A 57,671-nucleotide genomic window follows, 5' to 3' on the forward strand; every position below is an offset into this window, starting at 1 on the left:
CGGGGGGCCGTGTATCAGAGGTGCCTGTGGCTCACTACACTTTGCGGCAACTGAAATACTTCGTGACGACGGTCGAATCCGGCAGCGTCGCCGAGGCGTCGCGTCAGCTCTTCATCGCGCAGCCGTCGATCTCCAGCGCGATCAAGGGGCTCGAGGAAAGCTTCGGCGTAAAGCTGTTCATCCGCCATCACGCGCAGGGCGTATCGCTGACGCCGAGCGGCACGCGCTTCTACCGGAAAGCGCAGGAGCTGCTGCGCATCGCGCACGAATTCGAACAGAACGCGCTCGCCGACAACGACGTGATCACCGGGCAGATCGACATCGGCTGCTTCGAGACGGTCGCGCCGCTCTATCTGCCGCAATTGATCGCGGGATTTCGCGAGCGCTACCCGGGCGTCAACATCCGGCTGCGCGACGGCGACCAGCAGGAACTCGTGCAGGGCCTGACGTCCGGCACGTTCGATCTCGCGCTGATGTACGACCACGATCTCGACGGCACGATCGAAACCGAGCCGCTGATGCCGCCGCAGCAGCCGTATGTGCTGCTGCCGGAGAACCACCGGTTCGCGGGCCAGCCGCACGTGTCGTTGCGCGATCTTTGCGTCGAGCCGATGATCCTGCTCGACGTGCAGCCGAGCCGCACGTATTTCGTCAGCCTGTTTCATGAACTCGGGCTGACGCCGAACATCGTGTTCGGCTCCCCGTCGATCGAGATGGTGCGCGGGATGGTCGGCCAGGGGTTCGGCTTCTCGCTGCTCGTCACGCGCCCGCATTCCGAATACACGTACGACGGCCAGCGCGTCGTGACGATCGGCCTCAGCGAAACGGTGAGCCCGTCCGGGCTCGTGAGCGCGCGCCTGAAACGCGGGCAGCTCACCAAGCAGGCGCAGTCGTTCGTCGATTTCTGTCGCGAGCGGCTCGCGCAGATCGTCGCGGAATCGGCGCGATAACGAAGCAGAAGACGCACGTGCCGCAGGACGGGCGCGTGCGTGTCAGCAGTATCGGCCGCCCGTTCAGGCGACCGCGGAAAGATGCGCGACCAGACGGCCCAGCATCGCGTCGCATCCGTGCAGCTGTTCGAGCGTGACGAACTCGTCGGGCTTGTGCCCCTGGTCCATGCTGCCGGGCCCGCACACCACGGTCGGAATGCCCGCCTGCCCGAACAGCCCGCCCTCGGTACCGAACGCCACCGTGCCGAACGCATCGGACCCGCTCAGCATCGCGAGCAGGCGCGCGGCTTCGCTGTCCGGCCCGGTCGCGAGCCCCGGGTATGCGCCCAGCGGCTGCAGCCGGATATCGGTATCGGGCTGCACCGCGCGCATTTTCGGCAACAGTTCGGATTCCGCATAGTCCTGCAGCTTCCTCGGCACGTCGTGCGCATCGAAGTCCGGCAGCGCACGCACCTCGAAATCGAACTCGCATTCGGCCGGCACGATGTTCAGCGCGCGGCCGCCCTTGATCAGCCCCGTCTGCACGGTCGAGAACGGCGGATCGAAGCGGCTGTCGTGCCGTTCGGGCCGCGCGAGCGCCGCGCCGATCTCGCCGAGCCGGCCGATCAGCTTCGCCGCATAGTCGATCGCGTTGACACCCGACGGCGCGTACGCCGAGTGGCACGCGGCGCCCTTCACGTGGCAGCGCATCGCGAGCTTGCCCTTGTGACCGAGCACCGGTTTCAGTTCGGTCGGCTCGCCGATCAGGCACAGGCGCGGCCGGTGCTCGCGCGCGGCCAGTTCCGCGAGCATCGGCCGCACGCCGAGACAGCCGACCTCCTCGTCGTATGAGAACGCGAGATGCACGGGCAGGCTCAGCGGCTGTGCGACGATCTTCGGTACGGCCGCAAGCACCGACGCGATGAAACCCTTCATGTCGGCCGTGCCGCGGCCGTACAGGCGGCCGTCGCGCTCGGTCAGCCGGAATGGCTCGACCGTCCACGCCTGCCCGTCGACCGGCACTACGTCGGTATGGCCCGACAGCGCGATGCCGCCGCGATCGCGCGGCCCGATTGTCGCGTACAGGCTCGCCTTCGTGCGTTCCGCGTTGTAGAACAGTTCGCTCGATACGCCGAAGCCCGCGAGATAGTCGCGGATGAACTCGATCATCTCGAGATTCGAATCGCGGCTGACCGTCGCGAAACCGATCAGCCGTTCGAGCAGCGCGCGGCTCGACGGATCACTCATCGCCCGGCACTCCGTAGCTCGGTGCGGCGGTCGGGTTCAGCGCGCGTGTCTGGTAATCCTGCATCTGCGGCCGATACGCGCGCCACAGCGCACCGAGCTGCCCGATCGGGTCGGCATTGGCCCAGTCGACACGCAGATCGACCAGCGGCCAGGTCAGATCGCCGGCCACCTTCAGCGCAGCCGAATGAACCGGCCCCGCCTCGCCGCCGGCTGCGATGGCCGCGTGCATCGCGGCCAGCAGGCGATCCGCGAGCAGGCCGGGCGCCTGTTCGAAGGCACGCGCCATCGCATCGATCACGGCCGGCGCGGCCAGCAGGTTGCCGGCCGCCACGCATTGCTCGCCACGCACCGCGTGATGCGTGCCGAGCGCTTCCTTGCCGGTGAAACACGCCGTCTGCCCTTGCCCGTCGATCACCGTGACCTGCCGGTACTGGCTCCAGCCGTTCGCGCTGAGCGCGCGATCGAGCGCCGCGGCGGGCGCGAGCTGGTCGTGCTCGATCAGGTCGAGAATCTGCGGGCCGAGCGCCGGCAGCGTGATGTTCTGCGTCGCGACCGCGCCCACGCCCGCGCGCACCCACGGGCAGCGCGCGCCCACCGCAATGCTCGACGAGCTGATCGCGATCCCGAGCTGGCCCGTCTCCGGGCAGCGCCCGACAATGGAGAAAGTCATGTCGCCTCCTATGCGCGGTTCGGCTGCCAGTTGTCCGGGATCACCGCGATCACGTCGATCTCCATCAGCCACTGCGGCTGGCCGAGCGCGGACACGACGAGCCCCGTCGAGATCGGATAGACGCCCTTCAGCCACTTGCCGACTTCCTGGTACACGGGCTCGCGATAACGCGGGTCGATCAGGTAGGTCGTCGTCTTCACGATATGCGTGAGATCGCTGCCGGCTTCCTCCAGCAACTGCTTGACGTTCTGCATCGCCTGCCCGGCCTGCGCGCGCGGATCGCCGAGGCCGATCAGGTTGCCGTCGAAATCGGTGCCGACCTGGCCGCGCACGTAGACGGTGTTGCCGGCGCGCACGGCCTGGCACAGGTCGTTGTCGAGCGTCTGGTTCGGATAGGTATCCTTCGTGTTGAACATGCGGATACGGGTATGGGTGGGTTGGTTCATCGAAATCCTTCAGTCGTCAATGGTCACGCCGCCGCACCGGACGCGAACGCGGTGCGGCAGGCAGCAGGTGTTCGGTCAGTTCACCGTGTCGGCAAGCGGCTGCGCGTCGGCGTGCGCCGCGGCGCCGTCCTGCTCCGGGCGCGATGTCGAGCGGCGCTGCGACGCGTCGTGGTATTCGAGGTAGGTGCGCTGCGTCGCGATGTGATCGGCGATGTGCCGCGCGTCGTGCCACACGCCCCAGATGAAGCTGGAGCCGCGCCGCGACAGCCACGGCAGACCGAGGAAATAGATGCCCGGCTCCTTCGACACGCCGCGCTGGTGCTGCGGCTTGCCGTTGTCGGCGAACGCGTCGACCTTCAGCCAGCCGTAGTCGACCGCATAGCCCGTCGCCCAGATAATCGACGTGACGCCCGCGCCGGCGAGGTCGAGCGCGAGGATCGGGTGCGCGACGCAGTCGGGGTCCGGCAGGATGTGGCGGGCTTCGGGTTCTTCCGGCAGGTCGAGGCCGTTGCGCGCCGCGTAGGCGTCTGCCGCGTCGAGCAGCGACAGGTAATTGTCGTCGCCGCGCGCGAGATTGATCGCGAGATCGCGTTCGAATGTGACCACGCCGCCGTCGAACGACTTCGTCAGCCCGACGAGCGTCACGCCCTGGTTCGCGAGCTTGCGGAAATCGACCGTATGGCCGCCGCGCGCACCGCTCACCGCGATCGTCACGTGTTCGCGGCCCGGCGTTGCGACTTCCTTGTCCCACTCGCCGAGCACGCCGAGCCACCAGCAGAAGTCGCGGCCGCGATATGCGCGCGGCGGGCGATCGTGCGGGCCGACCGACAGGTACACCTGCCGGCCCGCGCGCTGCAGTTCGTCGGCGATCTGCACGCCCGACGAACCCGCGCCAACCACCAGCACCGCGCCCTCCGGGAGCTGGCCCGGGTTGCGATAGTCGGCGGAATGGAGCTGCGCGAGACGCGCATCGTCCGGCGCGATCGGTGGTATCACCGGGCGCTGGAACGGCCCAGTCGCGACGACCACGCGATTCACCTCGAACGTGCCGTCGGACGTCTCGACGACGAAACCCGGCTTGCCCGTATTGCGCACGACCCGCTTCACCTCGACGCCGGTGCGGATCGGCGCGTTGAATTTGCGCGCATACGCTTCGAAGTAGTCCGCGACCTGGTCTTTCGACGCGAACGCATCGGGATCGACGCCGTCGAATTCGAGCCCCGGGAAGCGGTCGTGCCACGCGGGGCCGTTCGCGACCAGCGAATCCCAGCGCCCCGTGCGCCAGCGTTCGGCGATGCGGCTGCGCTCCAGCACGAGATGCGGCACGCCCAGCTTGCCCAGGTGCTCGCTCATGGCCACGCCGGCCTGCCCGGCGCCGACGACGAGCGTATCGATTGAGGTTGTTTCGACTGCCACGGCTGTCTCCTTCTGAAGTGCGGCTCAGTGCGACGTTCGTGCTGTCGCGTGAGCTGGAATGGAGACATTCTGCTGACACACCGCCAGAGGCGAAATGATGATTTTTGTTGGTGTTGATGAGCAAAAAGCTGGGTGTGGACGGGGTGACCGGCGGCGCCGGCCACCATGGCGGGCGCCCGCCTTACCCCCTACCCGGATGGCAAGCCATGCCCGCCGGCACGGCACGCATGATCCGCGCCGCGCGTCACGGCCTACGTCGGCTGGTTCACGTTACGGAAACGCGGGCCGTAAAACACCGGCTTCGACAGATCGGAGTAGCTTCGCAAGAAGGCGAACTCGTCCGGATACAGCGTGTCCAGCCGCGCGAGCGCGGCCGGCGGCACCGGGTGGCGCAGGATGTTGAAGCACGACAGCACGCGCAGATCCACCATCCCGTGCACCGCCGCGCCGAGCGACTTCCACGAGCCGCCCGCGGGGCCGTTCCACACGACGTCGAGCGTCGCGAGTATCGTCGAGAACCCGGTATCGAATGCAGCGAGGTCGGCGCTCACCGCAGCCTGGTTCGGATCGAGCGCGAGCAGTGCCGCGTAGCCGTCGCGCGGTACCGCGAGCGTGTTGACGACCACCGGCGCGTCGAGCGCGGTGCCCGCAAAGAATCGCGGCTCGGTCTGCCGGTCGAACGGCACCGGCGGCACCGGCACCTGATAACACGCGCCGTAGTACAGCTCGGCGAAGCGGGCGTAGTGCGACTCTTCCCCTTCGAACGCGCCGGGCGTCAGCACGTCGCCCTTGCCGGCCCCTTCGCCCTGCTGGAGGATTTCGTCGATGCCCGCATGGAACGCGTCGACGGGATCGGCATCGGGCGAGTACGTCACCGTCGTGAAGCCGATATCGTCGCCGACCTGATTCGACGTGCCGCCCGCCTTCACGGCGGCCCGCACCGCGTCGGCGTTGCGGTCGATCGCATTGCGGATGCCCGCGTAGAACGCCGCGATCGTCGGATAGGTCTCGCCCCGCCCGAGCTGCTTCAGCAGGAACGCCGGCATCTCGATCCGCATGAAATTCTTCAGCTGCGGCTTCGAGTACTGCGCGAGCCCGACCTTCAGGTCGGGCTCCGCGCCGCCCGGCAGGCCATGCACCGGATAGTCGATGCGGATGCCGCGAAATTGCGGCGTGCCGCCCAGCGCGGCGAGCAGGTTGGACACGATGGCCATGTGCACCATCTCTTCCATCACGACGCTGCGGATCGCGTTGTACGCCGAATAGTTCTGCACTTCGAGCGAGAACATCGCGGACAGATAGAGCGGCAAGGTCGAGTATTCGAGTTCGATGGCGCTCTGTAGCGCGGTCTTGATCCAGGCCAGATCACGATCCGCCGGCAATACGGTGCTCGGGTTCATGGCGTTTCTCCTGTCGGTCGGCGTCAATAGAACAGCGCGTACGAGGTGTCGCCGAGCCGGTACGGCACGACCCGGGCCGCGCCCGACGGTGTCGCGGTCGAGCCCACCGGCGTCCAGCCGAGGCAGTCGGCGTGGATCCGGTAGACGGCCGTCGTGCCGTCCTGCGCGATGTACGTGATCAGGTACGGCTCGCCATGCGCCCACGGCACGCAGGCCGCGCTGCTGATACGCAGCGCGTCGGGCAGTTGCCCCTGCAAATAGCTGCCGACCTCGACGGTGCCGAGTGCGGGATTGTCCTGGATGTGATCGATGTTGACGTTGAGCTTCGCCGTGTTGATCTTGAAGAAGAAGTTGGCGCCGCCGAGCTGGAAGAACGAGAACTGCGTCCAGCCTTTCGCCCATTGGTGATACCAGACGTTGAGCGCGAGCAGCGGCGGCACGCCGCCCTTCGACGCCGGCGTCACCGCGACGCTGAAGTTGGCGACCTGCCCGGTGTTCACGTCATAGCCGAGCAGGTATTGCTGGCCGAGCGACGTATACGCCGCGATGTCGGTGAAGTTGTGCGTGGGCGTGTTGCGCGGCAGTGCGAACGTATACGGCGGCGAGGTCGCGAGCCCCTCCTTGACCGTGAAGAAGCCGAACGTGCCGTTGTCCGCGCGGTACGTGAGCAGGTAGTGAACGTTGCCGAGCACGAAGGTGTCGAGGTTGTCCCACGGCCCGCCCGACAGATCGAGCTTCGCGTCGACGGCGCTCACCCACGGCGCCTGCCCGGTCAACGCGTAGGCGTCCGTCCTCTGCGTGGCCTTGTCGTACGCGATCAGTTGCGTCCGCTCGCCGCTCCGCAGCACCGTGAAGCTGCTGTAGCCGGCAGGCAGCTGCGCACCGCTCCACACCTGTTCCAGCGCCACCTGGTCCGATCCCTTGACCGGACCGATCGAATAGATGCTGCTCATATGCATGCGCTCCTCTGGCAATGAACGATCGGACGAGCGGCGCCGCGCCGGCTCAGGCAATCGATTCGACGTAAATCGGCAGCGGCGCGGGATCCGCGCCTTCGATCTGGAAATAGCTGAGCCGGGCCGGCTGTCCGGCTCCCATCAGTTCGAGCAGCTGGAAGCCGCGGTTGTACCAGCCGTCCGTCAGGCCGAGCGTCAGGTCCGGCCGCTGCAGCGGCACCGGGAATTTCTGCGCGTACGGCGCTTCGCTCTCCTGAACGGGGATCGCGCTGTGTCCCGCGCAGCGCCCTTTGGGCAGCGGCTTGAAGATCCGCGTGGCATCGCCGTCGCCCGTCGGCCAGTCGGCCGGCCGATAACCGTCCGCGAAAATGCCGAGATTGTGCTCGTGGCCCCAGATCCACGCGGCCACCCGTTCGCCGAACGTCGCGCCGAACTGCCGCCAGAGCGCGGTGTCCACCCACGCGCGGTTGAAGTCGGCCGGATCCGGCGCATTCGATCCTGCAAGCGGCCGCTGCGCGATCCCGCATACGTCGAGCGCCGAATACAGCTGGTGATGCGACAGCAGGATCGAGCGGCCGGGAAAATGCGCAAGCTTGTCGAGATGCCACGCGAGCTCGTCGGGGCGCACGAACACCTGATCGTCCGGCGCGGTGGGGTCCCGGCGCGGCAGGTCGGCGAGCGACGCGTGACGGAAATACGGGTTGACGTCGGTGGGCCAGTGCGGGCTCGCCGCCGCGCCCGCGGTCTCGACCGGGCCGATGTGCAGCCGCGCGAGCGTCGCCTGCTGCGCCGAGCCCGCGACGTTCATGTAGTGCCCGTGATAGCCGGTGTCGAGCCCGAGAAACTGCCAGCCGTCGTCGGCACTGCGCAGACAGAAATAGCTGGCGGCTTGCCGCTGCGACGGCTGGTCGATCAGCGCGCCGGAATCGAGCGCCTTCAGGTATGCGACCGCGCCGGTGAAGTACTCGTGGTTGCCCGGCACCGTAAAGAACGGCACGCGTTGCTTTTCGCTGCGCAGCACCGCGCGCACCAGGCCGACCAGCCGGTGCTCGGTCTCGAAGTGCGTGCCGGAAAAATAGACGTCGCCGAGATGCAGGATCGCGTCGGGCTCGAACTTCAGCGCGGCGACCAGCACCGCGGCGGCCACATCCGTACCGGTGCCGATGTCGCCGACGATCGCGATCCGCGCGCGCGGCGGCAGCCGCCACTCGATCACGCCGTAGCCCAGATCGCCGTTGCCGGGGCCGGGCGCCTGCCATGATCGGTACTGCGGCTCTCCCCCCTTATGAAACGGGTACTGCCAGTAGTACTTGTAGTACTGCACATACATCTGCTGCCACAGCGGATTGCCGAACTTGTACTGCTGCGTCTGCCGTTCCAGGTCGCGCTCGATGTCGGCCGCACCGGCGATGCGCGCATGCGCGCGCCGGTGATGCAGGTACGACAGATAGGTTTGCACCGCCGCTTCGTCGTCGCTGTCCGCCGCCGGCGGGTCGAGCGGCAGGTTGTCGTGCATCGCGCGGCAATAGCGGTCGGTGGCGTCGACGAGCGGATGCCCGCCATCGATCGCGGCGGCCGGGGTATTCTCCGCGCCGGGCGCGCACGCGAGCACCTCCGCCACGCACGACTTCCACAGCGCGAGATGCGGCGCCTCGAAATGCTCGATCGGCTTCATCACGCCTCCGGTTCGCGCGGCGCGGCGCGCGATGCGCGTGGCCGCGCAAACTGCAGGTTGAGGCTGCTGTCCTGCGTCAGATCCAGGCCCGGCCAGTCGTCCCACAGCCCCGCCGGCAGCGCGAGCGGCCGTGCGGCTGCCTGCAGCACCGGTGTCGTCAGCGCGGCAAGCCCGTCGAGTGCCGCACCGGGCTCCACGTGCGCACCGGGGCCATGCACCCACGCAACCGCGTAATCGTTGCCGCAACACACCAGCGCGCCGTCGATGCCTTCGGGCGGATGCGCATGCAGCGCCGCCGCCCACGCATACGCCGCCGCGAGGAAGTCCGCGGGGCTCAGATCCGCGCGGCGCGCGCCCACCAGGTGCCGGACGCTCCCGAACATCCAGTCTGCCGGCCGATCGAGCAGGAAGTACGGCTGCTCGGCCTGCAATGCACCGCTCGCGGCGCTCAACGCGACCGGCACCTCGGGCAGCTTGCTGCGCGCCATGTCGTACACGTCGCCGTGCAGGTTCTGGTAGATCCGCACCGCGATCGCCTTCGTCGCGCGATCGTGCGATTGCGGGGTGGCCCAGAACATCAGCGCGGTCTGGTCGGGCACGGCGGGCGGCTTGCCGTCTTGCGGCACCATCGTCGGCAGGTACGCGCGCAGGCCGACCGGCGGTTGCAGCAGCGCGCAGGCGGGCACGAACACGCTGCCGAGAAATTGCGCGAACTGCGCGTAGCCGAGCGCGGGAGACCGGAACCCGCGCCACACGTAGACTGCGTCCGGTGCGACCGGAAAGGTTTCGTCGGGCGTGTTCATTTGCGCGCCTCCCGCTCGAACTGAAGGTTGAAACTGCTGCCGGCGCGCACGTCCATGCCCGCCCATTCATCCCACAAGCCGATCGGCAAAAAAGTCGGCGCCGGTGCAAACGTCTCGCTCCAGCCGGTCAGCAACGGCTGCAGCAGCGGTATGCCGGTGGCGCCCTGCGCGGCGCCCACCGCCACCGGCCCCAGCTCCCAGTACACGAGATAGTCGGTGCCGACGCACGCGATCGCCCCGTCGAGCTGCACGCTCTTGCAGATCTCGGCCAGCGCCTTCGCGACCGACGCGCGGAACGCTGCGGGATCGACCGCGGCCGGGCGCGCCGCCACCACGTGCCGGACCGCGCCGTGCATCCAGTCGGCCGGCTGGTCGAACAGATAGACCGGCTGGTCGACGGTGAGCGCACCGGCGAACCGGACCGGGAAATCGGCACGGCTCTGGTTGTCCTGCGTCAGGTACACCCCGCCGTGCGTGAGCGTGTAGGTCCGCACCGCGAGCCGGGTGAAGCCGTTCCAGTACGTCGACTGCGATTCCCAGAACAGGATCGCAGTCTCGTCGGGCACCGCATCGGGCTTGCCCGGCAGCCCGGCCGGCACGGTCGGCGTGTACGAACACAGGCCCGCGTCGATCTGCATCTTCACGGTGGCCGGCACGAACACCGTGCCGAGCTTGTTCATGAACTGGCCGAGTGCCAGCGACGGCAGCCGGAAGCCGCGCCATACCCGCACCGCGTCGGGCGCGACCACCCGGGGGGCGGCAAGATCCTGTTCGCTCATTGCCGTTCTCCCGATCCGGATACGGCGGCGGGCCCGTCAGGGCGCAGCGCGGCGGCGGCGAAGGGCACCTCCGGCTTGCCGGTCCTGACGATCGAGTCGGCGACCTTCGCGAGCCAGCCGGCCGGCGGCGGCGTCTCGCGGTTCTTGCCGTAGCGGCATTCGTTCGGGAACTGCCAGTGCCGGTTGACGCAGAACTGACACGATCCTTGCGTGCGGCCCAGGTAACCGCCGGTCGCGGTGTCCTGCCACGCGAGCTGGCCGTGCGCATACAGATCCGCCAGCACCGAGGCCATCAGCGCATGCGGTTCGACGTAGTACGGCGCGAGCGTACGATAGGCGTCCGGATACTGGTGCGCGAGCCAGACCCGCGCCGCCGCCGCCGCATCGGCGTTGGCCGGCAGCTGGATCGCGACGTAGTCGCCCGGGTAGCGCGGATCGGGCGGCGTGACCGTGAAGCCGTTGGCCGGCACCAGCGCGGCGACGCAAGCCGGCTGCGCCTGCGCGAACGCTGCCCAGTCATCCTGGCTCAGCCGGTACTGCGCGAGGAAATTGCTGTTGTACGAGAAGTGCGGCGTGATGACGAGCCGCGTGCGGCTCTGGTAACGCTGGCCGTCGATCGTCACGTCGAAGTCGATATAGGCCGGATGCTCGGGATCGGTCGTTTCGCGCAGCAGCGTGAAATCCTTGTCGACCGGATGCGTCGAGATCGGCGGGTCGCGCTTCACATGCGCGCCGAACGCCGAGTAGAACATGTTCCAGCTCGACTGGCTGACCACGTAGAGCACCGCCGGCCGCGTCTGCACCATCTGCTTGATCGCCCACGCGTTGCGGCTCACGCAGTTGTCGACGATGGTCGCGATGCTCGCGGCGCTGCCGCCGAGAAACCCGGCGTTCCAGTGCGGCGACGCGCACGCGACCATGTCCAGCTGGCAGACATCCTCGCCGACGCGCAGCGCCGCCGTCGGATGCCCCGCCTGCCGCAGCACGCCCTCGAACTGGTCGAGCACCGGGACGAACTGCATGTAGTAGCCCTGGGGCTGCTGCAGCACTTCGACCTGGATGCCTTCGGGCACCGACACCTGCGCGACGAGCACGTCGCCTTTTTCGAAGCGGTTGCGCGGCGGATACGGATCGAACAGCAGCACGTACGGAAACTCGCCGCGCTTGCCGGGCACGGCGACCACCGTATCGGCCGCATCGCCGTCGTAGCGCACCGTGATGGTCCAGGCCGCGCTCGCGTCGACGCGGGTCGCCGCCGTCACCACCCCGCCGCGCGGCGCGACGACCTGCCCGTCCGGCAGCATGAAGCGCCGCACGAAATCGAGATCCAGCTTTTCCTGGTAGACGCTGCGGTAGCGGTAGTACCACGCATACTTCGCCCACGCGTTGGTGTCGTCGTCGGACGAGAAATCCGGATAGCACCATGCCGCCCCCGTCTGGCCCGGCAGGAACGCGGTCAGGTTCGGATTGATGCCGATCGTCATGATCGGCGCCTTGCGGCAGCCGTCGATCACCTCGCCGTTCGGAAACGCGGGCGGCCGCGTGCGCCCCAGCACCCAGGGCGACGCACCGTTGTAGCCGGCGCTCGCCGCGTACGGCACATTGACGTCGAAATCGAAGGCCGTATACGGGCCGTAGGTGCGCTGCTTCAGATCCTCGGGCCAGAAGAACGAGCAGGTCCCGCACGAGCGCACCTGGAATGCCAGCTGGACTTCGAGCGGATCCTGCGCGTCGTGCGGCACCTGGCCGCGGCTCGGGTTGTAGACCGCCGATCCTTCGCCCGCGATCGTCGCCCACGTGGCCAGCGCGCCGTTGTAACTGGTCAGCATCCCGAACGTGCTGTAGATCAGCCCCGACCAGTCGGCGCGGGTGGCATCGGCGATCGTCTTGCCGTGCCGCGTGTGTTTCGGCACGACCGGGTCCGAGATGTTGCGTACGCACGCAAAGCGCACGCCGAGCCGGTTCGCTTCCTGCGCGATGATGGCGTCGTCCATTTCCAGGCACGAGTACGCGTCCGCGCGCCGGCCCTCCGCGATGTAATAGAAGTCCGTCGTGAGCAGCGGCGTGTCCTTGAGCGGCAGGACCGCCGGCTTGTTCAGGCACGCCGGCCGCAACGCGTCGTTGAGCAGATCGTCGAGCGTCAGTTCGCTCAGGCCCGGATCGTTCGGATGCTGTGCCTTCAACTGGTCGAACAGGCTTTGCAGCGACTGCTCCGTCACGACCTGATCCATCCGGAACAGCAGTTCGCGTTCCACGTCGCCCAGCAGCGCCGTCGACGGGTACCAGGTCGGGCAGCGCGCCATGTTGCCGTCGTCGGGGCTCGCCGTGTTCTGCGGCCGTTGCAACTCGAGCAACGTCGCGTTGGCGACGACCGTATCGCCGAGCCGCTGATCGGTGCGCGCGCCGCCGGCCGTGCCGATCGTGTAGAGGCGATCCGGCCGCGCATCCTCGACGATGCAGCGGACCATCGCCGCGAGACCGTCCAGCCATGGCGAATGCGCCAGATGCGCATTCGACTTGAACAGCAGCACGTTCCAGGGCCGCCCCGACCGGTCGACGATCCGCACCATCTGGAACAGCCCCCACAGCGTGCCCGACTTCGTGTCGGCGGAATAGCCGGACGCCCCGCGGCAGTACGGCAGCCAGCCGTCGCGCCAGCCGTATTGCGACGGATCGCCGACGGTGTCGCTGTTCACGAACACGTGATCGAGCGCGAACCATTCGGCGCTCGTCCACGTCAGGATCACGATGTCCGCGCGCGGCAGCGGATCGTACGGCGTGCGTGCGCCCGATGCGATGCGCACCGGCGCCGACTGGCCGATCTTCTGCCAGTCGACGGGCGGCAGGCTCGGACTCGTGCGCGGCACGACTTCCGGCGCGATGTCGGTGTGGCGGGTCAGGGTCGAAGCGAGCGTATCCGGCAAAACATTCGCATTCATGGCGACACTCCGGGAAGAAGGGGAAAGCGGGTCGATCCGAACGGGACGATCAAGGCCGATGACGCGCACGCGCGTCACGACACCGGCGCGGCATGCGTCGCCTGGATCATCGCGCGCGCCTGTGCGCTGGTTTTGCCGGGCGGCGGAATGATCAGGTCCGTCTGCGACAGCGCTTTCCACAGCACCGGATCCTGGAGCGCGATCGTGCCGCCGCCGCGCTTCTCCTGCGACACCATCCGGTTGATGTCGCCGACGCACACCCAGTCGTCGGTCGTGGTGATGCCCCACTTCGCGTGGTCCTGGGTTTCCGGCCAGGCCCATGGCGCGCCGAGCTTGCGCAGATCGATGTACTTGATGTCGAAGGTCTTGTGCACGCCGTCGCTGTCGAGGACCGGCGGGATCTTGCCGCGGATCCAGGTCTCGACGTCCATGTCGGCGCCGAGCGTGGGGCCGACGAGATCGTTCCAGAAATCCTTGCCCCACGTGCGGTTCTTCGCGATCACCTTGAACGGCGCCCCGCCGCGCGTGCTCAGCGGCACCACGCTCGAATCGCCGGGCGTCGACACGCTGAGCGGCTTGGTCAGCACGACCAGCGGATGGTCGGCCGGCAGGTTCGCGGTGCGCGGCAGGTAAACCTGCGGCTGCTGGTTCAGCGCCATCTGGGCGGCCAGCTTGCCGGCCGTGTCGAGATCGATGCTCAGGCACATGAACGTCTGTCCGTACAGCGGCGTCGGCACGCCAGGTGCGGCCGGGCTCGCATACTTCGGCCACGAATGAAGCAGCCAGAACGCGGAGTCCGTTGCCGTGTCGAACGCGATGATGCCCTTCGTGTGGCCGAGCGTATCGTTGTTGCTGCGGTCGGCGTCGGCCGGCATCTCGTCGTTGTAGAGAACCCAGCCGAATGTCCCGGCCGGGTTGCCGAACACCGCATCGAGCGTGTAGAACAGTGCGCCCTGCTTGTCGTTCATCAGGTTCGGCGATTTGGTGAACGTGCCCACCTTGCGGTCGTAATACGCGTATTCGTAGCCGGTGGCGCCCGCGCTGTTCTGGCTGCCGACGAGTTTCGGCACCTTGTAGGCAAACCACGAATCGACCGGTTGATTCTGTTCGTCGCGCGCTGAAATGCTCATGATGTTCCCCGTTGCATCCTGACGCCGCGGGTGCGGCAATCGGCGGCCGGTACGACGGCGCGCCGTTCCTCTCGTGTCCACGCTCGTTGCCCGGAGCCGGCGCGAACGCCACTCCGCGCGCGACGCAACATCCGATGCGGCAATGCGCGGGCACGCAGTTGCCCCGCGCATGCCGGCCGATGCCGTTGCGCTCCATTCGCTCGCCGCCGAATGCGCGGTCTTTCTTGTTGCAATCGACCTACGTCACGATCGTGTTTCGCCGGATAAGCTCTCCAGTTTATTTTTTGTCATCCTAAGTAATCTGGCCGTTTTTATTCCGTAAACGGTCTTTCAACGAACCCGCTCCGAGCGCAGCCCGATCGCTCAGTGCGTAGAACGCCAGCATGCTGACGAGCATCGAAACAGCCACGCCGCTCGTATCCCAACGCAGCCCCAGACTGAGCGCCAATGCCTTGATCGCGGTCATGCCGAACGCCATGACGAGCAACATCCCCGCAAATCCAAGCGCGACCCGGACCGGCGCCCGAACCAGCACGCGTACCGAGCTGCGTCGATGCCTGTCCGTGCGGTCGGCCTCGCGCAGAATCAACAGCGCCAGCATGGCCAGCATCGACATCGGAAACCACTGGAGATGGAGCACGATCGCATTCCACATGGCGCCGGCATCGAGCGTTCCACCGCAGATGTTGAGAATGGCATCGAGCGGGGACCGCATCGCATCGAGCGTCAATCCCGCGCAGATGGCGGCCATGCACCAGAGCATCGACCGACGCGCGCACCTGCCCGGCGCTCCGCTGCTCGTCGAATAGCCGGCAATGGCGCAGGCAATCGCACCGATGCCGTTCCATATCCAGCTGGAAGGGGCACCATGCAGCCTGGTCGGCAAGTCGCAGGCCAGGTAACCGAGGATCGCGAACGCCATCCCGCCGCGCACGCGTCCGGAGATCGAAAGGATCGCCGTTCGCGCAGGCCCGATCGCGGCGCATGCGCGGATCGCGTCCGCCACCCTTGCCGGACGCCTGGCTGTGTCAACCGGCGGTGCAGTCGGAGCAGTCATGACCGTTCAGGCGGGATCTCTCATGACCGCATACCATGAGCACACCACACCGGCCGGCGCGACGCCGCCGTTGCCGCTCGCATGCGGAACCGTACGGACGATCGAACCGGTCAGCGCCGGACGCTGATTGATGCCATTGGGCCAGGGCGCGCTCACGTACCCGACGTAGTCGTAGACCCATTCCTCGCCGCTGACCACGCCGCGCCCCTCGAATCGCACGGTGCCGGGATTCCCGTAGCTGATCCAGCCGTTGAGCTGCAACTCCCATCCCGGGCCGAATATGCGCCCGTTGAAAATGCCCGCCGGTGCCGGCGCGATCTCGATCGTGCCGAGGCCGAACTCAAGGTCGTTGAATGTCGTGGCCGGGTCGGGATCGTTCAGGAAACTGCGATAGGTCCACAGGCCCACCAGACTGCCGGTTTCGGGTGTGTAGCTCATGCCCGCGTCTCCCCTTCATGCCCACGTTGTCGGAGTACCGAGACGAACCGGCGCCAGGCGGTGGCGCCGGTTCGTCACGCGCCGTGGTTACCGGACTTCGACCCGGAACAGTTTCGGTGCGGCTTGCGGAACTGCGCCGGCGACGGCTTGCGAAGCGGGCGGCGAAGCGGGTTGCGTCTGCTGGCGTACGCCGTCACGCGTATGGACCTCGACGTCGTACGTCGCACCCTCCACCGCACTTTCCGCGAACTGGCTCAGCGGAAAGAACGCCTTCACTTCGAGGTGCGTCTGGCAGTTTGCGCAGTACTGCACGCTCCAGCGGCTCAGCACGGCCTCCGTGCCGAGCAGGTGCCGCTCGCCGTCCACGTTGACGTACGCGGACACGAGGAACGACCCGGCAATCGGCGCACGATTCAGCCCGGAGACGCGCACGACCTGGCTGCTGTTGCCGGCCGGCACGGTCGCCGCCGCCAGCGAGGCCTTCGGCAGGTTGTCCAGCGAACCGGGGCCGTACGTGTAGCCGAGCTGTTCCTCGATGTTGATGCAGTCGAGCGACGTGTAGGCGCGCTCCTTGCCGTTCTCGCTCTTCTTGAACGGATCGAGCGGCGATTGGAGCGTGAGCCACGAATTGGGCACCGTGCCCGGCGTCGGCCCCTGCGAGTCGACGGAGTTGGTGCCCGGATACTCGGCGATCACGTCGAGGTGCTGCGTGAAGCCGTGCCGCTTCTGCCACAGCCAGAACACGCGATCGATGAAGCAGTGGTGGAAATAGAAGATCGGGTCGAGGCCCGCCGTGTCGTTTTCGCCCATGTCGCCGTTGGCGCCCGGAATCGGCGAGAAATCGCCCTTGTTCGGGCCGTGCGGCACGTCGAACCCGCCGACCGCAAGGTGAATCTTGTTGTGCGGCGACTCGAGCGGGACGACGGGAATCGCGCCGGCCGGAAGATTTTCGTTCCACTGGGCCGCGGACGTCGTGTTGGAAAACACCGTGTAGTTCGGCGCGTCCAGGCACTGCTCGTACTTGCTCTTCACGTTGGTCGGCACCACCTCGCCCTTCACGATGATGTACGACGTGAGCCAGTCCACGACGTTCCGGTTCAGCAACGTGACGTTCTCCTTCGCGTTGGGGAACTTGTCGTTGTGTTTCTTGGTAGCGGCCCTGTCCTTTTCGGTACCCACGAGCCCCGACAGCGGGTAGCGAACCGTGACGTAGGGTAGCGGCTTGCTGTAGTTCGGATCGTCGCCGTTGATGTTGTCGGTGATCGCGCGGTTGAACGAGAAGGAGGCCAGCGGGTTCGGAATCTTTGTTCCGTCGAGCTCGAAATCCGGGTCGGTCAGTGCCCACGGAATGCCGTTCGTCAGCGACTCCTGGCTGGTTTCGTCCCAGAACGGCAGCATCACCTGCTCGCAACCGGGGATGCTCTGCAGCGCCTGTTCCAGCCGCAGCAGGTAAGCACGGTGCCAGGTCGGGAACAGCACGTTTCCGTGGTTGCAATAACCGCCCCAGTAAGACGCCGATCCCCAGCCGGCGCCGCGGAACGGTTCGCCGTGGAAACCACCGATCATGAAGAACGAGTTCGGATCGTCGGGCGGCAATTCCTTGATGCCTTTCCACGCGCGCATCAGGTCTTCCAGCGGCTTTTTGTTGCCTTTCCGGTATTCGACCTGCAACGATTCGATCGACGGACGAACTCTGACTCCAGTTGCGTTATTCATGATGTCTCCGGTCTCCTTGGTGAGTTACGTTACGGGTTGGCCGCCATGTTTTGAACGTAAGCAGGTAATTCATAAAGCAGTCAAACTCGCGTTCAATCGAATTCGTTTTATTCAAATAGCGTTTGGCATTTTGAAAGCATTAATCGGCGGGCCATAGGCGGGCCCGCGTGGTCACCTGATCGCCTCCATGAGTGGCGGGGACACGCGCAACAGGCGTAGCACGCCCTCTGAAAAGGGGCTGCGCCTTCAGATCGTAGGGATGCCGTGGTGAATCGATGCCGATTCGGCAGGCACGAATGCCTGGCAAAGTAGCCGTGATACCCCGATAGCGTTTTATCCTGATTTGGTATGAGTAAATAAAGCAGATCGAATTTGTTTTCGCAAGGAAAAGGCGGGCTGAATTATAAAAAAATCCGGTGGTGTAAATGGCGATTGGCCCGTTCAACTTTTAGAAATAATCGCAGCCATTTGCGACGCGATCGTAAAAACCCGGCACCGGATAATCACAGGTGCGTAACGGCGTTTATTAATGCAATCGGCCGACGGATACCTTACGATCGCCGGCTGTCGCTCGGCCGGTGTAATCGTTTCCGGCCGGGGGGAGCGTCGCGGGTTGTCGAGCCACCGACAGCGAACCGGCGAGTACGCCGGGCGCGGGTCGATCGCAGCGGAAACACTCGGACGACGCTATCCCAAGCCGGAAGCGTCCCGGCCATTCGACGTTCCCCCTGCGGCCCCTATCCCCGACAATTCTTGACCGTGCCCACCCCGCGGAACTGGTAGGATGCCGGTCGCCTCGGCATGGACGGCAACCAAAGGACGTTCAACCGTCCCCTTTTTATGTCCGCAACCGGCCAATCCCGCCGTCCCGCCCGAGCGACACGGTGCCCCAACCGCACCCCAGCCCTCGTCGAACCCCGCAACACCCCGGCGTCGCCCCGCGCGACCCGTTGCAGCAACCGTTGGAGTGGCGCCTCGCGCGCCTGCAAGCATGAAGAAATCGAAGCAGCCCACCCATCCCCCACGCGACAAGGACCGCACGCCGCTGGTGCGCGCAGGCGCGCTGCTGTTGATGGCCAGCCTGCTGTACCTGCTGTGGCCGTCCGCCGAAACCGCGTACCTCGCGATGGAGTCGGTGATCCGCTGACGCGCACGGCCGGCCCGACGCAGCGCCATACGCTATACTGCCGCGATGACAACGAAACCCGCCCTGCCGAACCTGCATTGCTGGTGGCGCGCCTGACCCAGGCGGCCCGTTTCCTGTTGCATGTCCCAAACGTGATGCCGCCAGCCATGGCGGCATTTGCGTTTCTGCACTGACCTCATGGCTGGCGGCTTCGACAACCCGGAACCACAACGACCACCATGACCCACCCGAACCGCCCGACCATCCTCACCGGCGACCGCACGACCGGCCCGCTGCACCTCGGCCACTACATCGGCTCGCTGCGCGCTCGCGTGCAGATGCAGCATGACGCGCGGCAATTCCTGCTGCTCGCCGATACGCAGGCGCTGACCGACAACATGGGCCGCCGCCAGCGCGTCACCGAGAACGTGATCGAGGTCGCGCTCGACTATCTCGCCGTCGGCATCGATCCGGCGATCTCGACGATCGTCGTGCAATCGCAGGTGCCCGAACTGGCCGAGCTGTCGCAATACCTGCTCAACCTCGTCACGGTCGCGCGCCTCGAACGCAATCCGACCATCAAGGAAGAGATCCGCCTGCGCGGGTTCGAGCGCGACATCCCGGCCGGCTTCCTGACCTACCCGGTCAGCCAGGCCGCCGACATCACCGCGTTCAAGGCCACGCACGTGCCCGTCGGCGACGATCAGTTGCCGATGATCGAGCAGACCAACGAACTCGTGCGCCGCTTCAACGCGACCGTCGAACAGCCGGTGCTGGTCGAATGCGAGGCCGTGCTGTCGTCGGTCACGCGGCTGCCGGGCATCGACGGCAAGGCGAAGATGAGCAAGTCGCTCGGCAATGCGATCACGCTCGGCTCGACGCCGGACGAGATCGCGCAGGCCGTGAAGGACATGTACACGGACCCGAACCACCTGCGCGTGAGCGATCCCGGCCAGGTCGAGGGCAACGTCGTGTTCACGTTCCTCGATGCGTTCGAGCCCGACGTGCAGAAGGTCGACGAACTGAAGGCGCACTATCGGCGCGGCGGGCTCGGCGACAGCGTCGTCAAGCGCGTGCTGAACGAGCGGCTGCAGGCGCTGATCGAGCCGATCCGTGCGCGCCGCCGCGAATTCGAGGCCGACAAGGCCGAGGTGATGGCGATCCTGAAGCGCGGCACGATGCACGCGCGGGACGTCGCGGGGGCGACGCTCGCGGAGGTGAAGGGGGCGATGGGGTTGAACTACTTCGATTGAGCGGCGCAGGCAGCGAGTGCGCGAACGCGCGCCGGACGGTATCGGGCCGGCGCGTGGCGATCACTACGTCACGTGCGCGAGCGAGCGTCGATGCAAGCGCACCCCATCACGATGCGTGCGCCGGTACGGACGCGTGGCACACCGCCTCGACACGATTGCCGACCGGGTCGACGAGAAACGCCCCGTAGTAGTCCCCGTGATAATGCGGCCTCAAACCGGGCTCACCGTCGGACTGCCCGCCCGTAGACAGGCCGGCCTCGAAAAACGCATCCACCTGCTCGCGGCTCGCGGCCTTGAAGCACCAGTGCCGCTTGCTCACACCGACTTCAGCGGGATCCAGATAGACCGCCAGAAAAGTCGATGCGGTGTCGTTCGCATTGCAGCGTTCGCCATAGCCGAGCGCGGTCGGCCGGTCATAGACCTTGGATGCGCCCAGCGCGGCCATGATGGCATCGTAGAACGGGCGAGCCAGCTCGATATCCGGCACGCTGATTGACACGTGATCAAGCAGTTGCATCGCATCTACTCCGTTGAAGGGCACACGAGTCTACATGAGCGCGGCATTTCGCGCCGAAGTCACCCTGCCGCTCGTGGGCGATACGTGAACGCCCGACACCGTCACGCGCCATGTCGTTCACGCCGACAGCGGGCCGGCCCTTGGTCCGCTCTACCGATGCCGCGCCCGCACGCCCCCGCCATCGTTTCCCCGTCATCCACCCACGACACCATGACGCCACAGAAAACGGAGATTCAGGATCTGCTGACCCGCTGGCCGCGTGGCGATTGCGGCCTGTCTCGGGCAAGCATCCTTTTCGTGTGGGCATCGACAAGGCAACCGCTGCCATGGCCGCGCGCGACGCGCTGCGCGATCCGAAGCACGCGCATCGCACACGTTCAGGATCGGCTGCGTTTCAATTCAGGCGCACCGAACAATCCGGATGCGGCCAGTGCCAGCGCGAACACGGGGCAGGCCATCGCGATCACGCCTCGCGTCGACAGGAGGTTCGCGAAGCACCCGACCAGAATGCCACCCACCGGCAAGCCGGCGGCGGTCAACACCATGATGACACCGAGCGCCTTTCCATAATGCTCCGACGGGATGTACGCGACTCGCTCGCATCGCAGGTAAATGGAGAACAGGACGACCCCCGCGAAGAAGACGCCGTAACCGAGCGTCCACAGTGCGTAAATCGGTGCGGTCACGAGCAGCAGCAGACCGACGCCGAGCGCGGCAAGGCCGAACCAGTGGACGCGCGGCGCCGCGCTGCGCACGTATCGATTCAACAGGATCGCGATGAAGGTGGCGACGGCCGCGTACATCTGCACATGCGCGAACGACGCGTTCGTCAATCCGAATACACCGCTCACCATCGCAGGGCCCGTCGACGTGACGATTCCCGCGACGCAGGCGAGCAGAAATCCGCATGTCACAATTCGCCGCAGCCTGGGCGTGCGGGCAAGGATCGAAAACGCAATCGCCACGTCGCTTCTCAATGAGAAGCGCGACGCATGCCCGGGTTCGCCGATGCGCCAGGCAAATGGAATCGGAAAGACGAACAACCCGGCGAGCACGATGAACAGGATGTTCAGGTTCATATAGGCAACGAGCGAGGCCGCAATAGCCGAGCCGAAGATGAACGCGAGATTGTTGATGGCTTCGAGTGCCATCTGTGTGCGCGGCAACGGATGGCCGGACGCCGCAACGACGCGCTCGAGCGTGACCTGCGACAGCGCGGACAGAAACCCGAACACGGCGGACACGGCGAGCAGGACATCGATATCCCAGTACAGGAACGGGACAACGGCCAATGCGCCGCGAAGCGCATCGGCTATCGCCAGGAGCCGACCGCCGCGGAAGCGATCGGCGAGCGAGCCGCACAACGGCAGGCCGACCACCCGCGGAAGCCATTCCACCGCCAGCGCGAGCCCCGATAGTGACAGGCTTCCCGACTGCTTGTAGATCGCGAGCGGAAAGACGAAATCCCCAATCCGCGTCGCGAGCTGCGACAGAAAGCGCCCAAAGAGAAAACAGGAAAAGGTGGTCGAGCTCATGTCGGTTCGGTGACGAATGTCAGACACGCGAGGGCTTGCCGGCCCGCTTCCAGCGCGGCGCTTGCATCGGGCGCAGATGTCAGTACGCCAGCGTAGCGATGATGACTGTGCCGCACCGGCATGAGAACGTCGCCGACGGCCTTGTCGGCCCGAAGCACCCTGACGTGCTCGATTGCCGCCCCCTCGTCGACGCCGCGGACCTCGACCACCCGTCCGTGCGGACCGTGTGCGAGAAACTGGACCGAACTGTGGCTCACGACCGGGACTTCATCCGGGATCTCCGCCAGCACCGACACGCCCAGTTGCTGGCGAACGATGAGTTCCAGATACGGTACACCGGTCGCCATTTCGACGAGCGTGACGATGCCGTCTCCGCCCGCGCGCGTATGGGCCTCGACGACGACAGCGCCCCTGCTCGTCAGGATAATCTCGGTGTGAGCCGGCCCGGAGACAATGCCGAGCGCATCCAGAACCTTGGGCACAAACGTCTCGATTGCGTCGCGATCGTGCTTCGACAGGCGCGCCGGGATCAAATGGCCTGTCTCGACGAACGATTCCGAATCCTTGAACTTCTCCGTCACCGCAAGCACGCGATGCACGCCTTGCTCGCTGAGCGTCTCGACGCTGAATTCCGGGCCGTTCAGGAATTCCTCGGCAATCGCCACCTCGCCATCGTCAAGCGTGCATGCCTGCGCGTCGCTTACCTTCCGGATATTCAGACTGCCGGACGCGGCGAGCGGCTTCACGATGAAAGGGCACCCGACCGACTCGGAGAACTCGCGCACGTCCTGCGACGAACGAACGACGCGAAACCGGGTGGTATCGAGGCCGGCGTCGCGCAGGATGGTGCGGGTCCGGGACTTGTCGATGCAACGCGCGGCGACGTCCGGGTCCATTTGCGGCAGGCCAAGCTCTCGGGCAATACGCGACGCGAGAAGCTGGTATTCGTCGTGGAAGCACAGCACCGCGTCCGCATCGGAGAATCCCTGGAAAGAAAGGTCCGCTTCCTTGTCCGGGTCAAGATAGAGAATGTTCGAGAAGGGCTGCTTCAGGTCCGCCGCATTCGCATCGCTGCGCCGCATGACCAGCGTCACCTTGCTCGTCAGCGCGAGGACTGCGCCGTGCATCGGTCGAGGTGTGCCAACCAGAATGACGTTCATGTCCGTTCCCCTTATCGCGCGACCAGCGCACAATGATCGATGGTGCGCGCGTCGTATTCGGAAATTGTCTCGAAACCCGCCTCGCTCAGCCAGCGACGATGGTCGCGGGCGGGATAGGCCATGCCTTCACCGCTTGCCACCGTCAGAAAGTAGAGCGACGACTTGACCGACTGGAGGCCGCCCGCTTCGTCAGGATCACACATGAGCGACCAGACGAAGAGCTTTCCGTCGTCGAGATAGGACCGCGCCTTCGCGTACAGGAACTGGATCTTCTGCGGCGAGAAGATCTCCAGTACATGAGAGAAGATCACGCCGTCGCAGCCGTTTGGCCAGGGGTCCGTGAACATGTCGGCCGCGACGCAGCTTACGCGATGCGAGAGCCCGTGGGCCTCGATATTCGCGCGCGCCTTTTCGAGAACCGAAGGCAAGTCGACGAGCACGACCTTCAACGACGGGTAGCGTTCGCACAGCCGAACGGCATTCGTGCCGTCACCGCCGCCGAGATCCAGCAGCGTCGAAACGTCATCGAACTCCTTGATCGCCATCATGCGCGGCGAGAGTCTCGTATAGGCGCCCATGCCCTCGTGAAAGAGCGTCTCCAGCGCCGGGTCGATCGCCATGCGGCCATAGAGCGTGGCGGCATCGCCGGGAAATTCGTCGAGCCCCGCGTTGCGCCGCTCGCGCAGCGCCCGCGTGAAATGCAGGCAGGCGCGGTGCTGGATCTTGTCGTTCAGGTTAACGAACGGCACCATCGACTGGCGTGCTTCGCGCAGCAGGCAGCGCCGTGCGAGCGGCGCATTGAAGATCGAACCCGATTCATCCACCGTCACGAGCTTCAACTGCCTGAGACCGAGCAGCAGTACGCGACAGCCTTGCTCGCCGATGTCCAGCAGCTTCGGCAGCGATTCCACGGTCGCGCCGGCTTCGATCACATCGAATACGCCGAGATCACATGCGGTCGACAACACCTGCGTCTTGATGTAGCCGTTCATCATTTCGCAAAGCGATTGCCATTCTTCCCACGAGAGTTCTTCCATCTCAAACAGCTCCTTTCAGCGACGCCTCGACGGTCGTCAAAAATGCATCGTTGTCTTCATGCGAGCCGATCGTGACTCGCGAAAATGCGCCGAAATCGCGCACGCGTATTCCGGCCTCGCCCAGCCGGCCTCGGGCCGTTTCCGGGTCTTTCCAGTGCACACAGAGAAAATTCGCATCCGACGGGTTCACCGACGCCACATGCGGACTCGTTCCCAGGCAGGCAGTCATTCGTGCCCGTTCGCGACGCACGTGCGCAATCGCCTCATGCACGCGTGCCGGCTCCTGCAACGCTTCGAGCAGCGCGGCCCGAACCGGAGACGGCACACAGAACGGGATCTGAACCCGCAGTGCGGCGCGGATCGTCGACGGGTGTCCGACGAGCGCGCCCACACGCAATCCGGCGAGCCCGAAGCTCTTTGACAGCGTGCGCAACACCACCAGGTTGTCGAATTCGTCGACGAGCGACATGGAAGACGGTGTGGCGGAAAAGTCCGCGTACGCCTCGTCGAGAATCACGATGCCCGGGTACGTGCTCAGCAGCGTGCGAAGGCTGTCCCGGCCGATCATGTTTCCGAGCGGATTGTTCGGTGAGCAGAGCAGCAGGGCCTTCGTGCCGGACGCCGCGGCGGCACCCCACGCTTCCTGCGGGAGGCGCACGACCGGCAACCCGTGCAGAGCGGCCCAATGCGGAAATGCCTCGAACGAAGGCGGAGTGATGCCGACCGTGTCCACGCCCGGTTCGCAAAAGGTCGACAGCGCGACGTCGAGCGCGTCGACACCGCCCTGGGTCAGCAGCACGTTCTCGGGTACGATTCGCAATGCACCGCCCTTTTGCGCTTCGATCTGCATCCAGAGCCTGATGATGCCGTCGACGAGGTCGCGTTGCAGAACGTCGGGATACGCGACCCACGGTCCGGATTGCGGCGTCAGATTGTGATCGAGCGTGATGGACGCCGGCGACGGCGACCGAAACGGCCCCGGCAACGGCAACGCCGCAACGGCCTGTCTGGCCAGAGGATGTAATTCCATGTGTCAGCTCGCCTTTAACCAATGGTGTTGTTCGAGAAATACGTTTGCGCCGAGGCGCTTCTTTTCGTCGACGCCGTTGCGCCCGAGGTGCACCGCACGAAAGCCGTGGGCCTGCGCCCAACAATAGAGGGTGTAAAACGTAGCCGTATACAGGTTTTCTCCGGACGAAAGCACTTCACGATCGATTGCTTGATGCAGGTAATAGACGGTGCCGTCTTCGTGGTCGAGCAGAATGAGACCGGCTTGTACGACGCGCCCGGACGCGTCTCGCCGAAATATCCAACGAAAGGCCGATGCCAGCGCAGACTGCGCGAACGTTCGCTGAACGGCCTCGCAGAACATCGGCGTCGCCACCATGTGACGTGCGTTGTGCAGCGTATCGAGCCGTGCGATGTCTGCCCAGTGTACGGGTTCGATATCGCCAGACTCGACGACCTCGAACGTATAATTCGCATTCCTTGCCATTCGCCGGACGTCACGTGCCCGCTTGGATTGAAGACGCGCGATCAAACAAGCGTCGACCGCATCGTCCAGCGTCACGATGCATTCGGTATGCGTGGCGGCGCGCACAAAAGAACCTCCGAGACCGACGCGATCGGCAGCGCGCACCGACGGAACGAGGATCGGGCCTGGCTCGGCGGCGAGACCGGCCAGCTCCTCATCCGCGAGCGACGTGGAGAAATTGTAAAAGTACCCTGCCGCGAGTCGGGCATGCTCGACCGACGACGCATCGCCGCCGTAGTGCGGCATGTCTCCGAGCCGGACGACAAGATCGGGCGCGAATATCCGGATCGCGTCCGAAAAGGTCGAACGCGCGGCCGCGGATGTCATCGCTCGGTCGAACACGGAGGCTCCTCTTTGATGACGCGGGTCATCCGGTCGAGCATCAGCTCGAGCACATCCCATGATTTGGCGGACGTGGTGAGCAGACGCTGGTACGTGTCTTCGTTCATCCCGTCGAGCTCGCTCATACCCATGTTGTGATGCGCGTCGTCGGCCGTCGCGTGCGCGTCGAAGTACGCGCTGGGAAACAGGTGATTGGCGATCGTATGAAACGCGTGGGCACTGCGCTCCAGCACGCAATGGGTCATCACGAGGCGGTCGAGATTGTCGCCCGTCATTGTCCGATACAGGAACCACGATGCGCACGCTTCGATTGCCGCGTCCGCGCGCGTATCAGGCAGCTGTGATTCCCGTGCGAGCAGCGCGTCGTGGCCCAGCTCCTCGTGGAAGTGCTGCAGAAAGAGCGACTCCCAGGGTTTCCCGTGAGTGAGGCCCTGGCGCAGAAACATCATCCGCTGAAACGCACTCGACCATTGATGCAGGCACGACAGGAAGCGGGCCTTGCGTTGAGGATCGTCGAGCGTTCCGTCGGTGAGCATGCGGAAAAACTCGGTATTCACATGCGCGGCAAGACGCTCTTCCTGATAGTGAATCAGTTGCTCGCTCAGCGAACCCGAGAAGCTCACGCGTGCCTCGTGTTCGTTTTCGTAAAGCCCTGCGCCTTCAAACTGAACCGAGAGCGCAACCAGTTCGTGATCCGTCGCAAAGCCGTGCGGGGCGTCGCCCGGAACCGCGATCACGTCACCTTCGCGCAACTCACGCGGTGCACCGCCGAGCAGGACGCCCCGCCCGCTCGTGACAATGATCATCGATTTCGTCGGATGCTGATGGACGGCGAGCTGCTGCCCCGCGGACAATCGGGTCCAACTGAGCGAGAGGCGCCCGTGCGACGGCATGAAATCCTGCAGCGAACGATGACGGCGGAAGTCCCGCTGCTCGCCGAGATCGTGGATCTCGCCGTCCACCTCTACCTGGGTGATGGCACGGATGTCTTGGCGGGGGACAACGAACGCAGATGTTTCCATGGCAGTGACCTTACTTTTTGGGAAATGACGATGGCGCTTCCGATGGCGAGCTCGAACAACCACACGCCGCTCAGCTTCTTGATTCTCTTTTGTTGCCGCAGGCGCGTTACGATCCGATCGTAGGGCGTATTGGTATGCGCGACCTGTTCGTACTCGTAGAACCAACGTCCTCTGCTCAGATGGGAAAAGAGGAGATCGGTCATTGCGGCTGCTTGCCAGCGCGGCGACAGCGCGCCTTGCCGGAGGCTATCGAAATGCGCGCGCGACAGGGCCGCCAACGCGTCGGTCTGCGGTCTGCGCCGAGCTTCGTATGCGGCGAACGCCTGCGCGCCCGCCATGCCGGTTTCGAGCATTTCGCAAATGACAAAGCAGTCTTCGAGTGCCGCATTCATGCCCTGGCCGTAGAACGGCAGCACGGCGTGGCACGCGTCTCCGACAAACACGATCCGGTCTTCGTGGCTCCAGTTACTCAGCCGGCTTGTGACGAGCCGCCCGAGCGGCATCGTTCGCAACTGCGTTTCCATGTCGGGCGTGATCTTCACGTGAGGGAAGCTCGCGCCGAAGATCTCGACGAAGTGCTCCCGACGATCGTCCTGCAGGTTTTCCGACAGGAACATCAGCGAAATCGTCGTGTCGGGATTGGGAATGCCGACAAGCAGCGCGTTCTCGCCCGGCCAGACGTGCAGCGTGTCGTTGTCGAGATTCAACGTACGAACGAAGTCCTCGCCGCCCTGGATCTCCATGTATCGCCACGGAAAGTTCTGCAACTCGCATTGCGCGGCGCTTTGCTCGAGGAAAAGCGTACGCACGCGCGAGAACGCGCCGTCCGCAGCGAAGATCGTCTCGGCGTGCAGGATGTCGGTTCTCCCGTCTCGCGTGTAGCCGAGCGTTCCGGTTCGATGGTCCGCAGAGTCGATCGTCGCGCCATACTCGATCACGACGCCCGGCATGCGCTCGAGCGCTTCCTGCAGGATTTGCAGCAGGGCGACCCGGCGAATCGAATAGATCGCGTGTGATTCGCGCGTGCCGTAAGGCTGCGTCGACGTTTTGCCGTTGCGGCCATGCACCGCCCGCTGGTTGAGCTTCACTGCTCGCGCAAGCACGCGCTCGCGCAGCCCGAGGCGTTCGAGCGTCGCGAGGCCACGCGCGGTCAGTGTGAAATTGATCGAGCGCAACTCCTCTTCCAGAAAGCTGTGCCTGGGCCTCTTTTCGACGATGACAACCCGCTTCCCCATCCGATGCAATAGGAGCGCAAGCGTCATGCCCGCGATGCCGGCCCCGGCGATCACGAATTCGTGGTCTTGTCGATTCATATGGCGAGTGGCACGTGTCAAATGAAAATTCCCCAATAAACCTGCTGAAGTCGGTAGCGCATGTCGATTGCCGGATCGGGCCCGGTCGCTTGCGCGCCGCTTTGCGGGCACGCGGAAGCGGCGGCACCGTCGTCCTCATCAGTCGGCACGCGCGAGTCCGGCTCGGCTTCGCTCTCCGATCGAATCCTGTTTTCCATGGGCGTGAGTAGAAAAATCGATCGCGCACAAGCGGATCAATTTATTCATCAGGAAAGGCCAATTAATAACGAATGATGGAAATGGCACGCGCGAGCGCCATCAATCCAAATTGACTCATTCGGAATCAATCGGATAAATGCATCCCGGGTATTTTATTGAAGAAGCGATTTTCTAGTGAAATGCAGATTCGAATTGAAATACAAAACGAACCGGTGATGCGGATTTTGAAACGATCAACATAGGGGTATCTCTCAGATTCTTCTTATAATGCTTCGAATTGTTTCACACTGCGTTACTGCATCAATCGCTCATCAAAACGAGCCAGCCGTCAGGTTCACGATTTCAGGCAACGCCAACGGACGCGCGGTGCGCCACGCAGCTCGCCCCATCCACGCTCCGGCTCGGAGTACGGTGCGCCCGCAAGCATGGCTGCATCATCCACATTGCGGCATCACCTCGGTTGATCAGGCTGGCGTTACTCACCGCCCTGCCCCTGACGCAGCAGCGCACTTTCGACTCGCGCGCCTTACTTCTGCCCATACGCATTTTCACGACAATAAACGAGCGTCTGCGCAAAAACCGATTTTCCAGCAACCATACCCCGATAGATAAGTGCGTACACGTCAACACACCTCACATCCACGGAGTTATTCAACAGAACACCTTCAACCCGCTCTATTGATATGACGATACATCGGATTTCGGGGTCGTTGCAAACTTTTTTTGATGACGATCATTTCTAGACGCCAAGCGTCAGCCAATGAGATTCGTTCTCACGAGAAACCGCCGGCTCGTTTGATACGAAGCCAGCCGGGTCGGCATCTCTTCGGGTAATCGTCCTTTTAGCGAGAGGAAGCATTACCTGCATCTGGAACCAATGACCTCGGGCGACGATCGCGTGTGTCGCATCGGGCCATGGTGCCGCGACCTGCTGGTGCGGACCGAATGCGGATGGCGCATCCAGAGCCGCATGCAGGAGCGCAGCTGGATGCACAACGCACCGCCGGTCGCAGCGCGCTGAGCGGTTCCGCGCGACGCGTTACTTCATCTGCATCAGTTGAATCAGGTTCCCGCACGTATCGTCGATCACGGCGATCCGCACCGGCCCCGCGTCCATCGGCTCCAGCGTGAACCGCACGCCGTGCGCGGTAAGCCGCGCAAACTCGGCGTCGAGGTCGTCGACCTGGAACGATGCGGCGGGAATCCCGTCTTCGTACAGCGCCTGCTTGTACGGCCCCACCGCGCGATGATTGCTCGGCTCGAGCAGCAGCTGCGTGCCGTCGGGCTGATCCTCCGACACCACGGTCAGCCAGCGAAATTCGCCTACCGGCACGTTGTACTTGAGCTGGAACCCGAGCTTGTCGGTATAGAACGCCAACGCCTTGTCCTGGTCGTCGACGAACACGTTCGTCACGTAGATTCGCATCGTGCACGCTCCTGAAACGGCAACCGGCGAACGTCGTCCGCCCGGCCGCGCTGGATGGTCTAAATCGGGCAACCGCCCCGCCCTTCGCTATTCTTCGTCGAAATCGATGACAAACGCGTATCCGTCGTCAATCAGCTTGCGCAAGCAGCCGTCGAAGTCGTCGGCAATCACCGCGCAGCTGTCGGGATCGTGCAGGAAGCGCACGACCTGCCCTACATTGCCCGCCGCGCCCCGCCTTGCCGACCGTATGACCGATGCGTCTCGCGCACCCGCTTACGTGATCTGGTACGTCGACGCCGGCACGAATTCCTCCGGCATCGGGCGGTCGCCCAGTTCGAGCACCGACCGCTCGATCGTGCGCGCCATCGCATCGAGCGCGAGTGCATTCGGCGCGAGGCCGAACGGCTCGGCAACCTCGTTCGCGATCGCCTCGAGCGCAATCAGCGTGTAAGAAACGAACACGCAGATCAGTGGCGTGAAGAACTCCGTCGAATCGACGAGGCCGAACGGCAGCAGCACGCAATACGCATACACGGTACGGTGCAGCAGCACGCTGTAGGAGAACGGGATCGGCGTCGACAGGATGCGTTCGCAACCACCCACCGACTTGCCCAGCTCGTCGAGCTGCGCGTCGAACATCCAGCAGGTCGCGTCGCTGCCGGGCGCGCGGCCCAGCGCGCGAACGATGCCGCCGCGCAGCTCGTCGAGGATCGCGACGGGCTTGAAGCATTTGCGCGCGAACTCGCCGGCGCGCTCCGCGCCGAGAATTCGCTGCAGGTCCTCGGTCGGATCGGTATGGCGAAGCTGATGCTTCAGCGCATAGGTGAACGCGATCAGCAGATCGGCGAGCCGGTTGCGCTCGGCATCGCTGACGCCGTCCGGCAGGTAGCGATTCAGTTGCGACGTCACGGTGCGCGCCGCGATCAGCAGGTTGCCCCACAGATGCCGCGCCTCCTTGAAACGCTCGAAGCTCGCGTTGTTGCGAAACGCGAGGAAGATCGCGAGCGCGAGCCCGAACAGCGTGAACGGCGCGGTGTTGAGCGGAATCTTCTCGCCGAAGATGCGCCCGTTCGTGAACACCGCCAGCGTGCTGACGATCGCCATGAACACGAGTTGCGGAATGATCGATTGCAGCACGGAGCCGTTCCACACGAACAGCATCCTGAGCCAGTTTTGTCGTGGTCTGACGATCATGATGTTTTCTCGACTGCCGACGGAATACGCCACACGGACTGCCCGCGCCCGATGCGCAACGGCCCGCGCGTGGCGGGCCGCTTTCGGATGGGTGCCGGGCCGGGGCCGCGCTGCGCGAAATGATACGCCCGCGCACGCCGCGCCCCGTCACATCGCGCGCCACTCAGTGATAGCCGATATCGCCCTCGCGCACCTTGCCGCGGAACACGCGGTACTGCATCGCGTTGTACACGAGGATGATCGGCAGCACGATCACCGTGCCGACGAGCGCGAACAACTGGCTCGAATGGCTCGACGACGCATCCCAGATCGTCAGCGACGGCGGCACGATGTTCGGCCAGATGCTGATCACGAGCCCCGTGTAGCCGAGGAACACGAGCGCGAGCGTCAGCAGGAACGGCGTGGCCTCGTGCTCGCGCTTCACCGTGCGGAAGATGCCCCATACGCACGCGACGACGAGGATCGGCACCGGCAGGAACCAGCCGAGGTTGCCGCTGCCGAACCAGCGGTGCGCGACGGCGGGCAGCCCGATCACGGTCCACAGGCTCACGACGGCCATCACGCCGAGCAGCACGCCCGTGAGCGGCTTCATCAGCAGCCGCATCTTGCGCTGCAGTTCACCGTCGACCTTCAGGATCAGCCAGCCGCAGCCGAGCGTCGCATACGTGACGAGCACGCCGATCCCGCAGAGCAGGCTGAACGGCGACAGCCAGTCGAACGGCCCGCCCGCGAACTGGTTGTTCTCGATCTTGATGCCCTGCAGCAGCGAACCGAGCACGATCCCCTGGCAGAACGCCGCGAGCGCGGAGCCGCCGATGAACGCGAGATCCCACATGTGCTGCGTGCGGGTCGCCTTCGCACGCAGTTCGAACGCCGCGCCGCGGAAGATCAGCCCGACCAGCATCAGCACCAGCGGCAGGTAATTCGCGGGCAGCAGCGTCGAATACACGACCGGGAACGCGCCGTAGAGCCCCGCGCCGCCGAGCACGAGGAACGTTTCGTTGCCGTCCCACACCGGCGCGACGGTGTCGAGCATCACTTGCCGCTCGGCCTTCGCGTCGAAGAACGGAAACAACAGGCCGATGCCGAGATCGAAGCCGTCCAGCATCACGTAGAGGAACACGCCGAGGCCGATGATCGCGGCCCACACGACAGGAAGATCGATTTGCATGGCTTACTCCGCTTCGGTGACGTTCAGCGGCGTGGACAGCGCGCTCTTGCGCAGCCCCGGATGCCGGTGCAGCTCGATGTACCCGGCCTGTGCCGCCGGCCCGCGCTTCATCAGTTTCATCATGTAGTAGATACCCGATCCGAATACCACGAAGTACACGACCACGAAGATCAGCAGCGACACGCCGACCTGCTGCGCGCTGAGCGGCGCAACCGAATCGACGGTGCGCAGCACGCCGTACACGGTCCACGGCTGCCGCCCGACCTCGGTCGTGATCCAGCCGGCCAGCAGCGCGACGATGCCCGACGGCCCCATGCCCACCACGAACCACTGGAACCAGCGCGTTTCGTACAGGCGTCCGCCCTTTCTCAGCAGGAGCCCGAGCAGCGCGGTGAGCAGCATCAGCATCCCGAGGCCGGCCATGATCCGGAACGTCCAGAACACGATCGGCGAATACGGGCGGTCCTGCGGCGGGAATTCCTTCAGCCCGCGGATTTCGCCATCCCAGCTGTGCGTGAGGATCAGGCTGCCGAGATGGGGCACCTGGATCGAATAGCGCGTGGTTTCGGCCTGCATGTCGGGCAGCCCGACGAGGTTCAGCGCGGTGCCGCCCTTCTCGGTTTCCCACAGCCCTTCGATCGCCGCGATCTTCGCCGGCTGGTATTCGCGCGTATTCAGCCCGTGTGCGTCGCCGACGAAGATCTGGACCGGCGCGAGCAGCAGCAGCATCCACAGCGCCATCGAGAAGCTGCGCTTCACCGGCTCGTCGCGGCGCCCCTTCAGCAGGTGCCACGCGCCGCACGCGGCGACGATGAAGCCCGCGACGATGAACGCCGCGATCGTCATGTGCACGAGACGGTACGGGAACGACGGATTGAAGACGACCTTGAACCAGTCGACCGGCACGACGAGGCCGTTCTCGATCCTGTAGCCCTGCGGCGTCTGCATGAAGCTGTTCGACGCGAGGATCCAGAACGTCGAGATCAGCGTGCCGACCGCGACCATCAGCGTCGCGAAGAAGTGCGCGCGCGGGCTCACGCGCTGCCAGCCGAACAGCATCACGCCGAGGAAACCGGCTTCGAGGAAGAACGCCGTCAGCACTTCATACGTGAGCAGCGGGCCCGTGATGTTGCCGGCGACGCGCGAGAAGCCGGCCCAGTTCGTGCCGAACTCGTACGCCATCACGACACCGGAGACGACGCCCATCCCGAAGCCGATCGCGAAGATCTTCGACCAGAACTGGAACATGGATTTGTACGCGGCGTCGCCGGTGACGAGGTAACGCCATTCCAGCACCGCCAGGAAGCTCGCCATGCCGATGCTGATCGCGGGAAACACGATGTGGAACGACACCGTGAACGCGAACTGCAATCGTGCGAGATGGAACGCATCGAAGATTTCCATGACCGTAATTTGCTCGTGGTTGTGAGAACGTCCGCCCGAAGCAGGAAATCGCGCGACGGCTTGGCGACAACACATGCGAACACCAACGGTCACTCGCATGGCATCGAAGCGTGAATGACGATATCGCGTTTGCCACGATACTCGCAATCACTCGAACGTGCGCTGAAACTGTGCTGCTTCCGTCGCCGAAGATGTGTGCACGGAAAACACCTTTCGTGCCCGCGGGATGGCCGTCTGTACTGCTTTCCGCGTTGCGCCGCTGTGCCTCCGGCGCGCTGTTCGGCGCCCTTAACATGTGATGCAACGCCTGCCCGCGGCGACGGCGCGCCCCTCGGCGCCCGCCCGGCAGCATCGATTCCCGTCGTTCGGCGTACGCGCCGAGCCCGGCCGGCACGCCGGCCGATCCGCCTGGAGAAAACCGCATGGAGTCCTGCATCCGCCGCGACGATCCGACCGGCAGCACCGCGTGTGATGTGACGCGCCATCGTGCCGGCGAAGCACGCGACGCCGTCGATCGCGTCGTCGACGAAACGCCGGTTGCACTCGTGTTCAACGGCATCTCGCACACGGTCATGATGGCGACACCGATCGACCTCGACGCGTTCGGGCTCGGCTTCGCGCTGAGCGAAGGCATCGTCGAGCGCGCGTCCGACGTGTTCGACATCGAGAGCGAAACCCGGCCCGGCAGCGCCGAAGTGCGGCTCACCGTGTCGCAGCAGGCGTTCATGGCGCTGAAGGCGCACCGCCGCGCGCTGGCCGGCCGCACGGGCTGCGGCGTATGCGGAATCGAAAGCATCGCGCAGCTCGACCTGCACCCGGCGCGCATCGATGCCGCAGGCGCGGCCGCCGGCATCGGCGCCGACGCGATCGCACGCGCCGCGCGCGCGTTGCCGGCCCGCCAGACGCTGATGCGCGAGACCGGCGGCATCCACGCGGCCGCGTGGTGCGACCGCGACGGCGCCGTGCTCGACGTGTTCGAGGACGTCGGCCGCCACAACGCGCTCGACAAGCTGATCGGCCGGCTCGCGCGGCGCCGCGCCGACCTGCGCGCGGGCTTCGTGTTCCTGTCGAGCCGCGCGAGCTACGAGCTGGTGCGCAAGGCCGCGCGGGTCGGCATCCCGATGATCGCGACGATCTCGGCGCCGACGTCGCTTGCGATCGACGTCGCCCGCGAAGCCGGCGTGCGGCTGCTCGGCTTCTGCCGCAACGACGGCTTCGTCGAATACGTGTCGCCCGACGCCGCTCATCCCGCTCATCCCGCTCATCCCGCTCATCCCGCTCATCCCGCTCATCCCGCTCAACCGGCGCTTGCGCAAGCGCATCCGGCCCTCTCGTCATGAATCAACTGTTCGATTTCGATACCGCGCAGCAGCATTTCGCCAGCGCATTCGCACCGCTTGCTGCGGCCACCTCCGTTCCGGTGACAGACGCCACCGGCCACGTGCTGGCCGCGCCGCTGACCGCCGTGCTCGACCAGCCGCCGGCCGACCAGAGCGCGATGGACGGCTACGCGTTGCGCCACGCGGATCTCGCGCACGGCGAGCCGCTGCGCGTCGCGCAGCGTTGTTATGCGGGCGACACGCCGGCGCCGCTGGCCGCGCGCACGGCCGCACGCATCTTCACCGGCAGCCTGATTCCGCCCGGCGCCGATACCGTCGTGATGCAGGAGCACGCGCACGAGCAGGACGGCTGGGTCGCATTCGACGCGGCGCAGCGCAGCGGGTCGCATATCCGCCGCCGCGGCGAGGAAGTGCGTGCCGGCGACCTGCTCGTGCCGGCCGGCGTGCGGATGGGCGCGATGCACGTCGGCGTGGCCGCCGCGCAAGGTTTCGCGCGCATCGACGTGCGCCCGCCGCTGCGCGTCGGCATCCTGACGACCGGCGACGAACTCGTCGCGTGCGGCCAGCCGCGTGCGCCGCAGCAGATCTACAACAGCAATGCGCCGATGCTGGCCGCGCTGGTATCGGGAACCGGTGCCGGCGTTGCAATGAGCCTGCATGCGGCCGATACGGCGCCCGCCATCGATCATGCGCTGCGCGAACTGCACGCATGTTGCGACCTGGTGATCTGCGTCGGCGGCGCATCGGTCGGCGACAAGGATCTGCTGCGCCCCGCGCTGGTTGCGCTCGGCGCATCGTTCGTCGTCAGCGGCGTGCGCATGAAACCCGGCAAGCCGGTCGCGCTCGCGCGGCTCGACGCGCGGCCCGTGGTGCTGCTGCCCGGCAATCCGGGCGCTGCGATGACGGCGTTCGCACTGTTCGTCGCACCGCTGATCCGCTGCCTGCAGGGGTGCGACGCGTGCGTGCCGATCGTGCCGTCGCTGCCGATCGACATCGACTTCGAGCCGGATGCGCAGCGCGAACGCTTCGTGCGCGTGCGCTGCATCGTCGGCGCCGACGGCTCGGCCGTGCTCGACACGCTGCGACAGCAAGGCGCCGGCACGCTGCAGTCGCTCATGCAGTCGAGCGGGCTCGCGCGGCTGCCGGCCGGGAAGCACATCGTGCGCGGCGACGCGGTACCGTATTACGAATTCGCGCACTGGCTCGCATGATCGCGACGCCGGGCAGCCGCCCGATGCAGCACATTCGCCGCGCATCCCGCGCTGCGAACTGTATTCCTGCAATTCGGGCGCGATTGTGTCCCTGCCGGAAAAGTCCGGCGGACTATGCTCACGATGAGGCTCGCCACGACCTGTGCGCCGATACGTCGGCACGCACGCGGCCGCTCGGCGCCGCCCACCCGCTTACTTCATGCAGGCCGACGAACCGATCGTGAATGCCATCGTTTCCGCCGCGCCGGCCGCCGCCGCTTCATCCGGCGGCGCATCGCCCGGCGCCTTCCCCCGCACGACCGATACGCTCGGCCGCCCGCTGCGCGACCTGCGCCTGTCCGTGATCGACCAGTGCAATTTCCGCTGCGGCTACTGCATGCCACGCGAAAGCTTCGGCGCCGGCTATGAATTCATGCCGTCGTCCGAGCGGCTGTCGTTCGCGCAACTGGAAAAGATCGCCCGCGCGTTCACGTCGCTCGGGGTCGAGAAAATCCGCATCACCGGCGGCGAGCCGCTGTTGCGCCGCAATCTCGAAGCGCTGATCGAACGGCTCGCGGCACTGACGACCGTCGACGGCAAGCCCGTCGAAATCGCGCTGACGACCAACGGTTCGCTGCTCGCCGCGAAAGCACGCTCGCTGCGCGACGCGGGGCTGTCGCGCGTGACCGTGAGCCTCGATGCGCTCGACGACGCGGTGTTCCGCCGGATGAGCGACGCCGACGTGCCCGTGTCGCGCGTGCTGGCCGGCATCGAAGCCGCGCATGCGGCCGGGCTCGCGCCGGTCAAGGTCAACGCGGTGATCGAACGCGGCGCGAACGACGACCAGATCCTGCCGCTCGTGCGTCACTTCCGGCATAGCGGCGTGGCCGTACGCTTCATCGAATACATGGACGTCGGCGGCGCGAGCTTCTGGTCCGGCGACAAGGTCGTGCCGGCCGCGCGGATGCGCGAGCTGATCGACGAACACTATCCGCTCGTGCTTGTCGGCGAGCCGGGGCACGACGCGACCGCGATCCGTTGCGCGCACATCGACGGCGCGGGCGAGGTCGGCTTCATCGCGAGCGTGTCGCATCCGTTCTGCGGCACCTGCTCGCGCGCACGCGTGTCGGCCGACGGCAGGCTTTATACGTGCCTGTTCGCGACCCAGGGCGCCGACCTGCGGCCGTGGCTCGACGATGCAGCGCCGGTCGACACGCTCGCCGCCGCCGTGCGCGATCGCTGGACGCGGCGCGACGACCGCTATTCCGAGCGCCGGGCCGCACGGCCGGCCCGCGCGCCGGGCAAGACCTATCCGACCGTGCGCATGTCGCTCGTCGGCGGCTGACGGGCCGCCGCGCGACACAGGACGCACCGCCTACAGGAGAACCGTGATGACGAGCTTCACCGAATCCCGCGCCGGGCTGCCGGACGATCCGTCGCGCGCCGGCAGCCATTCCCATTCCGCCGACACGACCGAACCGCACACCGAGCCGCCCCCGGCAATTTCTGCGGGCTTCGAAGTACGCGTGCAGTATGCGGCGATCGACGCGGGTGCCGAGCTTGCACCGATCGTTCGCAATCCGAATGTCGGCGCGGTCGTGAATTTCCTCGGTGTCGTGCGCAAGGAAGGCGACGTCGACGACGTCGTCGCGCTCGAGGTCGAGCACTACCCGACGATGACCGAACAGGCCCTGTGGAGCATCGTCGAGGAAGCCAGCGCGCGCTGGCGGCTCGAAGCGGTCAGGATCGTGCACCGCGTCGGGCGCATTCCGCTCGGCCAGGCGGTCGTGCTGGTCGTGGTGGCCGCCGCGCATCGCGGGTCCGCGTTCGATGCGTGCGAATTCCTGATGGACTTCCTGAAGACCCACGCGCCGTTCTGGAAGAAGGAGATCCGCCACGACGGCGAATCCGGCTGGGTCGAGGCGAAGGCACACGACGACCAGGCAATGCGGCGCTGGGGCTGACCGCCGCGCCCGCTTCACGTTTTCCGAATCCGCCGATTCCGTTCGAGACATCGCGATGAAACTGACGATCAAATACTTTGCAAGCATTCGCGAGCAACTCGAGACCGACGAGGAAATCGTCGAGATCGATGCGTGCGAACTCACCGTCGATGCGCTGCGCAGTACGCTCGCCGCGCGCGACGCGCGCAGCGCGGAAGCGTTGCGGATGGACCGGCCCGTGCGGGCGGCAGTCAATCTCGAGATGGTGACGGGCGGATTCGTCGTGCGGGAGGATAGCGAGGTCGCGTTTTTTCCGCCGGTGACGGGTGGGTGACAAAGACCACGTGGCTGCGATCTTCCATGCAGCTACTTCATCGCTTTCGTGGCAAAGACGACCGTCGCGGCGGCGCCGATGCGCGTCGAGATCTGCGGCGTGATTGATGCGGGGCGACGCGGTACCCTTCCCGCGAAAGAAAGGTTCATCGAGGATTACCGGAGGGGGGAACGCGGGGCCGACGCGTCGGCGTTCGGCCACTAGCTGACATTTGGCGTCTGAAGTCGAAATGGTGGCTTCTCGGCTATCTCCGGCCGCTCCTGATATGAGACCCTCCCGGACAAGCGCACGTCTGCTGCCGAGCAAGCGAGCAGACTATTTCCCCACCGACAGATCCGGGAGAGACAGGAAACGCGGGTATTCGCCTCCAAGGAGGAGGCCGACTATCAAACTCAAACTCGACTACGTTAGCGCGTCGTTGCGAATACCCATCACATAACGAGCATTGCGCGCCACGGACGGGTCTGGATCGGCGGCCAGCCGGGCAAGCAGGGCCGACGCCGTGCCATTGAGTTCGGCGAGCGCCTGACAAATACGCACACGGGTCTGGACATCGGCTGGACCGTCTGAGATCGCTGCTTCAAAGCGCTCCACAATTTGCTTTGCGATCGCAGGGTCTTCCGCCAAATCGGCTAACGCATCGGCCGCCTCGACATCGTGAGTCCCGCCAAGAACCTGCTCGATCAGCAGGGGAATGGCGTCGCGTATCCCCCATCCGCCAAGCACCCGCGCAGCGCGATACCGCACGCGCTCCGCGGGGTCGAGGAGCGAGCCACGCAAGGACTCCACCGCATCGGAACCTCCGAGTTTCGCCAGCGCGAGCACGGCCCGTTCGCGTACTGCCGGATCGGGCTGTTGAAGCGCCGCGCCAAGTACGCTGGCGCCGCTGCCTACGGTTCTTCCCAGCGCCCAGTGCAGCGCACCGGCGACATTCGGCTCTTGTTCCTGGAGCAGTGCGTGGGCGATGAGTGCTGCAAGCGGGGCATCGCTGGACGCGGCGTCAAATGCAGCACGCTGTCTCTCAGGCGCATGCGTCGAGTCCAGTCCTTTCAACAGATGCACGACCTCGAGCACCGCTGACCAATCCTCGGGGGAGGTGGCGGACACAGCAGTCAGCCGGCAAAGCAACGCTTGCTCTGCGGCCAGCCGCTCGCGGCTGCGAACCATCAGCGCGTCAATGAGCACATCGGGGTGAGGCGCTTGTTGGCTGAGCGCCTGACGCACCTCGGCCAGCCCAAGGCCCAGCGAACGCAGGCTTTCCACTTGGAACAGGCGCAAGGCATCGGCTTGCGAATACTCGCGGTATCCCGCTTCCGTACGTCCCGATGGGCTGACCAGTCCGACCGCGTCGTAGTGCCGCAGCATGCGCGCGCTGACGCCGGAACGATTGGCCAACTCGCTGATGCGCATCACTTGTCTCCGGTGTCATCTGGTTCACGCCGCCTCGTGTCTCGGCCTTGGCTCCAATCGAGCCTCCAAAATTCTAACAAACCGCCAACGGCTTCCATCACCTCGGCCAACACGTGGCTCATCACATCGGTCGCCGTAAATCCGCCTATTCGTCGGCGTCGGGCAACGGTGCACCTGCGCGCCACGCATCGGCTGGATCGAGCACAAACGCACTCTCCGGGTCGGCGATGAGCCTGAGGCTCGCGCAGGCATGAACGCGAACCGCCGGGTCCGTGTGTCGGGCCGCCGCCGCATCGAGCGGGGCCATGGCGTCGTCTCCAAGCATGAGTAATGCCCGGCTCAGACTCCGCTTGAGGTCCTTGTCGCCGCGGCCTAGCTCGCGAACCAGTTCGCGTGCCAAGGCGGCTCGTTGCCAGGTGGGCACCAGCCCCGCTGCGGTGCGCCACGCAGTTCGTGCCACCTCCGGATCGGGGTCATGTAGATGCCCGCTTGTGATCGCTGACCAGGTTGCGGGGTCGCCGATCTTTGAGAGCGTATGTAGCGCCTGGCTACGCGCTTGCGCCAACGGCGAGCGCAGCTCGTCAAGCAGCAATGGCAATGTCAGATCCTGCGCATGCCGGGTGAGCGCCCAGGTGAGCATGTCGCGAACGAAGAAATCCGGTTCGACACCGCAACGCTTCACCAGTAGCGTAATCTGGCCTGGATCGGGAGCCGTGCCGGCACCAAGCGCAGCCGCAAGACGGAGCGAAGCGTCTGGATGCTCGAGTGCCGTGGTCAGTGCGTGACGGGAAGTCGGGGGATAGTGACGGGTCATGAACGCCTCCTCGCCCGACAGTGGACGCCTTGTCACTGTGACAAGGTCAAGCGTTTTCGGGCGAGGGGCGAATTGCACGCCCAGGCAGCCGTTCGTGGGGCCGATCACTGCCTCCTCCGCAGTGAGGCCGAGACATTCGGAGAAGCTCATCGACGGGCTGCGGTGCGTCCACAAGCGACATCCACGAGAATCCACGAAGACCCAAGAAAAAGCCGGCACCATGCCGGCTTCGTCGTAGAAGCGCAAGACACCACACACGCCCCTTCACCGCATGCACGCCGCGGCCAGCTTCCCGACCGCGATCACCGCCTGCTCGATTTCGGGCGACCACGAGCTGCTGTAGTTCAAGCGGATGAAGTTCCGGTAGCTGTCCGTGATCGAAAACATGTAGCCGGGCCCGATCGTGATCCCCTGCTCCAGCGCGAGCTGATACAACCGCATCGCGTCGACCTGCGCCGGCAGCTCAACCCACAGCACATACCCGCCGGCCGGGCTCGAAATGCGCGTGCCCTCCGGAAAGAACCGCGACACCATCGCACGCATCAGGTTCGCCTGCTGCGCATACGCCTTGCGCAAGCGCCGCAGGTGATGCTCGTACCCATCGCGTTCGAGAAACTCCGCGATCGCAAGCTGCGGCAACGACGGTGTCGCGAGCGTGTTCAGGAATTTCAGCTTCTCGACCTGATCGCGATAGCGTCCCGGCAATGCCCAGCCGATCCGGTACGCAGCCGTCAGGCTCTTCGAGAACGACGAGCAATGCAGCACGATTCCGCTGCGGTCGTAGGACTTCAGCGAACTCGGATGCGTATCGCCGAAATACAGTTCGTTATACACACCGTTCTCGATGATCGGCATATCGGCCCTCGTTGCGAACTCGACCAGCTCGCGCTTGCGCTCGTCGGGCATCTGAAAGCCCAGCGGGTTCTGGAAGTTCGGCATCACCATGCACGCCGCGATCGGCTGCGACTTCGCGATCGCCGCCAGCGCGGCGATATCGATCCCGTATTCCGGATGCGTCGCGACCTCGATCGCCTTCATCCCCATCCGCTCGATCGCGTGCAGCATCGCGTAGAACGTCGGCGATTCCACCGCGATCGTGTCGCCCGGCTTCGCGACCGCCTGCAGGCACAGATTGATCGCCTCCGTCGCGCCGACCGTCACGATGATCTCGTTCGGGTCCACCGACATCCCGTTTTCCAGGTAGCGGCGCGCGATCTGCCGGATCAGCCGCGGATGGCCGGGCGGCAGCCCGTCCGTCACGCCCGACAGCGACTTGTCGCGGCCGGCTGCATACGCGTAGCGGTTCAGCTTCTCGAACGGAAACAGGCTCGGATCCGGATACGGCGAGCCGAGCGGCACCGCGTCGTCCGTGCCGATCGAGCGCAGCGTCGACAGCACGAGCCGGCTCACGTCCACCGACGACGAAATCGCGATCGGTTTCGACGGCCGCAACTCGCGCACCGGCGCATGACTGTCGTCACGGCGCAGGTTCACGAAGTAACCCGACTGCGGCCGGCTTTCCAGCAGCCCGCGGCTTTCGAGCAGCAGGTACGCATGCAGCACGGTCGTGATGCTGATCCGATGCTGCTGGCTCGCCTGCCGCACCGACGGAATCCGGTCGCCGTGCCGGTACACGCCCTGGCGGATCAGGCGCTCGATATCGTCCGCGAGTTTTTCATAGAGTTTCATCGCGCGTCTCCCGCCGGCATGCGCCGCCGCGCCGCCATGCCGTGCGCGTCCGACACGCGCGTGTTCCACCCGCCGACCGGGCCGTCGTGATGCCTGATCTTTCCGTCCGGTTTTGCCGTTTCCATCGCACTGGCTCTCTCTTGAAGATGCGCCGGCAGGGGTCCGGTACGACTAGATCCGCGGCACTGTGCACTTGATGGTGGAATCTTAAAAGCAGAACAGTCGGCGGCGAGTACACACATCGATCGCGCGAACAAGAGTACAGTTCGGCGCGAATCGCGTATGGCGAGAGAACTGTACGTCTAATGAAATACCCGGGCGGCCGGAAGCCTTGCGCGGCGGCGCCGGCGCCGGCCCGAAGCGACGGCTGCACGGCCTTTCGTCCGACCAGCGCAAATGGGGTGCAATACTGTGCGATCGCACGGTTTTCATGGGTGGAGTCAGACCATGCAGCACACGATCGAACAGGCATCCGACCTCGGCGGCGCGATCCGCGCGGCCCGGCAAATACAGAAATGGCGCCAGAACGACGCGGCCGGCCGCGTCGGCGTCAGCGAGTCGTTCGTGGTCAAGGCCGAATGCGGCGCAGACACCGTCCAGCGGGGCAAGGTGTTCCAGGTTCTGCAGGGGCTCGGCGTGCGGATCGTCGTCGACCTCCCCGATGCGGGCAGCGCGTTGCTCGAACGCGCATCGGCATGCGCGAGCCGCCGCGCCGATGTCCGCGCATCGCGCGCCGCCGGCATGGAGCGCGCGCATGACTGACCGCGCCCTCTCCGCCCTGCTCGTCGCGCGGCTGACCGGCACCGCCGACCATCCGCGCTTCACCGGCACGCCGATCGACCTGTCGACGCTCGACGCGCACGCACTCGGCACGGTGTGGCCGGCGCTGCGCCGCGCCGAGCGCGCGATCATGCAGCGCGACTTCGAGTACGACGACCCGCGCGCCGAATTCGCGCGCTGGCTGCGCGGGCAGATCGATGCGCTCGGCCTCGTGCCGCTCGTCGACGCCGATGCCGCGCTAGAACTGTTCCGCGATATCCCGCCCGGCGCGTGGCAGCGCGCGCTGGAGGAACTGCCCTGCCTCGACGCGCTGCCGTCGCCCGCACTGCAGGTCGAGCTTGCGCGCATCGCGAGCGAACCGGGGGAAGACGGCCTGCGTTCCGCGTCCGCGTATGGCGCGTATGCGCTCGACTGGTTCGCCGGCCGCCGCGACTTCTCGGCGCGACGCGACGCGTATGCGCAAGCGCTGGCCGATTCGCCGTTCCGCGTGCGCGAACTCGACGTGCTGCCCGAGCTCGGGCCGGCCGCGCTGCTCGCGCTGGCCGCGACGCACGACGGTTATTTCGCGCCGAAGCGGCTGTGGCTCGACTTCAGCGATCCGGCCGTCACGCTCGCAGAAGACGCCGCGTACGTCGAATTCGCGCGCGACGCGCTGACCGAGGCCGCGCGGCAAGTCTCGGCGATTCATGCCGGCACAGTTCCGTACGAGGCCGATCGCGCGTTCACCACCGACGACGCGCAGGTCGTCGCCCGCGCGGCGCGCGTGGCCGCGTATCGCGACGAAGCGTGGCTGCGCCCGCTGATCGGGCCGCTGCTGACGGGCGTGTGCCTCGCGCCGACCGCCGCGAAGACGGCGCCGTCGCAGTCGCTCGCGATCGCGCTCGGCCACGCGGTCGAGACGATCCCGACACCCGAGAGCGTGCGCGCGCTGCGCGACGCGCTGGCCACCGTGCGTCATGCCGGCGTGCAGAAGAAGCTCGCGCGCAACCTGAAGCCGGCCGAACGCGCGCTCGGCGAGCGGCCGCATACCGCGCTGCGCATGACGCTCGACGCGAAACCCGACAAGAAGCAGCTCGCGATGCTGGCCGCGTGCATGGAAGCGGGTTTCTGGCAGCCGATGACGCTCGGCCATGCCGAATGGCGCGAGCGGCTCGTCGATGCACCGGCCGGCGCCGCATTCTCGGCGCGCATGATCTGGCATGCGCGCGGCAGCGATGGATCGACGCAGTCGTTCATGCCTGACATCGCGAAGGGCAAGGTCGTGCTGCGCGACGCGGCCGGGCATGCGTGCGACATCGGCGACGGCAGCGACATCCGGTTATGGCACCCGCTGCTGGCCGATGCGGAAGAGCGGCTCGCGTGGCAGCGCGCGATCGTCGGCCGCGCGCTGCGGCAGCCGGTCAGGCAGGCATTCCGCGAGTACTACGTGCCGGCCGACGGCGACGCCGCGGCCAGCGATTCCGCGATGTTCGAAGGTCACGTGCTGTCGAGCCGGCCGCTGCTCGGCGTCGCGCGCCGCGAAGGCTGGTCGATCCGCGCATACGACGACGCGCTGGTCCGCGAATTCGGCGACGTGCGTGCAACCTTCCTCGTCGATGCGCGGCTCTATCCCGGTTCGGACAGCCACGGCACGTCGCGCCGGCTGCACGTCGAACGCCGGCATGAACGGCGCTGGGTGCCGCTGCCGATCGGCGAGATCGATCGCGTCGTGTTCTCGGAAGTGGCGCGCGCGGTCGACCTGCTCGTCAGCGTGTCCGCATTCGCGCTCGACGACGACGCGACACGCGCGGCGGCCGCTGCGCTTACAGTCGACCCGGTTCGCCGGCGCGACATCGACGCGGATCGCCGGCAGCGCCTGGACCGGCTGTCGGATTTGCCGCTGGGCGTGATGGCGCGCCATCGCCAGCACGTGCTGGCGCTCGTGTTCGCCGACGCGATTGCGCAAGGCAGGATGACGATCGACGAACGCCATGTGCGCGTCGGCGCGTGGTCGGTGCATTGCGCGACCGGGCGCGTGACGCGCGACGGCGAGCCCGTCGAACCCGCGACCGAGCCGCCGCCGTCGCCGCTGCGCGCGGTGCCGTGGCTGCCTTACGACGAAGCGCTGCTGCAGCGGATCGTCGACGTCGTCGCGGGCTTGCTCGACTGAGTGCCCGCCGTCAGATCGAACCGAACAGCGCGCGCGGCCGGTCCTTCAGCGTGCCGGACAGGATCCGCAGCCCGTTGACGAGCTCGTCGCGCGTGGCCGGGCACGCGAGGTTGATGCGCACGCCGTGCTCGATTTCCGCGCGGTCGACCGCGAACGTCGACGACGGCATCACGATCACGCCGCGCGCCTTCGCATTCGCGGCGAAATCGTCGGCGCGCCACGGCGGCGGCAGCCGCAGCCACACGAACATGCACGCCGGGTCGGACTTCAACTGCCCGGTCGGCAGCAGTTCCCGCGCAAGATCGACACGCGCGCGGACCTCCGCGAGTTGCGCGGCCATGATCCGCTCGGCGGTGCCGTCCTCGATCCATACCGTCGCGATCAGCATCGAGATCGGCGCGGGCATCCATGCGGTCGTGCGCACCGCTTCCGCGCACAGCGCGACGCTGTCGCGCGGGCAGCTCAGGTAGCCGAGGCGCAGCCCCGGCGCGAGGATCTTCGACGTCGCGCCGATATGGAACGTCAGCTCGGGGCACAGCCCCGCGATTGCCGGCAGCCGGTCGCGCACGAGCGGCCCATACACGTCGTCCTCGATGATCGTCACGTGATGGCGCCGCGCGATGTCGACGAGCGCCATCCGGCGCGCGAGGCTCATCGTCGTCACGGTCGGGTTCTGCAGGTTCGGCACGACGAAGATCGCCTTGACCGGCATGCGCTGGCAGATCCGTTCGATCTCGTCGGGCAGCAGGCCGTCGTCGTCGGCCGGCGCGCTGACGATCTCGAACTGGAACACCGGCGCGAGCGCCTTGAGCCCGTAATACGTGAGGCGATCGGCGACGATCACGCCGTCGGTGCCGATCAGGCTGTTCAGCACCGCATACAGCCCGTGCTGAGCGCCGCTCGTGACGACCACCTGGTCGCGCGACGGCGCGAAGCCGGGCGCGGCAAGCCATTGCGCGCCGGCCGCGCGCGCCCAGTCGGGCCCCTGCGGCGGCTGGTATTCCTGCAGCGCGGCGAAACGCGGGTCGTTCGGCAGCGTGCCGAACGTCTGCGCGAGGCACGCGAGAAATTCGCCGGTCGCCGGGCGGTTCACGGTCAGGTCGATCACGCCGTTGCCCGCCGCGAGCGACGCACGGGCCGGCTCGATGCTCGGCATCGCGCCGCCGGTGACGAGCGAACCGCGGCGCTTGCTGCCGATCACGAGGCCGCGCAGTTGCAGTTCCTTGTACGCGCGGGACACGGTCGACACGTTGATGCCGAGCTCGGTCGCGAGCTGGCGCTGCGGCGGCAGGCGGCTGCCCGGCGGATACGTGCCGTTGCGGATTTCCTCCTCGATCGAGCTCGATACCTCGACATAAGTCGGCCGCTTCGCCTGCACCGGCGCACCGCCGTCGCGCTCGCCGGAAAGTTTGTCTGATGCCATTTGTCGCCTGTGACCACACAAAAAGCGTTTGTCTGCCATTTTGGCCTGCCCAGCGATTGTATATGACATCCCCTCCCCGTCAAACGTCAGCAGAAAAGTCTGCTGAATCAACCCGTTAAAATCGGGTAAACACTAGCGCCACACAATCGCTTTTTGATTGCACACAAAAAATTACTGTGTGATTCTTTATCTCAACTTTGTGTGAACCATGTGTGCCGGAGGGGATGCGTCATGGCGAACGTCGCCATCGTGGGTGCAGGCTTCATCGGGCTCGGCGCCGCGGCATGGCTGCAGCGCGACGGGCATCGCGTGACGCTGTTCGATCCGGCCGGCGTCGGCCACGGCGCGTCGTTCGGCAATGCCGCGACGTTCGCGCCGTACGGCTGCGTGCCGGTGAACGGCCCGTCCGTGTTCCGCAACATCCCGCACTTCCTGTTCGCCGCCGACAGCCCGCTGCGCATCCGCTGGCCGTACCTGCTGCGCGGTGCGCCATGGCTCGCGCGGTTCCTGCTCGCATCGACACCCGCGCGCCACGCGCGCAGCGCAAGCGCGCTGGCCGCGCTGCTGTCGCGCGCCGCCGACGGTTATGCGCCGCTGCTCGCCCCGCCGCGGCTCGCGGCGTTCGTGCGGCCGCGCGAATGCCTGTACCTGTACGCGCGGCAGGCGTCGTTCGACGCCGCGCAGCCGTCACTCGCGCTGCGGCGCCGGCTCGGCGTGCCGTTCGAGCTGCTCGACGCGAGCGCGATCCGCCGGCTCGAGCCCGCGCTCGCGCCGATCTTCGCGCGCGGCGTGCTGTTCGTCGGCAGCTGGCATTTCTCCGATCCGCACGGGTTTCTCGGCGAACTGTTCGCGCATCTGGCAACCGGCGGCGCGACACTCGAACGCGAGCGCGTCGAGCGGATCGCGCCCGCCGGCGACGGCGTGAACGTGCACGCGGGCGGCTCGGTGCGCACGTTCGATCACGTTGTCATTGCCGCTGGCGCCCGCTCGCGTGAACTCGCGGCCGCGTGCGGCGACGCCGTGCCGCTCGATACCGAGCGCGGCTATCACGTGCAGTTCGCCGCGCATGAGCAGATCGTCACGCGGCCGGTCGGCTGGGCCGAACGCGGTTTCTACATGACGCCGCTCGACGAAGGATTGCGCGCGGCCGGCACCGTCGAACTCGGCGGCTTCGACGCGCCGATGAACCCGTCGCTCGTCGCGCTGCTCACGCGTTCCGCACGCGAAGCCGTGCCGTCGCTCGGCGCGCCGACGCGCAGCTGGCTCGGCTTCCGGCCGACGCTGCCGGACGGCGTGCCAGTGATCGGCCACGCGCGCGACAGCGCGCGCGTGATCCACGCGTTCGGCCATCAGCATCTCGGCGTGACGCTCGCCGGCATCACCGGGCGGATCGTCGCCGACCTCGTCGCCCAGCGCGCACCGCCGCTGGACCTCACACCATACCGGGCCGCGCGATTCTGACGCGCGCCGCGACTTCAACCAACGCAAGGAGAGGCATCATGAATCGTCGTAACTGGCTGGTCTGGCTGGCCGTCTGCTCGATCGGGACGGTCGCCGCGTCCGCGCAGGCCGCGGACCCGGAAACCATCAAGATCGGCTTCGCCGGCCCGCTGACGGGGCCCGTCGCGCGCGTCGGCAAGGACCTGCAATACGGTGCGCAACTCGCGCTCGACGAGGAAAACGCGAAGCATCCGACCATCGGCGGCAAGCCGGTGCGCTTCGCGCTCGACGTGCAGGACGACCAGGCCGATCCGCGCATCGCGATCCAGGTCGCGCAGAAACTCGTCGACGACGGCGTGGTCGGCGTGATCGGCCACTACAACTCGGGCTGCAGCATTCCCGCGTCGGCCGTCTACCGGCAGGCGAACGTCGCGATGATCACGCCCGGCTCGACCAATCCGCAACTGACGATGCAGGGCTTCAAGAACGTGTTCCGCACGATGGGGCACGACGGCGTCGGCGGCGTGGTGGCCGGCCGCTTCGCGGTCGAGCAGTTGAAGGCGAAGCGGATCGGCATCATCGACGATCGCACCGCGTTCGGCCAGGGCCTCGCCGACGCGTTCGAGAAAGGCGTGCAGGACGCGCACGGCAGCGTCGTCGACCGCGAATACACGAACGACAAGGCTGTCGATTTCCGCGGCATCCTGACGACGATGAAGAGCAACAACGTCGACCTGCTGTTCTTCGGCGGGCTCGACGAACAGGGCGCGATGCTCGTCAAGCAGATGCGCTCGCTCGGCATCCGCGCACAACTGTTCGGCGCCGGCGCGCTGAAAAGCAATGCATTCCTGAAGATCGCCGGCAATTCGGGCGAAGGCACGCAGGATCTCGAACCGGGTCCGGCGCTCGACAAGCTGCCGTCCGCCGTCGCGTTCGCGCAGCGCTACAAGGCGCGCTTCAACCAGGACGTCGAGCTGTATGCGCCGTTCGCGTACGACGCGGCGCTCGCGATGATCGCGGCGATCCGCAAGGCCGATTCGCTCGATCGCGGCAAGATCGTCGCGAGCCTGCCGGGCGTGTCGGTCACGGGCGTGACCGGGAAGATCTCGTTCGACGAGCGCGGCGACCTGATCAAGCCGCCCTACACGCTGTTCCGCGTCGAACAGGGGCAGTGGCACAGCATCCGCACGGTCGGCGGCGCGTCGAACTGAGCGGCAAGCCGGCGGACAGCGCCGCCTACCGCTCCGCCTGCTGCCGCTGCACTTCCTGCGCTTTCATCTGCAGATACGCGCTCCTTTCCACTTCGTGCAGTTGCTGCGGATACTGCTCGGTCGCGTCGAACCAGCGTGCGAGGCGCTGGTCGAGCGGCTTGTCGAGCGTCGCGAGATAGGTGTCGATCGCGAGGTAGTAGCGCATCGTGTTGCGCTCCAGCAGCCCGCGCACGCCGCCGATGTACTGCGGCTGCGCGGCCGACGCGCCGCCGACGGCCGTGAACCCGACCTTGTCGCTGCCGACCGTCGCGAGGTAGGTCTTCATCGCCATCCGGCCGACCGTGCCGAAGCCGTACGAATACGTGAGATGCAGGAACGTGCGCGACGCACCGACCGGCACGGCCTCCAGCGCGATCCGGTAATCCTTCGTGCCCATCGGGCCGCTGTCGGCGGTCAGGTCGACCTGGAAGTAGTCGGGCGTCGCGGCCGCCACGCGATAGCGGAACTGCAGGCGATAGGTATCCGGGAGCTTCTGCTGGATCTTGCGGCCGACGTTCACGTCGAGCACCGGGCCGTCACCGCCGCTCGACGCATGACAGTACTTCGTGTTCAGGTGCAGGATCAGCACCGCGCACCAGTTCGCGGGGCCTTGCGCGGGATCGTTGAGCTGCCCGTTCACGACCGCGAACGGATAGTCGACCACCGCGTAGATATCGCCCTTCAGCGACGACGACGCCTCCGACGATTCGAGGAACAGCGGCCGGTGAAACGCGTTGTCCTTCAGTTGCGCGCCGAGGCCGTGGTATCGATCGAGCAGCGCCGCCGCGCCGCCCGCGCCGCCCGCGCCTTCCGCGCCGAACGACAGCGTGCTCCAGCCGACACAAACGGCCGCGACGAGCGCGTGCCAGGCGCGACGGGCACGCCACGTGCCGCGCGGATGTCCGGATGTCTCCATTCTTGTACTCCCTCCGGGCGCGCGGTGGTCGCACGCATGTGTCACAGAATACGCCTGCGCAGTGCACGACGTGACGCGACGTGGCGCGTCGCGCACGGCCGCTATCGGCTTCGCTTCACCGGCACCGGCAACTGCGCGGCGGTGATCCGGATCAGCGCCGACAGCCATTCGCGGTCGTCCCAGCGATCGCCGGCGATGACGAGGTGCGGCTTCGCGCTCGGATACGGCGGGCCTTCTTCGCAGGCGCCGAGAAACGCGCGGCCTTCGGGTGTCGGCTTGACGAACAGCCGGTCGTCGCAGACGAGCGCGACCATCTTGCCGTCGCAATAGATGCCGTATTCGCCGAACATCTTGCGGGCCGATACCGTGCCGGCCGCCGCCATCTGCTCGACGATGAAATCGACCGTTCCCTGGCTCGATGCCATCCGCTGCTCCTGGTGAAAAGGGTTATGACCGTCGTGTGCGCCGAACCGTACCGCCTTGGCGGCAGATGCGCTGCGGTGCGTCATCCATGGGTCGACGGAAAGCGCATTCAGGCACGCGGGTGCGGGCCTTCCAGGCCGACAATCTCCTGACACACCTGACAGTTACATCACGGCGCGATGAATCGTCCGATCGCGCTACACAAAAAGATGGCGCAAACGTGACGCCCCCGCGCCTTCCGTCTTCTACTTGTCGGCCGCAAACGCACCCGCCATCTGCCGCGCCCGCTTCACATCGTCGCCATGCAGATAAATCGACGTGGTCGAAATCGAAGCATGCCGCAGGTTGTCGCGCACGGTCGTCAACTCCGCCCCGCGCGCAAGCGCGTGCGTCGCATGCGTATGACGCATCCAGTGCGGGCTCGCCTGCCGCAGCTTCTGCGCAAGCGCCGGGTTGTCGGCATCGACGACATCGGCCGTCTGCGCGAAAAAGCGCTGCATCACCTTCCACAGCCGCACGCTGGTGATCGCCGCGCCATCGTCTTCCGCGAGGCTCGGAATCAGCGGCGTATCGGGCCGCCAGCGCACCGGCGTGACCGGCAACCGGCGCGCGACCAGGTGACGATCGAGCGCCGTGCGCGCCAGCGGCGGCAGCGCGACGCGCGCGGCCTTGCGGCCCTTGCCGATCACCTTCAGCCATGCGTCGCCGTGCGCGTCCGTCTCGATGTCGCCGAGCGTCGCGCCGACCAGCTCGCTCGCGCGCAGTCCGGTCGCATAACCGAAATCGAGGATGAAGCGCAGCCGTTGCGCGGCGGCGAGCGTCCAGCCGGACGACGCGTCCTTGCGGAACTCGAGCCCGTCGGCGATCGTGCGGACCAGCAGCCACTCGCCTTCGGTGAACGCATGCGACGTGTCGAGTGCGTTCGCGCCGCGCGTGTCGCGCACCTTGACGCCCGCGAACGGATTCGCGAGCAGGTAGCGCTGCTCGATCAGCCAGCGGAACAGCGCGCCGAGCACCGACAGCGTGTACGCCGCCGAGCGTGCGGACAGCCCGCCCGAGAACGGCCGCCAGTCGGGCGCGCCGCGCGGCCGCACGGGCCCGACCCAGCGCTCGTGCGGCGTCGGGCGGCGCACGAATGCGCGATACGCGACCGCATCCTCGGTCGTCAGCGACGACAGCGCACGGCCGCGCTCGACGATCGCCCACAGAATCAGCCGCTCGGCCTCCTTCCGGTACGCGCGCCGCGTTGCGGCCGATTCGTGCAGCGACAACCACGCGTGCACGGCCGCGTAATCGTTGTCCGCGTCGAGCGTGCTGGTCGCGCGCGGCGCGCGGAACGTGCCGGCCGAACCGTCGACCTCGTGCGGCAGCTTCAGCTGCTCCCACGGCACGATGCTGCCGCGCGGCGTCGCGGCGATCAGCGCGCGCGCCCGTTCGGTCAGGTCCGGATGCGCAGCGAAGAACGCCTCGATGCGTCGCGCGCCGGCCATGCCGAGGCCCGGAATCGCACTCCACCACTGGCGCCGGCGCGGAATCCGCACGGTCAGATCGGCGAGCGTCGCGATCCCGTGCGCACGCAGCGCAGCAACCGCGCGTGCGGGCAGCCACAGCCCGACGTCATCGCTGATCTGCGGGATCGGCGCGCGCGCATGACGCAGCAGGCCGATCGCTTCGGTCGCGGCCTTCGCCTCCCGTAAACGCTCACCGTCGGAATGCCCGAGCCGTTCCGCGAGATCGGGCCGGCCGGCCTGCCGAGCGACGCGCACGAGGCAGCGGCGAATGCCGCCGATCACGCCGCGCGCCGACCGCCCCTCGCCGAGACGATCGGGCAGGTAACGCTCGACGGCCTGGCGCACGGTCATGCCCGCGTACCACGCACGCAGCGCGGCCAGTTCGTCGGCGTCGGGAAAGCCTGCGGGCGCAGGCGCGGAATCGGAGGAAGGCGGTGAAGCGAGGCGCGGTTTCATGGGCGCCAGTTTGACAGAAGCGCGCGCGGCCGGGAACGTCGTGCGCGGCGTTTCCGGCACAACGACGGCGATGCGCGATGCCGAACCGTGCCGGCATCGCGCAAGCGCATCGATCGAAGCCGTCAGCCCGTGACCGGCGTGCGCCGCACTTCCGACAGGTAGATGAGGATCAGCGACACCCACACGATCCCGTACAGGAACATGAAGCAGGTCGTGCGCACGCGCAGCAGGTCGAGCAGCACGCCGAACAGGATCGGCAGCAGGAAGCCGCCGAGCCCGCCCGCGAGCCCGACGATGCCCGTGACGACACCCATGTTGTCCGCGAAATCGTCGGCGACGTACTTGAAGGTCGACGCCATCCCGAGCGCGAACACCGCGCCGAGCACGAAGGTCGCCGCGACGAAGCCGGCCACCGGCATCGACACGTTCAGCGTCGCGGTGCCGTCGATCGTGTGGATCACGAAGTCGGTCGCCGGATACGACAGCAGGAACAGCGCGATCCATGCGACCCACAGCCCCCACCAGGTGACCGCATGCGCGCCGAAGCGGTCGGACAGCGCGCCGCCGAGCGCGCGCAGCACGGAGCCCGGCAGCGAGAAGCCGGCCGCGAACGCGGACGCCATCACGAGCGACATCCCGTATTCGCTCTTCAGGTACTGCGGGATCCACAGCGACAGCGCGGTAAAGCCGCCGAACGTGATCGAGTAGTACTGGCAGAGCCGCCACACGCGCGGGTCGCGCAGCACCTTGAACGAATCGAGCCACGACCCGCCGCGCTTGCCCGCGCCCGGATCGGGCGCCGACGCGAACCAGAAGATCAGGGCCGTGACGAGCAGCGCGAGCGCATACACGCGCGGCACGAAGCGCCAGCCGTACGCATCGAGCAACAGCGGCGTGACGAACAGGTTGACGGCCGCGCCGGACGTGCCCGCGCCGAACACGCCCATCGCGAGCCCGCGCCGCTGCGGCGGGAAAAAGCGCGCGACATACGGCGTGCCGACCGCGAACGACGCGCCGACGCAGCCGAGGAACAGCCCGATCAGCAGGAACTGCCAGAGCTGCGTCGCATAACTGACGATATAGACGGGCACCGCGCACACGACGAGCAGCACCGTCATCACGATGCGGCCGCCGAAGCGGTCGGTCCATGTGCCGAGCGGCAAGCGCATCAGCGCGCCGGTCAGCACGGGCGTCGACGTGAGCAGCCCGAATTCCGTGCTGTTCAGCCCGAGATCGGTGCGCAGCTGCACGCCGAGCACGCCGAACATCATCCACACGACGAAGCACACCATGAACGCGAGCGTGCTCGCGGCCAGCACCGACCACGCGCGCAGCGGGATGGCCGGCACGTTCGCGACCGACCCGGCGTTACCTTGTTGAGTTGCCATACGAAAAACCCCGTTATTGGACCAGCGGCCCGTTCGCGCCGCCGAATTCGACGCCTTCGACGCCTTCGACGCGCGCACCGCCCGCAAGAATCGCCACGTACTGCCGCATCGCCCGCTGCCGCACGCGTTCCGACAGGTACGCGGCGATCTGCGCGGCGGCTTCGGCGAACGGCACCATGTCGCCCGGCACGCGGCGCTCGATACGCACGATGTGAAAGCCGAAGCGCGTGTTGACGAGTTTCGGCAGCACGCCGAGCCCATCGGTATCGAACAGCGCCGATTCGAATTCCGGCACCGTGTCGCCGCGCAGCAGTTGCCCGAGGCTGCCGCCGACTTCCGCCGACGGGCAGTTCGACGACGCGCGCGCGACCGCTTCGAACGTATCGGGCGCGGCAACCACGTCGGCCAACGCGCTTTCCGCGCGCTGCCGCAGCGGCGTGAGCGGTACACGGTCCGTCACAGCGAACAGCACATGGCTCGCATAGACGATGTCGTTGCGGCGAAAGCGCGCCGGATGCTGCGCGTAGTAACGCTCGCAATCCGCGCGGTCGGGTTCGGGCACGTGGGTCAGCTCGCATTCGAGCAACGCGTCGACAGCCGCGTCGTCGAGCGGCGCACCTTCGTCGAGCAGCTCGAGCGATACCGCGCGCTGCCTCAGCAGCTCGCGCACGGCGAGCGCGTGTCGCGCCGCATCGAGCGGATCGGGCGCATCGCCGTGATGCGCGGCCTCGGCCGCGATTGCGTCATCGTCGATCGCGACGCCGTTGACGCGCAACGCGACCGGCGCGTCGGAGAGAACGTCGTTCATGCAACCTCCTCAGCGCTTGCGCACGAGCTGGTACGGCCGGATCAGGTACGCGACCGACGCAATCCCGCTCCAGATATGCACCATCCGCGTGAACGGCGACACGAGGAAAATCGTGAAGCCGAGCAGGATATGCAGCCGGTACGTCAACGGCACGCCGACGAGCAGGCTCGCGATGTCCGGACGGAACGTGACGACGCCCTTCACGTAATCGGTGAGCTGCTCGAACATCGCGCCATCCATGTGGCGCGTCGACAGCACGACAGTGCCGAGCCCGAGCGCGAGCTGCACCCACAGCATCAGCACGATCAGGATGTCCGACTTGCGGCTGTTGCGGCGGATGCGCGGATCGCCGAGGCGCCGCCAGATCAGGATCGTCAATCCGATGATTGCCGCGACGCCGGCCGCTCCCCCCGCGACCATCGCGACGAACTGGTGCCCCGACGCCGACAGGAACGGCGACACGAGCCAGTGCGGCGCGAGGAAGCCGCCGAAGTGCCCGAGCACGACGACGAGCACGCCCCAGTGGAACAGGTTGCTGCCGAGCCGCAGCATGCCGTGCCGCAACAACTGCGACGAATCGCTTTTCCACGTGTACTGCTCGCGGTCGAAGCGGATCAGGCTGCCCACCAGCAGCACGGCGAGACAGATGTACGGGTAGATCCCGAACAGGAACTGATGTAGATAACCGTTCATGAGTTTCCCCAGTTGGGCCCGCGCTTACGCGCCGCGGGCCGGCCGCTTGTCGTGGAACCGCACCGTCTGCTCCGCCGGCGTTGCAGCGCCGACGAAGCGCACGGCCTCGTCCGCATACGATGCATCGAGCGCGCGGTAATCGTCGGCACTCGGCCGCTCGGCCGCTACGTCATCGTCCGCGGCATCCGGCGTGCCGGCCGGCGCGAGTCCGGCCATCGGCAGCAACGCGCCGACGACGAAACCGTAATGGCTGCCGCGCTGCGCGAGCTGTCCGGCCAGCGCGCGCAGGATCTCGCCGGTCTCGGCGAGCAGCTTGCGCGCGTCGGGCGCCGGCAGCCGCGACAGGTATTCGAGGAACACGGGCAGGTAGTCGGGCAACTCGCCCGGGTTCAGGAACAGCCCGTGCCGCTCGTACATCTGCAGCAGGTCGACCATCGCCTGCCCGCGGTCGCGCGATTCGCCGTGCACGTGCTCGAACAGGTACAGCGAGGTCGCGCGGCCACGGTCGAACAGCCCGACATAGTTCTCCTGCAACGTGAGCAAGTCGCGCTCGCGCACGTAGCCAAAGAACCGGTCGAGTCCCGCGCGCACCGTTTTCGGCAAGCGCGCGCGGTCGAACAAATGCGCTTCGATCGAGTCGAGCGCGTCAACGAGCGTATCGTCGGGATAGTCGAGCAGCGCCGCGAGCGCCGCATAGGTTGGATCGGGTGCGGTGCTCATCGCGAGGCCTCGTGGATCGGAATCGTCTTCGTGCCCTTCTTCGTGCTGAACAGGCTCGCTTCGGAACGGCCGTCCGAGCAGCCGTTGCCGAACGAGAAGCCGCACGATGCACGCAGGTCGTACGCGTTCTCCGCATACTCGCGGTGCGTCGTCGGGATCACGAAGCGATCCTCGTAGTTCGCGATCGCAAGGTAGCGATACATGTCCTCGACCTGCGCCAGCGACAGCCCGACCTGGTCGAGCACGCCGCGTGCGTCGATGCCGTCCACGTGACGCGCGCGCATGAACGCGCGCATCGCAAGCAGCCGTTCGAGCGCGAGCTTCACGGGCGCCTCGTCGCCGGCCGTCAGCAGGTTCGCGAGATAACGCAGCGGAATGCGCAGCGAATCGACGTCCGGCAGGTAGCCGTTCATCCCGAGCGCACCGCTGTTCGCGGCCGCGTTGATCGGCGACAGCGGCGGCACGTACCACACCATCGGCAGCGTCCGGTATTCCGGATGCAGCGGGAACGCAATCTTCCAGTCGATCGCCATCTTGTAGGTCGGCGAACGCCGCGCGGCGTCGATCCACGCGGCCGGCACGCCGTCGCGCTCGGCCTGCGCGATCACGGCCGGATCTTCCGGATCGAGAAACAGCGACAGTTGCGCTTCGTACAGGTCCTTCTCGTTCTCCGCACTGGCCGCTTCACCGATCCGGTCGGCGTCGTACAGCAGCACGCCGAGATAACGAATGCGACCCACGCAGGTTTCCGAACACACGGTCGGCTGACCGGCCTCGATGCGCGGATAACAGAAGATGCACTTCTCGGCCTTGCCGCTTTGCCAGTTGTAGTAGATCTTCTTGTACGGGCACCCCGACACGCACATGCGCCAGCCGCGGCACTTGTCCTGGTCGATCAGCACGATACCGTCTTCCTCGCGCTTGTAGATCGAGCCCGACGGGCACGAAGCGACGCACGCCGGGTTCAGGCAGTGCTCGCACAGGCGCGGCAGGTACATCATGAAGGTGTTCTCGAACTGCCCGTAGATGTCCTTCTGCACCGATTCGAAGTTGGCGTCCTTCGCGCGCTTCTCGAATTCGCCGCCGAGGATTTCCTCCCAGTTCGGCCCCCGCTCGATCTTCTCGAGCCGCTGGCCGCTGATGACCGAGCGCGGTCGCGC

Annotated in this window: 52 protein-coding genes (1 of these 52 only partly in view); 14 read left to right on the top strand and 38 right to left on the bottom strand. The window is 66.4% G+C overall.

Annotated elements, in window-relative coordinates:
- The first annotated feature begins 26 nt into the window (after positions 1-26).
- Entirely contained in the window at positions 27-950 is a 924-nt protein-coding gene (locus tag LXM88_RS04055; protein WP_096475924.1) for a LysR substrate-binding domain-containing protein, read from the top strand.
- A gap of 63 nt (positions 951-1,013) precedes the next feature.
- Here LXM88_RS04055 and argE read toward each other — a convergent pair whose 3' ends face one another.
- From argE to LXM88_RS04110, 11 genes are all read right to left on the bottom strand, one after another.
- Positions 1,014-2,177 (bottom strand): acetylornithine deacetylase, encoded by a 1,164-nt coding sequence (gene argE, locus LXM88_RS04060; protein ID WP_262530673.1) that lies wholly within the window; start codon positions 2,175-2,177, stop codon positions 1,014-1,016.
- Positions 2,170-2,847 carry a DUF1028 domain-containing protein gene (locus tag LXM88_RS04065; protein WP_262530675.1) on the bottom strand — a complete coding sequence of 226 codons (678 nt, stop codon included), beginning with the start codon at positions 2,845-2,847 and terminating at the stop codon, positions 2,170-2,172. The genes argE and LXM88_RS04065 overlap by 8 nt, the downstream gene beginning before the upstream one ends.
- Positions 2,848-2,855: 8 nt before the next feature.
- Positions 2,856-3,293, bottom strand: a complete 438-nt coding sequence (locus LXM88_RS04070) for a RidA family protein (protein WP_262530677.1) — start codon at positions 3,291-3,293, stop codon at positions 2,856-2,858.
- A 75-nt stretch (positions 3,294-3,368) separates the two neighbouring features.
- A complete protein-coding gene (locus LXM88_RS04075; protein WP_262530680.1) occupies positions 3,369-4,709 on the bottom strand; it encodes a flavin-containing monooxygenase in 1,341 nt (446 codons plus the stop codon).
- 251 nt (positions 4,710-4,960) lie between these two features.
- Positions 4,961-6,109, bottom strand: coding sequence for a ferritin-like domain-containing protein (locus LXM88_RS04080; RefSeq protein WP_262530682.1), 1,149 nt, complete (start codon positions 6,107-6,109; stop codon positions 4,961-4,963).
- Between the two features lie 23 nt (positions 6,110-6,132).
- Positions 6,133-7,062 (bottom strand): hypothetical protein, encoded by a 930-nt coding sequence (locus tag LXM88_RS04085; protein WP_262530683.1) that lies wholly within the window; start codon positions 7,060-7,062, stop codon positions 6,133-6,135.
- A gap of 52 nt (positions 7,063-7,114) precedes the next feature.
- Complete coding sequence (locus LXM88_RS04090) at positions 7,115-8,740, bottom strand: metallophosphoesterase family protein (protein WP_262530685.1); 1,626 nt, start codon at positions 8,738-8,740, stop codon at positions 7,115-7,117.
- Positions 8,740-9,543 (bottom strand): hypothetical protein, encoded by an 804-nt coding sequence (locus LXM88_RS04095; RefSeq protein ID WP_262530687.1) that lies wholly within the window; start codon positions 9,541-9,543, stop codon positions 8,740-8,742. Before LXM88_RS04095 ends, LXM88_RS04090 begins: the two co-directional genes overlap by 1 nt.
- Complete coding sequence (locus LXM88_RS04100; protein WP_262530689.1) at positions 9,540-10,322, bottom strand: hypothetical protein; 783 nt, start codon at positions 10,320-10,322, stop codon at positions 9,540-9,542. The genes LXM88_RS04095 and LXM88_RS04100 overlap by 4 nt, the downstream gene beginning before the upstream one ends.
- A complete protein-coding gene (locus LXM88_RS04105) occupies positions 10,319-13,261 on the bottom strand; it encodes a phosphorylase family protein (protein ID WP_262530691.1) in 2,943 nt (980 codons plus the stop codon). Before LXM88_RS04105 ends, LXM88_RS04100 begins: the two co-directional genes overlap by 4 nt.
- A gap of 74 nt (positions 13,262-13,335) precedes the next feature.
- Complete coding sequence (locus tag LXM88_RS04110; protein ID WP_262530693.1) at positions 13,336-14,391, bottom strand: deoxyribonuclease II family protein; 1,056 nt, start codon at positions 14,389-14,391, stop codon at positions 13,336-13,338.
- A gap of 73 nt (positions 14,392-14,464) precedes the next feature.
- Here LXM88_RS04110 and LXM88_RS04115 point away from each other — a divergent pair, with 73 nt between their 5' ends.
- Positions 14,465-14,713 carry a hypothetical protein gene (locus LXM88_RS04115; RefSeq protein ID WP_262530694.1) on the top strand — a complete coding sequence of 83 codons (249 nt, stop codon included), beginning with the start codon at positions 14,465-14,467 and terminating at the stop codon, positions 14,711-14,713.
- On the opposite strand, the gene LXM88_RS04120 is transcribed toward LXM88_RS04115, so the two are convergent.
- The 3 genes from LXM88_RS04120 to LXM88_RS04130 form a co-directional block, all read right to left on the bottom strand.
- The gene (locus tag LXM88_RS04120; protein WP_262530695.1) at positions 14,684-15,448 is read right to left on the bottom strand and encodes a hypothetical protein; all 765 of its coding nucleotides are present in this window, start codon (positions 15,446-15,448) and stop codon (positions 14,684-14,686) included. The genes LXM88_RS04115 and LXM88_RS04120 overlap by 30 nt on opposite strands.
- 6 nt (positions 15,449-15,454) lie before the next feature.
- On the bottom strand, positions 15,455-15,886 hold the full coding sequence (locus LXM88_RS04125; protein ID WP_262530696.1) for a hypothetical protein: 432 nt from the start codon (positions 15,884-15,886) through the stop codon (positions 15,455-15,457).
- Positions 15,887-15,973: 87 nt separating this feature from the next.
- Complete coding sequence (locus tag LXM88_RS04130; RefSeq protein ID WP_262530698.1) at positions 15,974-17,602, bottom strand: tyrosinase family protein; 1,629 nt, start codon at positions 17,600-17,602, stop codon at positions 15,974-15,976.
- 991 nt (positions 17,603-18,593) lie between these two features.
- Between LXM88_RS04130 and LXM88_RS04135 the strand changes: the two genes are divergently transcribed.
- On the top strand, positions 18,594-18,749 hold the full coding sequence (locus LXM88_RS04135) for a hypothetical protein (RefSeq protein ID WP_262530701.1): 156 nt from the start codon (positions 18,594-18,596) through the stop codon (positions 18,747-18,749).
- Between the two features lie 218 nt (positions 18,750-18,967).
- A complete protein-coding gene (gene trpS, locus LXM88_RS04140; protein WP_262530703.1) occupies positions 18,968-19,981 on the top strand; it encodes a tryptophan--tRNA ligase in 1,014 nt (337 codons plus the stop codon).
- 106 nt (positions 19,982-20,087) lie between these two features.
- Here trpS and LXM88_RS04145 read toward each other — a convergent pair whose 3' ends face one another.
- The 8 genes from LXM88_RS04145 to LXM88_RS04180 form a co-directional block, all read right to left on the bottom strand.
- On the bottom strand, positions 20,088-20,498 hold the full coding sequence (locus LXM88_RS04145) for a VOC family protein (RefSeq protein ID WP_262530705.1): 411 nt from the start codon (positions 20,496-20,498) through the stop codon (positions 20,088-20,090).
- Between the two features lie 377 nt (positions 20,499-20,875).
- Positions 20,876-22,033, bottom strand: a complete 1,158-nt coding sequence (locus LXM88_RS04150; protein ID WP_262530707.1) for an MFS transporter — start codon at positions 22,031-22,033, stop codon at positions 20,876-20,878.
- Entirely contained in the window at positions 22,030-23,193 is a 1,164-nt protein-coding gene (locus tag LXM88_RS04155; RefSeq protein WP_262530708.1) for an ATP-grasp domain-containing protein, read from the bottom strand. The genes LXM88_RS04150 and LXM88_RS04155 overlap by 4 nt, the downstream gene beginning before the upstream one ends.
- A gap of 11 nt (positions 23,194-23,204) precedes the next feature.
- Complete coding sequence (locus LXM88_RS04160) at positions 23,205-24,230, bottom strand: methyltransferase (RefSeq protein WP_262530710.1); 1,026 nt, start codon at positions 24,228-24,230, stop codon at positions 23,205-23,207.
- Between the two features lies 1 nt (position 24,231).
- Positions 24,232-25,221: a pyridoxal phosphate-dependent aminotransferase gene (locus LXM88_RS04165; protein WP_262530713.1), complete on the bottom strand. Its 990-nt coding sequence runs from the start codon at positions 25,219-25,221 to the stop codon at positions 24,232-24,234.
- A gap of 42 nt (positions 25,222-25,263) precedes the next feature.
- Entirely contained in the window at positions 25,264-26,106 is an 843-nt protein-coding gene (locus tag LXM88_RS04170) for a GNAT family N-acetyltransferase (RefSeq protein WP_262530714.1), read from the bottom strand.
- Positions 26,088-27,128: a cupin domain-containing protein gene (locus LXM88_RS04175; protein WP_262530715.1), complete on the bottom strand. Its 1,041-nt coding sequence runs from the start codon at positions 27,126-27,128 to the stop codon at positions 26,088-26,090. Before LXM88_RS04175 ends, LXM88_RS04170 begins: the two co-directional genes overlap by 19 nt.
- Positions 27,071-28,441 carry an FAD-dependent oxidoreductase gene (locus LXM88_RS04180; RefSeq protein WP_262530716.1) on the bottom strand — a complete coding sequence of 457 codons (1,371 nt, stop codon included), beginning with the start codon at positions 28,439-28,441 and terminating at the stop codon, positions 27,071-27,073. Before LXM88_RS04180 ends, LXM88_RS04175 begins: the two co-directional genes overlap by 58 nt.
- 60 nt (positions 28,442-28,501) lie before the next feature.
- Here LXM88_RS04180 and LXM88_RS04185 point away from each other — a divergent pair, with 60 nt between their 5' ends.
- The gene (locus LXM88_RS04185) at positions 28,502-28,714 is read left to right on the top strand and encodes a hypothetical protein (protein ID WP_262530718.1); all 213 of its coding nucleotides are present in this window, start codon (positions 28,502-28,504) and stop codon (positions 28,712-28,714) included.
- 964 nt (positions 28,715-29,678) lie between these two features.
- Here the strand turns inward: LXM88_RS04185 and LXM88_RS04190 are convergent.
- The 4 genes from LXM88_RS04190 to LXM88_RS04205 all read right to left on the bottom strand — a co-directional run bounded on the left by LXM88_RS04190 (position 29,679) and on the right by LXM88_RS04205 (position 33,834).
- The gene (locus LXM88_RS04190) at positions 29,679-30,065 is read right to left on the bottom strand and encodes a VOC family protein (protein ID WP_262530720.1); all 387 of its coding nucleotides are present in this window, start codon (positions 30,063-30,065) and stop codon (positions 29,679-29,681) included.
- A gap of 273 nt (positions 30,066-30,338) precedes the next feature.
- A complete protein-coding gene (locus tag LXM88_RS04195) occupies positions 30,339-31,259 on the bottom strand; it encodes a bestrophin family protein (RefSeq protein ID WP_262530722.1) in 921 nt (306 codons plus the stop codon).
- 163 nt (positions 31,260-31,422) lie between these two features.
- Positions 31,423-32,430: a cytochrome d ubiquinol oxidase subunit II gene (gene cydB, locus LXM88_RS04200; RefSeq protein ID WP_262530723.1), complete on the bottom strand. Its 1,008-nt coding sequence runs from the start codon at positions 32,428-32,430 to the stop codon at positions 31,423-31,425.
- Positions 32,431-32,433: 3 nt separating this feature from the next.
- Positions 32,434-33,834, bottom strand: a complete 1,401-nt coding sequence (locus LXM88_RS04205) for a cytochrome ubiquinol oxidase subunit I (RefSeq protein ID WP_262530724.1) — start codon at positions 33,832-33,834, stop codon at positions 32,434-32,436.
- Between the two features lie 422 nt (positions 33,835-34,256).
- Here LXM88_RS04205 and fdhD point away from each other — a divergent pair, with 422 nt between their 5' ends.
- The 5 genes from fdhD (at position 34,257) to moaD (ending at position 38,641) form a co-directional block, all read left to right on the top strand.
- Entirely contained in the window at positions 34,257-35,174 is a 918-nt protein-coding gene (fdhD, locus tag LXM88_RS04210) for a formate dehydrogenase accessory sulfurtransferase FdhD (protein WP_262530726.1), read from the top strand.
- Entirely contained in the window at positions 35,171-36,385 is a 1,215-nt protein-coding gene (locus tag LXM88_RS04215) for a molybdopterin molybdotransferase MoeA (RefSeq protein ID WP_262530728.1), read from the top strand. Before fdhD ends, LXM88_RS04215 begins: the two co-directional genes overlap by 4 nt.
- Before the next feature lie 199 nt (positions 36,386-36,584).
- Positions 36,585-37,709, top strand: a complete 1,125-nt coding sequence (gene moaA, locus LXM88_RS04220) for a GTP 3',8-cyclase MoaA (protein WP_262530730.1) — start codon at positions 36,585-36,587, stop codon at positions 37,707-37,709.
- A gap of 46 nt (positions 37,710-37,755) precedes the next feature.
- A complete protein-coding gene (locus tag LXM88_RS04225) occupies positions 37,756-38,328 on the top strand; it encodes a molybdenum cofactor biosynthesis protein MoaE (protein WP_262530731.1) in 573 nt (190 codons plus the stop codon).
- 55 nt (positions 38,329-38,383) lie between these two features.
- Entirely contained in the window at positions 38,384-38,641 is a 258-nt protein-coding gene (gene moaD / locus LXM88_RS04230) for a molybdopterin converting factor subunit 1 (RefSeq protein ID WP_262530732.1), read from the top strand.
- Between the two features lie 402 nt (positions 38,642-39,043).
- Here moaD and LXM88_RS04235 read toward each other — a convergent pair whose 3' ends face one another.
- The 3 genes from LXM88_RS04235 to LXM88_RS04245 all read right to left on the bottom strand — a co-directional run bounded on the left by LXM88_RS04235 (position 39,044) and on the right by LXM88_RS04245 (position 42,554).
- Positions 39,044-40,051, bottom strand: a complete 1,008-nt coding sequence (locus tag LXM88_RS04235; RefSeq protein ID WP_262530733.1) for a HEAT repeat domain-containing protein — start codon at positions 40,049-40,051, stop codon at positions 39,044-39,046.
- Between the two features lie 145 nt (positions 40,052-40,196).
- The gene (locus LXM88_RS04240; protein WP_262530734.1) at positions 40,197-41,015 is read right to left on the bottom strand and encodes a HEAT repeat domain-containing protein; all 819 of its coding nucleotides are present in this window, start codon (positions 41,013-41,015) and stop codon (positions 40,197-40,199) included.
- A 114-nt stretch (positions 41,016-41,129) separates the two neighbouring features.
- The gene (locus LXM88_RS04245) at positions 41,130-42,554 is read right to left on the bottom strand and encodes an aminotransferase-like domain-containing protein (RefSeq protein WP_262530736.1); all 1,425 of its coding nucleotides are present in this window, start codon (positions 42,552-42,554) and stop codon (positions 41,130-41,132) included.
- Positions 42,555-43,001: 447 nt separating this feature from the next.
- On the opposite strand from LXM88_RS04245, the gene LXM88_RS04250 reads away from it, so the two are divergent.
- Entirely contained in the window at positions 43,002-43,316 is a 315-nt protein-coding gene (locus LXM88_RS04250) for a helix-turn-helix domain-containing protein (protein WP_262530738.1), read from the top strand.
- A complete protein-coding gene (locus LXM88_RS04255) occupies positions 43,309-45,483 on the top strand; it encodes a DUF4132 domain-containing protein (RefSeq protein ID WP_262530740.1) in 2,175 nt (724 codons plus the stop codon). The genes LXM88_RS04250 and LXM88_RS04255 overlap by 8 nt, the downstream gene beginning before the upstream one ends.
- A 10-nt stretch (positions 45,484-45,493) precedes the next feature.
- On the opposite strand, the gene LXM88_RS04260 is transcribed toward LXM88_RS04255, so the two are convergent.
- Positions 45,494-46,906 (bottom strand): aminotransferase-like domain-containing protein, encoded by a 1,413-nt coding sequence (locus tag LXM88_RS04260; RefSeq protein ID WP_262530741.1) that lies wholly within the window; start codon positions 46,904-46,906, stop codon positions 45,494-45,496.
- A 231-nt stretch (positions 46,907-47,137) separates the two neighbouring features.
- Here LXM88_RS04260 and LXM88_RS04265 point away from each other — a divergent pair, with 231 nt between their 5' ends.
- Together LXM88_RS04265 and LXM88_RS04270 are read left to right on the top strand one after the other, a co-directional pair.
- Positions 47,138-48,367, top strand: coding sequence for an NAD(P)/FAD-dependent oxidoreductase (locus LXM88_RS04265; RefSeq protein ID WP_262530743.1), 1,230 nt, complete (start codon positions 47,138-47,140; stop codon positions 48,365-48,367).
- Positions 48,368-48,405: 38 nt separating this feature from the next.
- A complete protein-coding gene (locus LXM88_RS04270; RefSeq protein ID WP_262530744.1) occupies positions 48,406-49,557 on the top strand; it encodes a branched-chain amino acid ABC transporter substrate-binding protein in 1,152 nt (383 codons plus the stop codon).
- Positions 49,558-49,582: 25 nt separating this feature from the next.
- Here LXM88_RS04270 and LXM88_RS04275 read toward each other — a convergent pair whose 3' ends face one another.
- The 8 genes from LXM88_RS04275 to narH all read right to left on the bottom strand — a co-directional run.
- Positions 49,583-50,512 (bottom strand): hypothetical protein, encoded by a 930-nt coding sequence (locus LXM88_RS04275; protein ID WP_262530745.1) that lies wholly within the window; start codon positions 50,510-50,512, stop codon positions 49,583-49,585.
- A gap of 101 nt (positions 50,513-50,613) precedes the next feature.
- Entirely contained in the window at positions 50,614-50,937 is a 324-nt protein-coding gene (locus tag LXM88_RS04280) for a TfoX/Sxy family protein (RefSeq protein ID WP_262530746.1), read from the bottom strand.
- Between the two features lie 243 nt (positions 50,938-51,180).
- A complete protein-coding gene (locus tag LXM88_RS04285) occupies positions 51,181-52,902 on the bottom strand; it encodes a phage integrase family protein (RefSeq protein WP_262530748.1) in 1,722 nt (573 codons plus the stop codon).
- A 122-nt stretch (positions 52,903-53,024) separates the two neighbouring features.
- Positions 53,025-54,290, bottom strand: coding sequence for an MFS transporter (locus LXM88_RS04290; RefSeq protein ID WP_262530751.1), 1,266 nt, complete (start codon positions 54,288-54,290; stop codon positions 53,025-53,027).
- Positions 54,291-54,303: 13 nt separating this feature from the next.
- Positions 54,304-55,098, bottom strand: coding sequence for a peptidylprolyl isomerase (locus LXM88_RS04295; protein WP_262530753.1), 795 nt, complete (start codon positions 55,096-55,098; stop codon positions 54,304-54,306).
- A gap of 9 nt (positions 55,099-55,107) precedes the next feature.
- Positions 55,108-55,791: a respiratory nitrate reductase subunit gamma gene (narI, locus tag LXM88_RS04300; protein WP_262530755.1), complete on the bottom strand. Its 684-nt coding sequence runs from the start codon at positions 55,789-55,791 to the stop codon at positions 55,108-55,110.
- A 24-nt stretch (positions 55,792-55,815) separates the two neighbouring features.
- A complete protein-coding gene (narJ, locus tag LXM88_RS04305; protein WP_262530756.1) occupies positions 55,816-56,511 on the bottom strand; it encodes a nitrate reductase molybdenum cofactor assembly chaperone in 696 nt (231 codons plus the stop codon).
- Positions 56,508-57,671 carry the 3' portion of a nitrate reductase subunit beta gene (gene narH, locus LXM88_RS04310; RefSeq protein WP_262530758.1) on the bottom strand. It continues 366 nt past the right edge of the window, so only the last 1,164 of its 1,530 coding nucleotides appear in the window; its start codon lies off the right edge, out of view; it ends in the stop codon at positions 56,508-56,510. Before narH ends, narJ begins: the two co-directional genes overlap by 4 nt.

The organism is Burkholderia sp. S-53 (assembly GCF_025560745.1).
GTDB classification, from domain to species: Bacteria; Pseudomonadota; Gammaproteobacteria; order Burkholderiales; family Burkholderiaceae; genus Burkholderia; species Burkholderia pyrrocinia.

Bases quoted from the DNA above. Each gene is read 5' to 3' on its own strand.
- argE (WP_262530673.1), bottom strand. From the start codon at position 2,177: ATGAGTGATCCGTCGAGCCGCGCGCTGCTCGAACGGCTGATCGGTTTC.
- LXM88_RS04065 (WP_262530675.1), bottom strand. From the start codon at position 2,847: ATGACTTTCTCCATTGTCGGGCGCTGCCCGGAGACGGGCCAGCTCGGG.
- LXM88_RS04070 (WP_262530677.1), bottom strand. From the start codon at position 3,293: ATGAACCAACCCACCCATACCCGTATCCGCATGTTCAACACGAAGGAT.
- LXM88_RS04080 (WP_262530682.1), bottom strand. From the start codon at position 6,109: ATGAACCCGAGCACCGTATTGCCGGCGGATCGTGATCTGGCCTGGATC.
- LXM88_RS04085 (WP_262530683.1), bottom strand. From the start codon at position 7,062: ATGAGCAGCATCTATTCGATCGGTCCGGTCAAGGGATCGGACCAGGTG.
- LXM88_RS04090 (WP_262530685.1), bottom strand. From the start codon at position 8,740: ATGAAGCCGATCGAGCATTTCGAGGCGCCGCATCTCGCGCTGTGGAAG.
- LXM88_RS04095 (WP_262530687.1), bottom strand. From the start codon at position 9,543: ATGAACACGCCCGACGAAACCTTTCCGGTCGCACCGGACGCAGTCTAC.
- LXM88_RS04100 (WP_262530689.1), bottom strand. From the start codon at position 10,322: ATGAGCGAACAGGATCTTGCCGCCCCCCGGGTGGTCGCGCCCGACGCG.
- LXM88_RS04105 (WP_262530691.1), bottom strand. From the start codon at position 13,261: ATGAATGCGAATGTTTTGCCGGATACGCTCGCTTCGACCCTGACCCGC.
- LXM88_RS04110 (WP_262530693.1), bottom strand. From the start codon at position 14,391: ATGAGCATTTCAGCGCGCGACGAACAGAATCAACCGGTCGATTCGTGG.
- LXM88_RS04120 (WP_262530695.1), bottom strand. From the start codon at position 15,448: ATGACTGCTCCGACTGCACCGCCGGTTGACACAGCCAGGCGTCCGGCA.
- LXM88_RS04125 (WP_262530696.1), bottom strand. From the start codon at position 15,886: ATGAGCTACACACCCGAAACCGGCAGTCTGGTGGGCCTGTGGACCTAT.
- LXM88_RS04130 (WP_262530698.1), bottom strand. From the start codon at position 17,602: ATGAATAACGCAACTGGAGTCAGAGTTCGTCCGTCGATCGAATCGTTG.
- LXM88_RS04135 (WP_262530701.1), top strand. From the start codon at position 18,594: ATGAAGAAATCGAAGCAGCCCACCCATCCCCCACGCGACAAGGACCGC.
- trpS (WP_262530703.1), top strand. From the start codon at position 18,968: ATGACCCACCCGAACCGCCCGACCATCCTCACCGGCGACCGCACGACC.
- LXM88_RS04145 (WP_262530705.1), bottom strand. From the start codon at position 20,498: ATGCAACTGCTTGATCACGTGTCAATCAGCGTGCCGGATATCGAGCTG.
- LXM88_RS04150 (WP_262530707.1), bottom strand. From the start codon at position 22,033: ATGAGCTCGACCACCTTTTCCTGTTTTCTCTTTGGGCGCTTTCTGTCG.
- LXM88_RS04155 (WP_262530708.1), bottom strand. From the start codon at position 23,193: ATGAACGTCATTCTGGTTGGCACACCTCGACCGATGCACGGCGCAGTC.
- LXM88_RS04160 (WP_262530710.1), bottom strand. From the start codon at position 24,230: ATGGAAGAACTCTCGTGGGAAGAATGGCAATCGCTTTGCGAAATGATG.
- LXM88_RS04175 (WP_262530715.1), bottom strand. From the start codon at position 27,128: ATGGAAACATCTGCGTTCGTTGTCCCCCGCCAAGACATCCGTGCCATC.
- LXM88_RS04180 (WP_262530716.1), bottom strand. From the start codon at position 28,441: ATGAATCGACAAGACCACGAATTCGTGATCGCCGGGGCCGGCATCGCG.
- LXM88_RS04185 (WP_262530718.1), top strand. From the start codon at position 28,502: ATGTCGATTGCCGGATCGGGCCCGGTCGCTTGCGCGCCGCTTTGCGGG.
- LXM88_RS04190 (WP_262530720.1), bottom strand. From the start codon at position 30,065: ATGCGAATCTACGTGACGAACGTGTTCGTCGACGACCAGGACAAGGCG.
- LXM88_RS04195 (WP_262530722.1), bottom strand. From the start codon at position 31,259: ATGATCGTCAGACCACGACAAAACTGGCTCAGGATGCTGTTCGTGTGG.
- cydB (WP_262530723.1), bottom strand. From the start codon at position 32,430: ATGCAAATCGATCTTCCTGTCGTGTGGGCCGCGATCATCGGCCTCGGC.
- LXM88_RS04205 (WP_262530724.1), bottom strand. From the start codon at position 33,834: ATGGAAATCTTCGATGCGTTCCATCTCGCACGATTGCAGTTCGCGTTC.
- fdhD (WP_262530726.1), top strand. From the start codon at position 34,257: ATGGAGTCCTGCATCCGCCGCGACGATCCGACCGGCAGCACCGCGTGT.
- LXM88_RS04215 (WP_262530728.1), top strand. From the start codon at position 35,171: ATGAATCAACTGTTCGATTTCGATACCGCGCAGCAGCATTTCGCCAGC.
- moaA (WP_262530730.1), top strand. From the start codon at position 36,585: ATGCAGGCCGACGAACCGATCGTGAATGCCATCGTTTCCGCCGCGCCG.
- LXM88_RS04225 (WP_262530731.1), top strand. From the start codon at position 37,756: ATGACGAGCTTCACCGAATCCCGCGCCGGGCTGCCGGACGATCCGTCG.
- moaD (WP_262530732.1), top strand. From the start codon at position 38,384: ATGAAACTGACGATCAAATACTTTGCAAGCATTCGCGAGCAACTCGAG.
- LXM88_RS04235 (WP_262530733.1), bottom strand. From the start codon at position 40,051: ATGCGCATCAGCGAGTTGGCCAATCGTTCCGGCGTCAGCGCGCGCATG.
- LXM88_RS04240 (WP_262530734.1), bottom strand. From the start codon at position 41,015: ATGAGCTTCTCCGAATGTCTCGGCCTCACTGCGGAGGAGGCAGTGATC.
- LXM88_RS04245 (WP_262530736.1), bottom strand. From the start codon at position 42,554: ATGAAACTCTATGAAAAACTCGCGGACGATATCGAGCGCCTGATCCGC.
- LXM88_RS04250 (WP_262530738.1), top strand. From the start codon at position 43,002: ATGCAGCACACGATCGAACAGGCATCCGACCTCGGCGGCGCGATCCGC.
- LXM88_RS04255 (WP_262530740.1), top strand. From the start codon at position 43,309: ATGACTGACCGCGCCCTCTCCGCCCTGCTCGTCGCGCGGCTGACCGGC.
- LXM88_RS04260 (WP_262530741.1), bottom strand. From the start codon at position 46,906: ATGGCATCAGACAAACTTTCCGGCGAGCGCGACGGCGGTGCGCCGGTG.
- LXM88_RS04265 (WP_262530743.1), top strand. From the start codon at position 47,138: ATGGCGAACGTCGCCATCGTGGGTGCAGGCTTCATCGGGCTCGGCGCC.
- LXM88_RS04270 (WP_262530744.1), top strand. From the start codon at position 48,406: ATGAATCGTCGTAACTGGCTGGTCTGGCTGGCCGTCTGCTCGATCGGG.
- LXM88_RS04275 (WP_262530745.1), bottom strand. From the start codon at position 50,512: ATGGAGACATCCGGACATCCGCGCGGCACGTGGCGTGCCCGTCGCGCC.
- LXM88_RS04280 (WP_262530746.1), bottom strand. From the start codon at position 50,937: ATGGCATCGAGCCAGGGAACGGTCGATTTCATCGTCGAGCAGATGGCG.
- LXM88_RS04285 (WP_262530748.1), bottom strand. From the start codon at position 52,902: ATGAAACCGCGCCTCGCTTCACCGCCTTCCTCCGATTCCGCGCCTGCG.
- LXM88_RS04290 (WP_262530751.1), bottom strand. From the start codon at position 54,290: ATGGCAACTCAACAAGGTAACGCCGGGTCGGTCGCGAACGTGCCGGCC.
- LXM88_RS04295 (WP_262530753.1), bottom strand. From the start codon at position 55,098: ATGAACGACGTTCTCTCCGACGCGCCGGTCGCGTTGCGCGTCAACGGC.
- narI (WP_262530755.1), bottom strand. From the start codon at position 55,791: ATGAACGGTTATCTACATCAGTTCCTGTTCGGGATCTACCCGTACATC.
- narJ (WP_262530756.1), bottom strand. From the start codon at position 56,511: ATGAGCACCGCACCCGATCCAACCTATGCGGCGCTCGCGGCGCTGCTC.